General features: G+C 61.4%; 41 protein-coding genes. 27 read left to right on the forward strand and 14 right to left on the reverse strand.

Annotated features, from left to right (window positions below; all coding sequences use genetic code 11):
- Positions 1–159 precede the first annotated feature (159 nt).
- The 3 genes from istA to VHX65_17910 all read left to right on the forward strand — a co-directional run bounded on the left by istA (position 160) and on the right by VHX65_17910 (position 3,080).
- Positions 160–1,650, forward strand: coding sequence for an IS21 family transposase (istA, locus tag VHX65_17900; protein ID HEX4000430.1), 1,491 nt, complete (start codon positions 160–162; stop codon positions 1,648–1,650).
- Entirely contained in the window at positions 1,647–2,459 is an 813-nt protein-coding gene (gene istB / locus VHX65_17905; GenBank protein HEX4000431.1) for an IS21-like element helper ATPase IstB, read from the forward strand. Before istA ends, istB begins: the two co-directional genes overlap by 4 nt.
- A 159-nt stretch (positions 2,460–2,618) precedes the next feature.
- On the forward strand, positions 2,619–3,080 hold the full coding sequence (locus VHX65_17910; protein ID HEX4000432.1) for a hypothetical protein: 462 nt from the start codon (positions 2,619–2,621) through the stop codon (positions 3,078–3,080).
- A 143-nt stretch (positions 3,081–3,223) separates the two neighbouring features.
- On the opposite strand, the gene VHX65_17915 is transcribed toward VHX65_17910, so the two are convergent.
- Positions 3,224–4,270 (reverse strand): glycosyl hydrolase, encoded by a 1,047-nt coding sequence (locus VHX65_17915; protein HEX4000433.1) that lies wholly within the window; start codon positions 4,268–4,270, stop codon positions 3,224–3,226.
- A 417-nt stretch (positions 4,271–4,687) separates the two neighbouring features.
- On the opposite strand from VHX65_17915, the gene eda reads away from it, so the two are divergent.
- The gene (eda, locus tag VHX65_17920; protein ID HEX4000434.1) at positions 4,688–5,344 is read left to right on the forward strand and encodes a bifunctional 4-hydroxy-2-oxoglutarate aldolase/2-dehydro-3-deoxy-phosphogluconate aldolase; all 657 of its coding nucleotides are present in this window, start codon (positions 4,688–4,690) and stop codon (positions 5,342–5,344) included.
- 187 nt (positions 5,345–5,531) lie between these two features.
- Here the strand turns inward: eda and VHX65_17925 are convergent, their stop codons facing one another.
- From VHX65_17925 to VHX65_17940, 4 genes are all read right to left on the reverse strand, one after another.
- Positions 5,532–6,389, reverse strand: coding sequence for a triphosphoribosyl-dephospho-CoA synthase (locus tag VHX65_17925; GenBank protein HEX4000435.1), 858 nt, complete (start codon positions 6,387–6,389; stop codon positions 5,532–5,534).
- Between the two features lie 215 nt (positions 6,390–6,604).
- Positions 6,605–7,498 (reverse strand): alpha/beta fold hydrolase, encoded by an 894-nt coding sequence (locus tag VHX65_17930; GenBank protein ID HEX4000436.1) that lies wholly within the window; start codon positions 7,496–7,498, stop codon positions 6,605–6,607.
- Between the two features lie 7 nt (positions 7,499–7,505).
- Positions 7,506–9,185 (reverse strand): arylsulfatase, encoded by a 1,680-nt coding sequence (locus VHX65_17935; protein ID HEX4000437.1) that lies wholly within the window; start codon positions 9,183–9,185, stop codon positions 7,506–7,508.
- A gap of 47 nt (positions 9,186–9,232) precedes the next feature.
- The gene (locus VHX65_17940; protein ID HEX4000438.1) at positions 9,233–9,688 is read right to left on the reverse strand and encodes a helix-turn-helix transcriptional regulator; all 456 of its coding nucleotides are present in this window, start codon (positions 9,686–9,688) and stop codon (positions 9,233–9,235) included.
- Between the two features lie 181 nt (positions 9,689–9,869).
- On the opposite strand from VHX65_17940, the gene VHX65_17945 reads away from it, so the two are divergent.
- The 5 genes from VHX65_17945 (at position 9,870) to VHX65_17965 (ending at position 14,178) form a co-directional block, all read left to right on the forward strand.
- The gene (locus VHX65_17945) at positions 9,870–10,361 is read left to right on the forward strand and encodes a glycine cleavage system protein H (GenBank protein ID HEX4000439.1); all 492 of its coding nucleotides are present in this window, start codon (positions 9,870–9,872) and stop codon (positions 10,359–10,361) included.
- Positions 10,340–11,446: a GTP-binding protein gene (locus VHX65_17950; GenBank protein HEX4000440.1), complete on the forward strand. Its 1,107-nt coding sequence runs from the start codon at positions 10,340–10,342 to the stop codon at positions 11,444–11,446. The genes VHX65_17945 and VHX65_17950 overlap by 22 nt, the downstream gene beginning before the upstream one ends.
- A 163-nt stretch (positions 11,447–11,609) precedes the next feature.
- Entirely contained in the window at positions 11,610–12,026 is a 417-nt protein-coding gene (locus VHX65_17955) for a hypothetical protein (protein ID HEX4000441.1), read from the forward strand.
- Entirely contained in the window at positions 12,023–12,988 is a 966-nt protein-coding gene (locus tag VHX65_17960) for a ferredoxin family protein (protein HEX4000442.1), read from the forward strand. Before VHX65_17955 ends, VHX65_17960 begins: the two co-directional genes overlap by 4 nt.
- Positions 12,985–14,178 (forward strand): radical SAM/SPASM domain-containing protein, encoded by a 1,194-nt coding sequence (locus VHX65_17965; GenBank protein HEX4000443.1) that lies wholly within the window; start codon positions 12,985–12,987, stop codon positions 14,176–14,178. Before VHX65_17960 ends, VHX65_17965 begins: the two co-directional genes overlap by 4 nt.
- Positions 14,179–14,207: 29 nt before the next feature.
- Here the strand turns inward: VHX65_17965 and VHX65_17970 are convergent, their stop codons facing one another.
- Together VHX65_17970 and VHX65_17975 are read right to left on the reverse strand one after the other, a co-directional pair.
- Positions 14,208–14,420 carry a hypothetical protein gene (locus VHX65_17970; protein ID HEX4000444.1) on the reverse strand — a complete coding sequence of 71 codons (213 nt, stop codon included), beginning with the start codon at positions 14,418–14,420 and terminating at the stop codon, positions 14,208–14,210.
- Between the two features lie 24 nt (positions 14,421–14,444).
- Positions 14,445–14,705, reverse strand: coding sequence for a hypothetical protein (locus VHX65_17975; GenBank protein ID HEX4000445.1), 261 nt, complete (start codon positions 14,703–14,705; stop codon positions 14,445–14,447).
- A 197-nt stretch (positions 14,706–14,902) separates the two neighbouring features.
- Here VHX65_17975 and VHX65_17980 point away from each other — a divergent pair, with 197 nt between their 5' ends.
- From VHX65_17980 to VHX65_18020, 9 genes are all read left to right on the forward strand, one after another.
- Positions 14,903–16,621: a polyprenyl synthetase family protein gene (locus VHX65_17980; GenBank protein ID HEX4000446.1), complete on the forward strand. Its 1,719-nt coding sequence runs from the start codon at positions 14,903–14,905 to the stop codon at positions 16,619–16,621.
- Positions 16,581–17,447, forward strand: coding sequence for a prenyltransferase/squalene oxidase repeat-containing protein (locus VHX65_17985; GenBank protein ID HEX4000447.1), 867 nt, complete (start codon positions 16,581–16,583; stop codon positions 17,445–17,447). The genes VHX65_17980 and VHX65_17985 overlap by 41 nt, the downstream gene beginning before the upstream one ends.
- 107 nt (positions 17,448–17,554) lie before the next feature.
- Positions 17,555–19,474, forward strand: a complete 1,920-nt coding sequence (locus tag VHX65_17990) for a prenyltransferase/squalene oxidase repeat-containing protein (GenBank protein ID HEX4000448.1) — start codon at positions 17,555–17,557, stop codon at positions 19,472–19,474.
- A gap of 147 nt (positions 19,475–19,621) precedes the next feature.
- Positions 19,622–20,770, forward strand: a complete 1,149-nt coding sequence (locus tag VHX65_17995) for an aminotransferase class V-fold PLP-dependent enzyme (protein HEX4000449.1) — start codon at positions 19,622–19,624, stop codon at positions 20,768–20,770.
- Positions 20,771–20,975: 205 nt separating this feature from the next.
- The gene (locus tag VHX65_18000) at positions 20,976–23,366 is read left to right on the forward strand and encodes a tetratricopeptide repeat protein (protein ID HEX4000450.1); all 2,391 of its coding nucleotides are present in this window, start codon (positions 20,976–20,978) and stop codon (positions 23,364–23,366) included.
- A gap of 12 nt (positions 23,367–23,378) precedes the next feature.
- Complete coding sequence (locus VHX65_18005; GenBank protein HEX4000451.1) at positions 23,379–27,284, forward strand: tetratricopeptide repeat protein; 3,906 nt, start codon at positions 23,379–23,381, stop codon at positions 27,282–27,284.
- Positions 27,285–27,439: 155 nt separating this feature from the next.
- Positions 27,440–30,985, forward strand: a complete 3,546-nt coding sequence (gene fliD, locus VHX65_18010; GenBank protein ID HEX4000452.1) for a flagellar filament capping protein FliD — start codon at positions 27,440–27,442, stop codon at positions 30,983–30,985.
- 87 nt (positions 30,986–31,072) lie between these two features.
- Complete coding sequence (locus VHX65_18015) at positions 31,073–31,552, forward strand: flagellar export chaperone FliS (GenBank protein ID HEX4000453.1); 480 nt, start codon at positions 31,073–31,075, stop codon at positions 31,550–31,552.
- Between the two features lie 271 nt (positions 31,553–31,823).
- On the forward strand, positions 31,824–32,546 hold the full coding sequence (locus tag VHX65_18020; protein ID HEX4000454.1) for a glycosyltransferase: 723 nt from the start codon (positions 31,824–31,826) through the stop codon (positions 32,544–32,546).
- Positions 32,547–32,662: 116 nt separating this feature from the next.
- Here the strand turns inward: VHX65_18020 and VHX65_18025 are convergent, their stop codons facing one another.
- Both VHX65_18025 and VHX65_18030 read right to left on the reverse strand, forming a co-directional pair.
- A complete protein-coding gene (locus VHX65_18025) occupies positions 32,663–32,992 on the reverse strand; it encodes a Dabb family protein (protein HEX4000455.1) in 330 nt (109 codons plus the stop codon).
- Positions 32,993–33,059: 67 nt separating this feature from the next.
- Positions 33,060–33,212, reverse strand: a complete 153-nt coding sequence (locus tag VHX65_18030) for a DUF3309 family protein (protein ID HEX4000456.1) — start codon at positions 33,210–33,212, stop codon at positions 33,060–33,062.
- Positions 33,213–33,556: 344 nt separating this feature from the next.
- On the opposite strand from VHX65_18030, the gene VHX65_18035 reads away from it, so the two are divergent.
- From VHX65_18035 to VHX65_18050, 4 genes are all read left to right on the forward strand, one after another.
- The gene (locus VHX65_18035) at positions 33,557–34,372 is read left to right on the forward strand and encodes a hypothetical protein (protein HEX4000457.1); all 816 of its coding nucleotides are present in this window, start codon (positions 33,557–33,559) and stop codon (positions 34,370–34,372) included.
- 238 nt (positions 34,373–34,610) lie between these two features.
- Positions 34,611–35,597: a zinc-dependent alcohol dehydrogenase family protein gene (locus tag VHX65_18040; protein ID HEX4000458.1), complete on the forward strand. Its 987-nt coding sequence runs from the start codon at positions 34,611–34,613 to the stop codon at positions 35,595–35,597.
- Between the two features lie 43 nt (positions 35,598–35,640).
- Positions 35,641–35,796 (forward strand): hypothetical protein, encoded by a 156-nt coding sequence (locus VHX65_18045; protein ID HEX4000459.1) that lies wholly within the window; start codon positions 35,641–35,643, stop codon positions 35,794–35,796.
- On the forward strand, positions 35,797–36,249 hold the full coding sequence (locus tag VHX65_18050) for a Uma2 family endonuclease (GenBank protein ID HEX4000460.1): 453 nt from the start codon (positions 35,797–35,799) through the stop codon (positions 36,247–36,249).
- 15 nt (positions 36,250–36,264) lie between these two features.
- Here VHX65_18050 and VHX65_18055 read toward each other — a convergent pair whose 3' ends face one another.
- A complete protein-coding gene (locus tag VHX65_18055; protein ID HEX4000461.1) occupies positions 36,265–38,592 on the reverse strand; it encodes an FkbM family methyltransferase in 2,328 nt (775 codons plus the stop codon).
- A gap of 115 nt (positions 38,593–38,707) precedes the next feature.
- Positions 38,708–40,321, reverse strand: coding sequence for a hypothetical protein (locus tag VHX65_18060; protein HEX4000462.1), 1,614 nt, complete (start codon positions 40,319–40,321; stop codon positions 38,708–38,710).
- A gap of 457 nt (positions 40,322–40,778) precedes the next feature.
- Here VHX65_18060 and VHX65_18065 point away from each other — a divergent pair, with 457 nt between their 5' ends.
- The 5 genes from VHX65_18065 (at position 40,779) to VHX65_18085 (ending at position 47,543) form a co-directional block, all read left to right on the forward strand.
- A complete protein-coding gene (locus VHX65_18065) occupies positions 40,779–42,044 on the forward strand; it encodes a GNAT family N-acetyltransferase (protein ID HEX4000463.1) in 1,266 nt (421 codons plus the stop codon).
- Between the two features lie 7 nt (positions 42,045–42,051).
- A complete protein-coding gene (locus VHX65_18070) occupies positions 42,052–43,548 on the forward strand; it encodes a GNAT family N-acetyltransferase (GenBank protein ID HEX4000464.1) in 1,497 nt (498 codons plus the stop codon).
- 162 nt (positions 43,549–43,710) lie between these two features.
- Positions 43,711–44,592, forward strand: coding sequence for a polysaccharide deacetylase family protein (locus tag VHX65_18075; GenBank protein HEX4000465.1), 882 nt, complete (start codon positions 43,711–43,713; stop codon positions 44,590–44,592).
- Positions 44,589–46,280 (forward strand): lipopolysaccharide biosynthesis protein, encoded by a 1,692-nt coding sequence (locus VHX65_18080; GenBank protein HEX4000466.1) that lies wholly within the window; start codon positions 44,589–44,591, stop codon positions 46,278–46,280. Before VHX65_18075 ends, VHX65_18080 begins: the two co-directional genes overlap by 4 nt.
- A 66-nt stretch (positions 46,281–46,346) precedes the next feature.
- Complete coding sequence (locus VHX65_18085) at positions 46,347–47,543, forward strand: glycosyltransferase (protein ID HEX4000467.1); 1,197 nt, start codon at positions 46,347–46,349, stop codon at positions 47,541–47,543.
- 212 nt (positions 47,544–47,755) lie between these two features.
- On the opposite strand, the gene glnD is transcribed toward VHX65_18085, so the two are convergent.
- The 3 genes from glnD to VHX65_18100 form a co-directional block, all read right to left on the reverse strand.
- Positions 47,756–50,416, reverse strand: a complete 2,661-nt coding sequence (gene glnD / locus VHX65_18090; protein HEX4000468.1) for a [protein-PII] uridylyltransferase — start codon at positions 50,414–50,416, stop codon at positions 47,756–47,758.
- A gap of 147 nt (positions 50,417–50,563) precedes the next feature.
- A complete protein-coding gene (locus VHX65_18095) occupies positions 50,564–50,902 on the reverse strand; it encodes a P-II family nitrogen regulator (GenBank protein HEX4000469.1) in 339 nt (112 codons plus the stop codon).
- Between the two features lie 149 nt (positions 50,903–51,051).
- Complete coding sequence (locus tag VHX65_18100) at positions 51,052–52,584, reverse strand: ammonium transporter (protein HEX4000470.1); 1,533 nt, start codon at positions 52,582–52,584, stop codon at positions 51,052–51,054.
- Positions 52,585–53,218 lie beyond the last annotated feature (634 nt).

Genomic DNA, 53,218 nt, shown 5'->3' on the forward strand with positions numbered 1-53,218 from the left:
TGTAAACGGCGCTCGAATAGTGCAGCGCTCGGCGAGTAGCCGACGGTCGGCCGAAAAGTGCAGCGCTCATGTCCCCCATCGCGGATTCGTGGCCAAGACTTGCGACGGTAAACCCGTCATAAGTCCTACGAACCGCGAGAAACATGAGTGTACCAAGACATGCATCTCTGGACCGAAATCCGACGTTTGGTGCTGACCAAGAAGAAGAGCAAGCGGGCCATCTGTGAGGAGCACGGCCTGCACTGGAAGACCCTGCAAAAGATCCTCAACCACGCCGAGCCGCCCGGTTATCGGCAGCGTCAGCCGCGGGCCAAGCCCAAGCTGGATCGGTTCCTGCCGATCATTCATGAAATTCTCGATCAGGACAAAAAGTCCCCATCGAAGCAACGCCACACGATCCAGCGGATCTTCGATCGGCTGCGGACCGAGCATGAGTACGACGGCGGGATCAGCGTGGTCGGCGACGCCGTACGAGCCTGGCGTGCTGGCACGGCCGAGGTGTTCATGCCGCTGGCGCATCCGGCGGGCGAGGCCCAGGCCGACTTCGGTGAAGCCGTTGTTCGATTGCAAGGCAAGGAGACGAAGGTTGCTTACTTCGTGATGTCGCTGCCGTTCAGCGACGCCTTCTTCTGCCAGGCGTTTCCCCGCGAATGCACCGAGACGTTCCAGGAAGGGCACTGCCGGGCATTTCAATTCTTTGGGGGTGTTCCCACGCGGATCAGCTACGACAACAGCCGCATCGCGGTGGCCAAGTTCGTCGGCCGGCGTGGCGACACGCCGACCCAGGAGTTCCTGCGGCTGGAGAGCCACTTCCTGTTTGAGCATCACTTTTGTCTGGTGCGTCGAGCCAATGAGAAAGGGCATGTGGAGGGTTTGGTCGGATTTGCCCGACGCAACTTCATGGTCCCGATCCCGCTGATCGACGATCTGGAAGAGTTCAACGAGCAGTTGGCCCAGTCCTGTCGAGCCGATCTGGAGCGTCGCTTGCGAGGCCAGCCCACGACGAAGCAAGGATTGCTCGATGAAGAGCAGCGTGCGCTGCTGCCGCTGCCGAAGCAGTCATTCCAGGCTCGGCGCGTCGAACCGGCCAAGGCCAACTCGCTCTCGCTGGTGCGGTTCGACACCAACGATTACTCGGTTCCCACGGCCTACGCTCATCATCATGTGACGGCGGTCGGCAACATCCAAGAGGTGCGGTTGATCGTCAACGATCGGATCGTGGCAAAGCATCCGCGGGATTGGGCGCGTGAGAACGTGCATTACGATCCGCTGCACTATCTGGCGTTATTGGAGCGAAAGCCGGGCTCTTTGGACTTTGCTCGGCCGCTGGAGGACTGGAATCTGCCGGAGTGTTTTGGCGTTTTGCGTCGCCGACTCGAAGGAGATCGACAGTCCGAAGGCCGACGCGAGTTCATCCGGGTGCTGCGATTATTGGAGACGCTCGAGTTGGCCGAATTGGCTCGCGCCATCGAGCGGGCCTTGGCGATTGGCGCGCTGACCGTCGATGCCATCCGGCTCTTGGCCCAACAAGGGCGCGAACAACCCTCGCAATGGTTCAGTCTGGATGGCCGGCCGCATCTGCAAGGTCACGAAATTCCAGCGCCGCACCTGGAGTGCTATGCCAGCTTGCTGCCGGGAGGTGCCCGATGAAGCCGATCGAAACCAAAAGCCTGGTGCTGCTTCAGCATCATCTGAAAATGCTGCGACTGCCGACGATGCACGACGAGTGTGAAAAACTGGCCATACGTTGCGCCCAGGAGAACGTCGATCACCTGGCGTTCTTGTTGCAGTTGTGTGAATTGGAACTGCTCGATCGCGACAAACGCAGTGCGCAGCGGCGACTGCGGTTCGCGCGGTTCCCCAATCACAAAACGCTCGACGATTTCAAATTCGCGTCACAGCCGTCGCTCAATCGGCTATTGGTCGCGGAGCTGATGCGTTGTCAGTACATCGAGCAGCGTGCGAGCGTGATCTTGATCGGCAATCCGGGCACCGGAAAAACCCACGTTGCGACCGCGTTGGCGGTTGAGGCTTGCCACCGCGGTTATCGGGTGCGTTTTTATCGGGTGACGGAACTGGTCACGCAATTGATGGAAGCTCGCGAGGAGCGGCAGTTGCTGCGGATGAAGGCCCAATTGGCCAAGCTCGATCTGCTGGTGTTGGACGAGTTGGGTTACGTGCCGGCCAGCAAGCTCGGCGCCGAGTTGCTGTTCGATGTGATCAGCACGGCCTACGAGCGTCAGAGCCTGATCGTGACGACGAACCTGCCGTTCGGCCAGTGGACCGAGGTGCTAGGCAGTGAGCGATTGACCGGCGCCGTGCTGGATCGCTTAACACATCGCTGCCACATCTTGGAGTCGACCGGCGAGAGTTACCGGCTGAAAGAAGCCCGTCGACAACGAGAGGACGATGCGATCGCACCTGAGCAAGCAGAATCGTCACCATCCGAACCATCGTGAAAATCGTTGCGACCCCACTCCTCCTCCGGAGGAGGAGTGGGGTGAACTCTTCCATTACCAATAAACGCTACGTAAACTAGGAACCCATCACCCCTCAGAGCGCTGCACTATTCAACCGCCGAGCGCTGCACTATTCGAGCGCCGTTTACAGCCCGGACCATGGATGTGGCGGTCGAATATCATTTGCCAAATAATTTCCAGAACAATGAATTCTCGCTGCCGTTGGAATTTCTGACTGCGTGCGAAGGGCGTGGCGATGACTCGGTGTCGATCGAGGCCAGCAATCGCGGCAAGTTCGTGGCCAACTGGCTCGACGGCGGAGTTCCGCAACAACTCCAATACGACGGCAAGGTGCCGCCGCGCGAACTGGAGTTCCCAAGATTTCCCGAAGAGTTCGTGGCTGCCGGCGATAATTTGTGGCAGGCCCTTCGCGATGCGGTGGCGACGGTGGACGCGGAACCAACACGCTTTGCTTTAGGCCACATGCAGCTTCGCGGCCAGCAAGGACAGATTGTCACAACCGATGGTCGGCAAGCGCTTGTCCAGGGCGGCCTTTCGTTCCCCTGGTCGGATGACAACCCCGAACGTCGAGCAGATCATGCTGCTGGAGCCGTACATTGACCGCATCGACCGGTAAATCCAAGAGCACTGCGGTAGATCGTGCGTGAGTAGCGGCAATCCGGGGTTCTTCTTGATCAGATGGTCTTCGATACGAATGTGCCAGTGCAAAGGATATTAATACCGGCGATCACAACGAACTCGAGTCAAGGTTCGAGCTTCACGTCTCCCTGATACAACGGCGAGTTGACCGCCGCCCGATAAGCTTCCAGCGCCTCCGGCGACGAGTTAAATCGCCAATCCGTCTCCCCCTGTTTCGTCTTGTCGCGGTTGAACCAGTTGACCAAACGCACGCGAGGAAATTGCAACGGGATGTCCGCGTAAGCCTTCGCGATCCAGGCGGCCTTGCTCGTGCCGGTTGGCGCTCGTTTCTCCGAGCAGCCAAACTCGGCAATCATGAGGGGCTTGCCGCTGATCATGTTAATCGCCCGATACGATGGTTCGTACAATTCTGCAAACGTCTTCCACTTGGCCTTGAGGCCGTTGTTGTAGCCGTCGAGACCAATCCAATCGACGAAATCGTCGCCTGGATAGAGCGCAGCGTAATCAGCTTTCGCCTGCTCCTGCGAGTTGTTTTGATTGATAAAGAGGATATTGGGCGACCAGACCCAGGTGACGTTGTTTGCACCGGCCTCTTTGAAAATCCCCCGGACATGCCGCCACATCGTCACATAGTCGACGGGAGTGTTCCCATTGTGCCGCCGACCATCTTTTTCAAATGCCACGCCCCACGGATACCAACCGCCGTTCATCTCATGGGCGAAGCGGATCATGAGGGGCTTGCGGTGCGGGCCGCTCCATTTCGCGACGTCGGCGGCGTATCTCTTAATGTAGTCATCGTGCTTACCGGCCGCGACGGCTGCGCAAGTCCAATCGGAATCCGCCTGCCCTTCGAGCTTGGAACCCGACGGCGTCCAGACGACCATGAATACGCCGCCGTGCTTGAGGGAGTTGTCAGCGAGGCGGGTTGAGAATTGAGTCCACTCCCCACTCCAGTTCTGAAAATTCATGTAAACTTTGGCGAGCCGTCCGCTTTGCTGTTGCAAGTCGGCGAAAGCTTGCTCGTCAGCGGGACAGTAGAGTCTTCCTTCGTTGAAATAGATGCCGACCGCGATTTGTCGGACAACCTCTTCGGGAGCTGCTGGATCGGCTCGACCGCCGAACACGATCAGCCCGCACAACAGCGTGAGCATTTGGCGGAGGGAAGTCCGAATCGAACTTATTCTTAGCATGGCCTCATCTTTCGAAGTCAACCGATTTTGTTCCAGACGACTCGCCGAGACTTCATCTTAAGGATGGGATGTGCGAAACACCACGACGAAGAAAACAGTGTCCGTAAACGAAGATCGGCGGCCGGGCGACTTTCGGGTTCATCGGCAAAAGGGGGACATACCAGGGGACAGGCGCATTTTTCGGGTGCGCCGATCGGCGATTCAAGGGGGTCGGGCACATTTTTTCGGCGGTCGCGCAGGTTCTAAATTCAAAATCAATCTTAGCCGAAAAATGAGCCAGACCCGGTGGCGATCGAAGGGGGCAGGCACATTTTTCGGCGGTCGCGCCGGTTCTAAATTCAAAATCAATCTTAGCCGAAAAATGAGCCAGACCCCGAAATGAGCCAGACCCCGGATGTGTTTGACGCGATTGCGCGCGGTGGCGTGGTGCCGGTCGTTACGATCGATGCCGTGGATGCGGTGCTGCCGCTGGCTGATGTATTGGCGGAGAGCGGGCTGCCGCTTGTCGAAATCACGTTTCGCTCGCCAACCGCGGCCGCCGCCATCCAAACCTTGCGAAGCAAACGGCCGGAAATGCTCGTCGGCGCGGGCACGGTGGTGACCGCCGACAATCTGCGTGCCGCAATCGACGCCGGCGCGCAATTCGGCGTCGCCCCGGGATTGAATCCCCAAATCGTCGATGCCGCCGCTCGCGCGGGCCTGCCGTTCGTGCCCGGCATTTGCACGCCGAGCGAAATCGAGCGAGCCCTCGCGCTCGGCTGCGACTTCTTGAAGTTCTTCCCCTCGGAACCGATCGGCGGCCCGCGGACGATCCAGGCCATGACCGCGCCCTATGCTCATCTCAAGTTGCGGCTAATGCCGTCGGGCGGAGTGACACTCGACAACATGGCTGCATATCTGCAGACGGAAATGGTCGTGGCAGTGGGGGCGACCACGATCGCGAAGCAAAGCGATCTCGCGGCTGGAAACTGGCCGGAGATTCGCCTCCGTTGCCAGCGTGCGGTGCGGATTGTCGCCGAATGTCGCGGCAATTGAGATCACTGCTAAGATCGCCTTTGTATTACTAACACACGAATTCTTTGTACGGGGCGACAAAATCGCCTTGATCGTAGTAGGCACACTCCGCGTGCAGTCGGCGCGCCGCGACGCGTCGCGCCCAGAGCAGCGCAGACGGCACACGGAGTGTGCCTGCTACATTGGTTGCGGCTCCGCCGCACTGCGATCAATGCCACCGCAACGGCCAGCCGATCGTCCCGTCGCGCAGCAGGGCAAACAGGCCGGCGGCGAGCAGATCGGCGGTCGTGCCGGGATTGCGGCGGTGGCCATCGCTGCGGAGCCAGAAATCAAGATCGGCGGCCGCTTGCCAGAAGGGTTCCTCTTGCGGCGAGCCGGATTCAAGCACCACAGCGGCCCGACCCGACGCCTGCTGCGCAACGCGATCGCCGCACTTCCGCGCGATCAGGCTATCGGGAAATCGGCTCATCAGCGCTAGCTGCGTATGCACGATCGTTTCGCCGGCGGTCCAACCCGATTCGAATCCCTCTGCGAGCAAGCCGGCTGCATCGACGAGCACTTGGCTGAATCCGTTGGTGAATTGCCGTGCGACCAGATCGCGATCGGCCGCCAACCGCATGGCTACGAGTAGATCGGTTGGTGAATGGTCGGCATCGGCGACGTCGGCTCGCTCGACGCGGCCCATGCCACCGGGCTTGGCGAGGCGAATGGCTTCGTACACATCCCGGGCATCGACGGCATCGAGCCGATGCAGAACCGAAGCGATCCCTTCGGCAAGCGGCACTTCTCGGGGCACCGTGGCCATGGGGGCCAGCAAGAGCAGTGTGCCGAGGTTTGCGTTCGTGGCGATCGCTGCCCGGGTCGCTCGAACTGCTTGCAACACGACGGCGCCGACCCGGCTTGTCGTTGCCGACTCGATTGCCGGCCCGATCGCGACGGCTGCCGTCAGCAAATCGGGATACGTAAGATCTTCGAAATCGGCGCCGCGATGAACGTTGCCCGGCTTCGGCGCGGTCGCTTCGAGGATGCAGGCCAGCGTAGCGCATTGGCCGATGGAAAGCGGCATGGGGCAGTCTTTGAGTGTGCGGTGGCGGTGGCGGCGTGAATGTGTTTGGCCAAGAAAGCACCGGAGTTTCGACGCTTGAATGCGCGTCCCTCGCTAACGCTTCGGGCTAGTGTTTGCACCGCCCAACGAAAAAGTAGCCCGAAGCGCTAGCGAGGGAATTCTCGACAGACGGCGCTAGCGAGGGAATTCCGAATCCCGAACTAATTCTTAGTGCCCTAAGTTTGCAAAAACCTCTCCACGAGCGGAACGATTTGCTCGCAAGCGTCCTCGACCACCCAGTGGCCGGCATCCGGAACGCGGTGCACTTCGGCGGCGGGAAAGATTTCGATAAAGCGTTCCAGAAACCACGGCGTGAAACACCAGTCGCGCATACCCCAAATCAATTGCGTCGGCCGATCGGCGAGCAAGGGCAGCCCGCGCTCGATCTCGACCAGTTGGCCGTAGCTCGGATGGCTGGGGCGCATCGGAATATCATGGACGAAGCGATCGATGGCAATGCGGTTGCGCCATGAATCGTACGGAAAAAGATAGCCGGCGCGCACGGCTGGCGTCAGTCGCTCGGGATGCGCTACCGCCATCCGCAATGCGGCCCGGCTAAAGCCATTCAGCCCGCGCACCAGGACCGGCCCCACGCCGGGCGTGCGGCAAATGCGAATTCGCCACGGCATTCGTGGCGCTCGAAAGGCGCCGGTGTTGAACAGCACCAGCCGCGAGAATCGCTCCGGCGATCGCAACACCGCCCCCAAGCCGATCGCGCCGCCCCAATCCTGGGCCACGAGTGTCGCGTCGCGCAAATCCAATTCGTCGACCAATCGCGAGAGATTGGCGATGTGCGACGAAAGCCGATAGTCGAACGTGGCGGGTTTGTCGCTCAGGCCGCAGCCCAAATGATCCGGTGCGACGATCCGATGCCGGCCGCGCCAAGCCGCGATCAAATTCCGCCAATGAAACGACCAGGTCGGGTTGCCGTGCACCAGCAGCAGCGGCTTGCCGGCCCCTTCGTCGAGATAGTGATATTGCCCAGCCGCGACGCGAAGGAAACGCGAGCCGAACGGATAAAGCGCACGCCAGTCGGCCTCAGGCAGTCGTTCGCGATCGGCTCCTGTCATCTATCGCTCAGTCCACTTCCTCATCGGCAGCATTTAGGGCGACCTTCGTTTTCTTGCGTGGCGGCGGCGGCTGGTCTCTTTGGGCGATCGCGCGGAATTCTTCCGTATGCTTGGTCCAAATCCGTTCGAGCTCGCGCACCTTTTCGGGCTTTTCGGCGGCCAGATTATTCGATTCGCAGCGGTCGGTGCTCAGGTCGTACAGTTCCCACGGATTGTTGTGGTCGGTGACGATCTTCCAATCGCCGACGCGCAGGGCCCGGTTTCCCTCGTGATACCACCAGAAATAGTCGTGCGAGACGGTGCCATCTTTCGTGAACACGGGGACGAGACTTTTGCCCGGCGGCGTCGGAACCGGCTTGCCCCCGAAGGTTGCCGGCCACTTGCCGCCGGCCAGTTCGAGAATCGTCGGAGCGAGATCGATCAAGTGGGCCGGATTGCGCCGCAATTCGCCGCGAGCGGCAATGCCGTTCGGCCAATGGACGACCAGCGGCGTGGTGATGCCCCCTTCGTGAACCCACGATTTGTGCAGCCGAAAGGGCGTGTTCGCAGCGCTCGACCATGCGGGGCCAAGGCTCAAGAACGTCTTGCCGGAGCCGGGTGGCGCAGTGCGATCGTGGCCATCGCCGCGGATGAATTGCTCGGCGCTCGCGCCATTGTCGGATAAGAACAAGATAAGCGTGTCGTCGAGCGCGTGCATCGCTTTGAGCTGCTCGACGACGCGGCCGATTTCGGTATCCATGCGGTGGACCATCGCGGCATGGATCGCCATCTTGATCGGCTGGAATTGCTTCTGCTCGGCAGTGAGCGTGTCCCACGGCACGGCGCGGCCGATCTCGGCTGGCCCGATGTCGTCGTGCAGCTTTTTGAGGGAAAAATTCCAACTCGGCCAGATTTGGGGATCGAGCTTCGAGAGCGCGCAATTGACGATACCGAGCTTCAGCATCCGCGCATGCCGCTCGAGCCGCAGCGCGTCCCAACCGGCGGCGTAGCGGTTTTTGTATTCCGCGATGTCGTCCGCCGGCGCTTGCAGCGGAAAATGCGGAACGGTAAAGGCGAGGTAAAGGAAGAACGGCTGCTTCGCAAATTTCTGCTCGTGTTCGCCGAGCATGTCGATCGCATGCTGGGCGATGGCCGTCGTCGTGTAATAGCCGCTCCCGGGCTTGACGGGCGGCAGCGGCCGATCGTCGAGCGTGTGCTGCTTGGGATAGAAATTGCGGTCGTAGTCGTAGAGGGCATAGGAATGATCGAAACCGCCCGCGAGCACGGGCCCATCGACATGCCATTTGCCCGAGTGATACGTGCGATAACCGAGCGGCTTCAAATACGCGGGCAAAAGCCGCGCCCAAGTCGGCCGAATGCCGTTCACTCCGCCGCCCATGCCCGGCAAGCCGTCGCGGCGAACTTCTTGGGCATAATAGCCCGTCAGCAGGCTTGCCCGCGACGGCCAGCAGCGGGCCGTGTTGTAAAACTGCGTGAATCGCAGGCCGTCTGCGGCCAGCTTGTCGATATTTGGAGTTTGAATTTCGCCGCCGTAGCAGCCGCAATCGGAAAACCCCATGTCGTCGGCCAGAATGACGACGATATTCGGCTTCGCGGGCGCGGGCTTTTCGACGGTCGGCTCAGCGGCTTTGAGCAGCGACGCTGAAATAACTGCAAGCAAAACGACCGACGCGATAGAATTCGGCATTAGGGCATGGAAGCGACCTGGCATTGCGATTCCAGGTTGTTTGATCGTCATTTCGTGCGCCCCGCTTTCGTCGGCTTCTTGGTTGGTGCGATTCCGTCGCCCGTGTCTTTCCGAGGCTCGACGACGGTGCGAGCGGCGCGGAGCAATTCGGTGATCCCTTGGCGATGATGCTCGAGCGTGTGGATCCAGCGCTCGAGGCAGCCTTCGCCCGCGGTGGTGATCTTGTACGACTTCTTGGCGGGACCACGTTGGCCCAAATCCCACGAAGCCTCGACCATCCTCTGTTTTTCCATCGTTCTCAGGAACCGGTAAATGCCCGAGACATCGGGTTTCTGGCCGCCGAACATCGGCATTTCGCCGATGCGTTCGGCGAGCCGATAGCCGTGCAGCGGCCCTTTGGTGAGAACGATGAGAATGGCCGGCTGAATCAGCTTATCGAGCGAAGCCCCCTCGCAAGCGCATTCGCGCGGCGTGATGATCGGAAGCCGGCTGCTAAGAGGCATGGTGTCGTAAATCCTTGCAGACCAGTTTTGTGTCGAGCAGACCGCGTTGTCAAGTTGATGGCCGATTGGCGATGTGTGATGGCTCAATCGCGCCTCCATGCCGGTTGACCGGCCGGAGGGACGCGACTATCGTGATCTATTACAGCCCATCCGTCGAGCGAGCGGGTTCCTTGAGGCCGATATGCCCGTCGATCCTCAACAGACCCTATATTACAAGCGTGCCCGGTTCTCCAGCCGCCTGCCGAAATCCTACCTTTATACGCCCGCCCATTTTTGGCTCGCTGAAATCGAACCGAAGCTTTGGCGAATCGGTTTTACGCGATTTGCACTGCGCATGTTGGGGGATTTGGTCGAGCATGCGTGGAGCGTTGCGGTGGGCGACGAGGTTTCGCCGGGGCAAATCATCGGTTCGGTCGAGGGATTCAAGGCGTTGAGCGATGTCTATTGCGTGGCCTCCGGACAGTTTGTCTGCGGCAATGTCGAACTTGAACGAGACTCCAGCCTGCTCGACAACGATCCTTACGATCGCGGTTGGCTGTATTGCGTGAGCGGCACGCCCGAACCGGCCGCCGTCGACGTGGTCGGCTACACTGGCTTTCTCGATGCGACGATCGATAAAATGCTGACGAAACCGGACACCGGAGAGCCGCCATGCCAAAACCCCGCTACCTGATGATCGGCGGCTTTCTCGGCGCAGGAAAGACCACCGGCATTTTGAAAATCGCTGAGCGGCTGAAACAGCAGGGCCTCACGGTCGGGCTGATCAGCAACGACCAAAGCTTTGGCTTGGTGGACACCGGCATGTTCGCGGCCAAAGGTTTTTCGGTCGAGGAAATCACCGGCGGCTGCTTCTGCTGCAGGTTCAATTCGCTCGTCGAGGCAAGCCAGAAACTCGCCGCCGGCCCGCGCCCCGACGTGTTCATCGCCGAGCCGGTTGGAAGCTGCACCGACTTGAAGGCCACGGTCGATTATCCGCTCCGCCGGCTCTATGGCGACGATTATCAGGTCGCCCCCCTCAGCGTCATGCTCGATCCGATTCGGGCAATGCGGATCCTCGGGCTCGAGCAAGGCAAGTCGTTTTCGAGCAAAGTGAACTACATCTACGGCAAGCAACTGGAAGAAGCCGATTTGCTCGTGATCAACAAGATCGAGTTGCTCGCCGCCGAAAAACTTGAATCGCTCCGCTCGGCGCTTCATGAGCGATTTCCGAAAGCCAAGATTCTCGCGGTCTCGGCGCGGACCGACATCGGGATCGACGCGTGGCACGAGGCCATTCTTGGCAGCGCAGCGCAAACTTCCGGCACCATGGATGTCGATTATCAGATGTATGCCGAGGGCGAGGCGCTATTGGGCTGGCTGAATTGTGCCGCAACCTTTTCGAGCGATCGCGAATTCGATGGCAACGCACTGATCGGTGAATTGGCCCGCGAAATCCAAACCGGCCTGAATAGCCGCGGCATCGAGATTGCGCATTTGAAGATGACGTTCGCGCCCGATGAGGGAAGCGATCTGGCCGTGGTGAACCTGGTTCGCACGGAGATCGAGCCGGAACTGGCCTGGAAACTGCAAGAGCCGCTCGGATCCGGCGAAATGATCGTGAATTTGCGAGCCGAAGCAGCCCCGGAAATGCTCCGCGAGGTGGTCGGCTCGGCGCTCGACAACGTCGCCGCCGCCCATCAAATCGCTTGCCAGCGGCAGCACATGGAAGTGTTCCGACCGGGCAAGCCGGTGCCGACGCACCGCCTGGCGGCCGTATGAGAGGAAGGCTGTGAGGCTTGAGGCTGTGAGGCTTGAGGCTTGAGGCTGTGCGGACGCGCGAAACGGCAAGCGAGCCGCGACGTCCATCGGAATCCGGAAGCTCGCTTGCGGGTTCGCGCGTTGCGGCTTGCTGCCCGCGACGTGAAAGATCGGAGTTGTTTTGATGACCGACCTGCCGCGCATTCTTTACTGTCATTGCGCCTATGCCCAAGTGGTGCCGAAGGAAGTCAAGCAGGAGGTGTTGGCTCGGCTGACCTCGGCGGGAGTGGCGTTTGAGGCGGTGCCCGACCTTTGTGAACTGTCGGCTCGCGGCGATGGCCGGATGCAGCAATTGGTGGAAGGGGGGCAATTACGAATTGCGGCCTGTTATCCGCGAGCGGTAAAGTGGTTGTTCGAAGCCGCGGGCGCTCCGCTGCCCGAGTCCGGCGTCGAAATCCGCAACATGCGAGTCGAACCCGCCGCCGAAATTGCCGCCGCCCTGCTCCGCCCCGCGTCTGTTCCCGCCGCCAGCACCGCCTCACGTTCAGACGCCGCAGAAACGCTTACCCCTCATCCCTCGCCCCTCGCCCCTCCCCAATGATTACGTTTGCCAAAAATTCGCTGCACGTCATCGTCTACGAGGGCGAAGGGAGCCGGCCGCTCGACGACCGCGCGCGGTGCGAGTTGGTGCAAGCGCTATTAGAGAAGGATTGCTCGATCACCAGCGTGCGGCAGCGTGGGCCGGCCCAAAACGGGTCGCGCCACGAGTTTTCAAACACCGGCATGCAAACCGGCGTGACGCTGGTGTTGGGCCGCTTCGAGAGCGAGCAGCCCGAGCAGGCCGAGGATGCGAAATCGGGCAATCAAATCCGCTTTTTGGGCATCGAAGGATTGGCGACCGCCGAAGCGGTCGAGCAGGTCGAATCGTTGCGCCGCCAACTGTGCGGCGAACCCGCGCGGTTTTGGAAGCCTTGGTTTCCCGTAATCGATTTCAATCGCTGCACGAATTGCATGCAGTGCCTGAGCTTCTGTTTGTTCGACGTGTACGGTGTCAGCGGCGACGGGAAGATCAAGGTCCAGAATCAAAGCAACTGCAAGACCGATTGCCCGGCCTGTTCGCGTGTTTGCCCGGAAGTGGCGATCTTGTTTCCCAAATACAAGGCCGGCCCGATCAATGGCGATGTGGTCGACTCGGAAGACGTTCGCCGCGAGGGAATGAAAGTCGACATTTCGGCCCTGTTGGGGGGCGATATTTATTCCGCCTTGCGAGATCGCAGCGCTCGGGCCAAATCGCGGTTCTCGAAAGAACGCGACGAAGATCGCGCTTTGAAAGAGCGGCTTCGCTGCCTAGCCAAGCTGCAACAGCAGATGGACGTGCCGCCGGAGGTGCTCGCCTCGCTGCCGTCGCTCGACGAAATCCGCCGCCGCTCCGAAGAAGCCAAAGCCCGCGCCCAAGCTGCTCTCGACGCCGCGTCGCGCACGGCCGCGGAATCCGCAACCAAGCCCGATGCCAGTGTGCCCTCTTCCCTCGCCCCTCGTCCCTCGCCCCTCGCGCCTCAATGATTGCCAGTTTCACCAAACGCATGCTCACCGAGCCCGACAAACGGGCGTTGTGGAAGTTCGTGTACAACTTCGGTTTCAAGGGCATGCTTTCCGTGCAGCGCTACAAGCGGCGATTGCGGCAAGGCCTGCACTTCCCGCCGTTTCTGTTCATTTCGATTCTCAACAGTTGCCAGCTCCGCTGCCAAGGCTGTTGGGTCGATGTGGCCGCCCCGCGGCAAATGATCGATGCCGACGCGATGAACCGCATCATTCTCGACGCCAAGAAACATGGCAACAGCTACTTCGGCATCCTCGGCGGCGAGCCGTTCATGCACCCGCAATTGCTCGAAATCCTCGCCGCCCATCCCGATTGCTATTTTCAAATTTTCACCAACGGGCATTTGATCACCGACGAAGTCGCCCGCGAGCTGCGCCGCATCGGCAACGCCAGCCCGCTGGTGAGCATCGAGGGGAAGGAGATCGTCAGCGACGAGCGCCGCGGACGAACGGGCGTGTTGAGCCAGTCGCTTGCCGGCATCGAAGCATGCGTGCGCAATCGGTTGATCGTCGGCGTGGCCACGAGCGTTTGCCAATCGAATATCAACGAGTTGGCGAACGAAGCATGGCTGCGGCGGCTGATCGAGATGGGGGTGCACTACGCATGGTTTCATACGTATCGCGTGGTCGGCCCGAAGCCGGCGCCCGAATTGGCGCTGCGGCCCGAGCAAGTGCTCGATTTGCGGCGGTTCATCGTCCGCATGCGAGCCCGGCTGCCGATCGCCATTGTCGATGCCTATTGGGACGACCGCGGCGAAGCGCTTTGCCCGATGGCCACGGGCGTGAGCCATCATATCGGTCCGTCGGGGGCGATCGAGCCTTGCCCGATCATTCAATTTGCCACGGAGACGATTCACGACGGGCCGAGCGTGTATGAATTGATGAACGGCTCCAATTTTCTCAAAGATTTTCGCGAAACGGCGGCGAAGGCCACGCGCGGGTGCGTGGTTTTGGAGCGGCCCGACCTGGTGCGCGAGATCGTCGAGCGGCACAAAGCGTTCGACACGACGCAGCGCGGCACCGCAATGGCCGAACTAAATGCGCTCCAACCGCGCAGCAGCCAGCACAATCCCGGCAATGAAATCCCCGAAGAACACTGGGCCTACCGCTTCGCCAAAAAGCATTGGTTTTTTGGATTTGGGGCGTATTCGTGAAAGAGGAATGCGGCGGCCCTCCGTCGCTGTTACATCGCGACGCTGCACTGCCATTCCCCGTCACCATGAGCAGCCTCCTCAGCGTCGTAGCTGCGGCACATTTCGCCCGATAGCTCACGCAACGCTACTTCAGGAATATCCTCGGCTGCGGCTGTGCGGCGCAAGATGGCCACGGCGACTTCGTGCTGATCGGCAGCAGGAAGTGCGTCGAAAACCTTCAGCAAATCTTGCGCGGCTGACATCACAAGAAAAGCTCCTGAAAACGTTTAGGGGCGGAAGCTCACTTGCCGGCGATTGGGAAAGCCGAGTGCGTCGCGAATCGCCTTGTCGACCTCAGCAATACTGCGCACGCGTCCGGCGTCGGCATCCTCCACGCCTCGGCGGACCGATTCGATCGTTTCCTCGCGCTCCTGCTCTGCGTGCCGTTGCTCGAGCAATTCCTCAAGGCTGAGCCCCAGGCCTCGCTCGGAGATCGCTCGGGTGGCAAATTGATGAAAACTGTCGATATCGCTTTGGCTGACGATCATTATGGTCTCCTCCATGCACGATTATCGGCAGCGTGGTAGGCTCGCGGCAAGCCGGCCAGCCCGGCTGCCACGTTTGCCGCCGGCGCCGTTTCCTGCCCCGGATGGCTCGTTTCCGCCGCTTTAGTTGGTTATGATATGGGGCTGGCTGATCCCGCCGAATTATCCCGCCCGTCGAATCGCACTCCAAGAGCATCGCGATGCAACTTCCAGTGATCCAGCTTCCGCGGCCGGTGCCGCCGCAGCGCGTTCGCCAGCCGCAAGATAGCATCCCGCAAACGCGCGACCAGCGGGAAGAACTGCACGGCCTCATCGATCGCTATGTCAATCAAATTCAGCCAGTGCCGCCGCTTTCGATCGAAGAATTGCGGCGGCACACTTCGGCGGTGGTCGAGCAGAGCGGCTTGCCGACGAAGTATCACGATTATGTGGCCGTGGTGCTCAATGGCCGGGTGTGGCGCGATTCGCTCGCTTCGGTGCCCTACGAGCGGCGGTTGCTGCTGCTGCCGAAGTGTTTGCGCGTGGAAGACCATTGCCCGGCCCCGTTCGACGATTTTGGGCTGCTCTGCAAGCAATGCGGCCAATGCTCGATTCAAGATCTGCAAAACGAAGCCGAGCGGTTGGGCTACGCCGTGCTCGTGGCCGAGGGCTCGGCCTTGGTGATGGCGCTGATTCAAACAGGCAAGATCGACGCGATCGTGGGCGTGAGCTGCCTCTCGGTGCTTGAAAAGGCGTTTCCCTATATGGAGTCGGCCGCGATTCCCGGCGTCGCCATTCCGCTGTTGCAAGACGATTGCCGCGACACGACGCTCGACATGGAATGGCTGTGGGAGATCATCCATCTCACGAGCGAAGACAAAACCTATCGGCTCGATCTCGACGCGCTGCGCCGCGAGGTCGATGGATGGTTCGAGCCGGAGCCGCTTTCCGGGATCATCGGCGCCGCCACGACCGAAACCGAGCGGATCGCATACGATTGGCTAAGTCGCGCCGGTAAACGCTGGCGGCCGTTTCTCGCCGTCTGTGCCTACAAAGCGATTCGCGAAGAACTCGAAGGGCCGCTACCGGCCGAGTTGCGAAAAATTGCCGTCGCGGTCGAATGTTTCCACAAAGCCTCGCTGATCCACGACGACATCGAAGACGACGATGCGCTACGCTACGGTCAGAAAACGTTGCATGAAGAGCATGGCATGCCGGTGGCGGTGAATGTCGGCGACTTTCTGCTGGGCGAAGGCTATCGCTTGCTGGCCGAATGCAATGCTCCGGCCGAGATTCGCGCGGAGATGTTGAAAGTTGCCGCGGCGGGACATCGCACGTTGTGCCTTGGCCAGGGAGCGGAGCTTTGCTGGGGCCGCTTGCCGCAGCCGCTTTCGTCGCCGCAGGTGTTGGAAATCTTCCGCCAAAAAACGGCGCCCGCCTTCGAAGTGGCCCTGCGACTTGGCGCCGCGCTGGCCGGCGCCGATGCCGAGGTGAACGACGTGCTGGTGCAATACTCGGAATCGCTGGGAATCGCCTATCAAATTCGCGACGACCTCAGCGATCTGACCGCCGGCGACGAGCCCGACGATCTGACGGCCATGCGTCCGACCTTGCCGTTGGCGGTGGCCTACGAACGGACGAAGGGTCCCGAGCGCGAGCTGTTGGCCCAGCTTTGGCGCCGCGCGGCATCGCCGGAAACCGCCGCTGAAGCCCATCGCCTGGTGCGCGATTCGGCAATTGAGGATCGCTGCCGGGGGCTGCTCGAATCGTATAAGGAACAAGCGGTGCGCTCCCTTGCCGAGCTATCGTGTGCCAGCCTGAAGGGGTTGTTGCGACGCGTGATCGGGAAGATTTTTACCGTCGAGGTCAAAGGTTGGTGCAGTGAGTTTGAGACTCGAAATGCTGCAAGTCGCCCGGCTGTCGCCGAAGCTGCTCGGTGATTCGGCCCCGCTGGTGCATGGCTTTCTCGAAAGCCAGCGGAGCGCCAACGGCGGATTCATCGATCGTGGCGGAAGCAGCGATCTCTATTACACCGTGTTCGGCATCGATAGCCTGATCGCACTGCGGGCCGAGTTTCCGGTCGAGCCGCTGGTGGCCTATTTGCATTCGTTCGGCAGCGGCGAATCGCTCGATCTGGTTCACTTGGCATGCCTTGCTCGCGGTTGGAGCGCCATTCCAGCGGCGCTTCGCGCGCAAGCCCCGGTCGATCGCATTCTGGCGATTCTTGAAACGCACCGCGCGGCCGACGGTGGCTATCATCCCAGTCGAGGGGCGGAGCGCGGCACGATTTACGGCTGTTTTCTTGCCTGGGGGGCGTATCAAGATCTGGGCCACCCGATGCCGCAGCCGGAGCGGATTGCCGATTGCCTCGCGCATTTGAAAGCGGCCGACGGTGGATATTCCAATCAAGACGACATGCCGCTCGGCCTCACGCCCCCCACCGCCGCTGCGGCGACGCTGATGCGGCAACTCGGCCGCCCCATCGAGGCGACAACCCAAGCGTGGCTGCTCGCTCGATGCACCGCTGAAGGCGGCTTTTTGGCACATCCCGACGCTCCGCTACCAGATTTGCTATCGACCGCAACGGCTTTGCATGCGCTGGTGGGGATGCATGCCGATTTGGATCCGATCGCGGAGCCGTGCCTCGATTTCGTCGATAGCCTGTGGACCAACCGCGGCTCTTTCTACGGCCATTGGGGCGACGATCAACTAGACTGTGAATACACGTACTACGGCCTGCTGGCCCTCGGGCACCTGAGCTTCTGACTCGATGCGGTTTCAAAACCGCAAGGCGGAGGGGGACAGCCCCCGTTTTTCTCCGAAGACTACGCAAAATGGGGACAGTCCCCCAGCGGTTTTGAAACTGCTTCTCGATGCCGTTCGACGAATCCACCGCCCGAGAGATTCAACAGACACTCGCCGGCGCGCGAGAAACCTTGCTCGCCAACCGCAATAGCCGCGGCTATTGGGACGGCGAATTGGCCACAAGCGCACTGGCGACCGCCACTGCCACCTTCGCCCTGCAAATCGTTAACCGTCGCGACAACAGCTCGAGCCCGAAGCGCCAGCAAGGAACTGCTCTTCCGCGCCCCGCCACCGATCCGTCGCTGGACACTCTCATCCGGCACGGCCACGATTGGCTCGTGCAAACGCAGCGACCCGACGGCGGCTGGGGCGACACAGTCGTGAGCCTGAGCAACATCAGCACCACGGCGCTCTGCTGGGCCACGCTGCTGATCGCGCCGCAAAAGGATCGCAACGAAGCGGCGCTGGCCGGCGCGCGCGATTGGCTGGCTCGGGCCGCGGGCGGGCTAGCGCCAAAGCAGCTTTCAGCGGCGATTGTCCGGCGGTACGGAAAGGATCGCACGTTTTCCGTGCCGATTCTTTCGGTGCTGGCGATGGCCGATGCGTTGGGATCCGGACAAGCGGCGTGGCGGCTGGTGCCGCAATTGCCGTTCGAATTGGCCGCTTGTCCGCGACGTTGGTTCCGCTGGCTGCGCATGCCGGTCGTCAGCTACGCCCTGCCGGCATTGATCGCCATCGGCCAACTGCGGCACCATCAATTGCCGTCGCGAAACATTGCCGCCCGTTTGGCGCGGCGCATCGCCAAGCGGCGCACGCTCAATGTGCTTGATCAAATTCAACCCTCGAACGGCGGATTCTTGGAGGCCACGCCGCTGACCAGCTTCGTTGTCGCCAGCCTCGTCGAAGCCGGTCAATCGCAGCATCCGGTGGTAAGGCGCGGCGTGGAATTCATAGCGGCATCGGTTCGGCCGGATGGCAGTTGGCCAATCGACACCAACCTCGCCACTTGGGTCACGACACTGTCGTGCGTGGCACTTGCGGGCGAAGAATCAAAAGATCCAATTGCCGACGGCGGCGCCACAGCGATCCGCGAGTGGCTGCTGGCCCAACAATACCGCCATCGCCATCCCTATACCGATGCGCCGCCGGGAGGATGGTCGTGGACTGATTTATCCGGCGGAGTCCCCGATGCCGACGACACGCCCGGAGCGCTACTTGCGCTGCGGGCTCTTGCGCCCGATGACCCACGGGTTCGCGAAGCCGCGGCAGCGGCGGTCGGTTGGCTATTGGACCTTCAGAACCGCGACGGCGGGATGCCGACATTTTGTCGCGGCTGGGGCCGCCTGCCGTTCGATCGCAGCGGCGCCGACCTCACGGCCCATGCGCTATTGGCGTGGTTTGCCTGGAAGCCCGACCTGCCCGATCCGCTGCGCAAGCGGCTCGAGCCGGCGATCCGGCGTGCCGTCCGGTATTTGCTCGACGTGCAGCTTCCCGACGGTGCGTGGACACCGCTTTGGTTTGGCAATGAAGCGACCGCCAATGAAGAAAATCCGGTTTATGGCACCACTCGCGTCCTGCGGCTGATCCGCATTACCGAATTGGCCGAATCGGGCGGCTCAAATTGGACGGCCGCATTGGGACGGGCAGCCCGGTGGCTCCTGGCCGCCCAAAACGCCGATGGCGGTTGGGGCGGGGGGACGGGCACGCGCTCGTCAATCGAAGAAACCGCCCTGGCGATCGAGGCGCTTGCCGAAGTAGCGAGAGCGGATCACAGCGGCGACAACCAACCGCTCTCGCCGATCACTCGCGGTATCCACTGGCTGGCTGAAGCCACAAACCACGGCCGACATTTCCCTCCGTCGCCGATCGGCTTCTATTTCGCCAAGCTGTGGTATTTCGAAAAACTGTACCCCGTGATTTACACGGTTCAAGCGCTGTCGGCCGTCCAACGCGCCGCCACGCTGCAAGCGACGGCAGTGCGTGATTAGAATGACGTACGCCGAAGCACGAATGTCAAAGGAAGGCTACAGGCTACAGGCTACAGGCTGCAGGAGGCGCAAGTGTCCGGTCCGCACGTCTTCTTTCCTGTAGCCTGTAGCCTTCAGCCTCTAGCCTATTAGCCATTAGACATTTCCATGCTTGTGTATCTTGATTGCAACGCAACAACGCCGCTCGAACCTCGGGTCCATGAGGCAATGCGGGCGTGCGCCGAGATCGAATTCGGCAACGCGGGCAGTCCGCACGAATTCGGCGAGCGGGCCAAAGCGCTCGTGCACAAGGCCCGCGACCAAATTGGAGCGGTCCTAAATGCTCGGCGGCACGAAGTGATCTTCACGAGCGGGGCGACCGAGAGCAACAATCTGGCATTACTTGGTTTGGCGTCGTACGGCGAACGATCCGGAAGACGACACATCGTTAGCACCCAGATCGAACATTCCTCGGTGCTCGAACCGCTGGCGGCACTCCAGCGGCGCGGCTTCGAATTATCCCTCCTCCCGCCCGCTGTTGGCGGCTGGGTCGATCCGCAGGCGGTTCGCTGCGCCGTTCGCGACGACACACTGCTGGTTTCGGTAATGCAGGTGAACAACGAGACGGGCGTTCGTCAGCCGATCGCCCAAATTGCCCGGCTGCTCGACGATTCGGATGTCTATCTCCACACCGACGCGGCGCAAGGATTCGGCAAAGAACTCGCCCCGCTCCGCGATCGCCGCATCGATCTGATCAGCATCAGTGGCCACAAAATATACGGGCCGAAGGGAATCGGTGCGCTCGTGTTGCGTCGGCGCGAGCGAGAGTTGCCGCCTCTCGAGCCGCTAATGCATGGCGGCGGGCAGGAATTGGGTCTGCGGCCGGGCACGCTGCCGGTTCCGCTCGTGGTCGGATTGGGCCTTGCCGCCGAGGTTGCCATGGACGAGGCCGAACAGCGAGCCGAGCAGTGCCGGAAATTCAAGGAAACGCTGCTCGATGGCTTGGCCCCACTCTGCCCGGCAATCCACGGCGATCCGGCTCGCACGCTGCCGCACACCGTGAACCTTTCATTTCCAGGCGTGGACGCCGAAGAGGTGATTGCGGCATGGCGCGGCTCGGCGGCGGTGTCGAATGGCTCGGCTTGCACTTCGGCGTGCGACACCGCCAGCCACGTTCTGACGGCAATGCATTTGCCGCGAGCACAAGTTGACGGAGCGATTCGCATCTCATGGTGTCATTCGACATCTCTGCCCGACATGCCGCGGCTCATCGCGGCGATCGAACAACACGTGGCGCAGAGTGGGACCCGGGGGTAGGGCTGCCCAGGGGAAGGCCGGGAGGACTGCATTCCAATGGGCAACGTGGTCTGGGCCTTCCCTGGGCTTTGGGAAGATGCTGGCGGTGCTGGCGGGGAAGATTTAGCGATGAAGTAAACCTTGCCGCGTCGAAATAGGAGATAGAGACACAGTCTTGCATCGGCGACTCGCCGAATCCTCTATCGCTCCGCCGTAGGACGCTATCATGCAGAACGTGCGGGACGCGCTGGCTCGGGCTGCCGCGCTCGTCGATGCCGAGCAAATTGCCGAAGCGGAAAAAATTGCCGCGCAGATCGTGCGGCAATTGCCCGATTGCGCTGCGGCGCTGGTGCTATTGGGCATCATCGCGCGAAAAACGGCCAGATCGCAAGATGCAATCGACTGGCTGCGGAAGGCTTGTTGCTGCCGCCCCGGCGATGCGGCGATCCACGCCGAATTCGGACGTGCGCTTGCCGATTGCCGGAGGTTCGACGAGGCGGTTGCCGAATTTCGCCGGGCAATCGAGTTGAATCCGGCCGATGCCGGCGTTTGCCTCAATCTTGGCGCTGCGCTCGGGCAAATGGACGAACCAGGCGAAGCGCTCCCCTGGTGCCGCCGGGCGGTGGAACTCGCGCCCAACGACGCAATTGCCCAATTCAACCGGGGCAACATGGCCCGTGCGTTGGGCCTGCTGGAGGAAGCCACGGCGGCGCTCGCGACGGCCGTTCGACTCGCGCCTGATTTCGCGGCTGCCCACTGGAACCTCGGCTATTGTTACCTGCTGGCAGGGGATTTTCGCCGTGGCTGGGGCGAGCACGAATGGCGCGTGGCAGCAGGGGAAGTTGCAATCGACGATTATCCCCAGCCTCGCTGGAAAGGCGAATCCCTTGAAGGCCGCACGATTCTCATCCACGGCGAACAAGGCATCGGCGACGAAATCTTGTTCGCTTCGTGTCTGCCTGAGGTGATCCAGCGGGCAGCCCATTGCGTGGTCGTTTGCGAGCCTCGGCTTGTGCCCCTATTCCGACGATCGTTTGCTCGGGCCACGGTTTGCGGATTTTCACGGCGGCAGGATCGGCAAGGCGCGCAGCTCGCCGGGGAAATCGCTCGCATCGACGTGCAAATTCCGACTGGCAGCTTGCCGCTTTTCTTGCGGCCGGCGCGAGACAGCTTTCCCTTGCGAGAGCAATTTTTGACCGCCGATCCGGGCCGTGTCGCCGAGTGGCGGCGCCGGCTCGGAGATTTGGGACCGGGATTGAAAATCGGCATCTCATGGCGCACCGGCGGGCAACCTGGCGAACGGCGGATGCGCACCACCGCGCTCGAGCAATGGCGAGGGCTCTTGTCGTTGCCGGGCATTTGCTGGGTGAATTTGCAATATGGCGATTGCGTCGATGAATTGGCGGCGGCGCGGCGCGAGATCGGGGTCGAGATTCACGATTGGCCGGAAGCTGATCCGCTCGTGGAAATGGATGCGTTCGCGGCAAAAGTGGCGGCACTGGATTTGGTTCTGTCGGTCGATAATTCGACGGTGCATCTGAGCGGGGCGCTGGGAGTGCCGACATGGGCATTTTTGCCCCACGTGCCCAGTTGGCGATGGACGATCGCCGACTCGCGAAGCGTGTGGTATCCGAGCCTGCGGCTTTTTCGCCAGACCGAACGCGGCGATTGGAGCGCCCTGTTGGCGCGTGTCGGCCAAATGCTGGCAACGGTGGCGAATTCGGCGGAGCCGGCCGCGGCATTGCAAGCCCTCTTGGAAGAACGAGCCGAGGGGGCGTTGATTCGAGGGCGTGCGTTGGTTTGGAACGTTTGCCGACGATCACCCCTCACCCCCGACCCCTCTCCCACAGAGGGGAGAGGGGGGCGGGAACCGCCGGTTCCGGCTGCGATGTTGCCGGCCGATGGGGCAACGTCGGCCGAGATCGGTTGGGGGCCGACGATTCGCGCGGCCATCGATGCCCACGAGCGGCGCGATTTCGCGACGGCCGAAAGACTGTGCCGCGAGGTGTTGAACCATTCACCCCGGAATGTGCAAGCCACGAATTTGCTCGGCGCGCTTGCCGCGCAAACGGGCCGGCTCGATCTGGCAATTCGCACGCTCGGCCGCGCCGCTGCCTGGGCGGACGACGATCTTATCGTATCGCTCAACATGGCCGGCGCACTGGCCGACTCGGGACACCTCGATCGCGCCATCGACACCTATCGCCGCATCATCCAGCGGCAGGGCCATTCATTCGAGGCTTGGTTGGGTTGCGCAAAAGCCTTGCAAACCGCTGCTCGCCACGACGAAGCGATCGCCGCTGCGCGCCAAGCCCTTCGCATCCGTCCCGATCATCACAAGACATTCAACCTTCTCGGCGTTTGGTGTCTCGCGGCCGGCCGGCTTTCGGAAGCCGAAACGGCGCTGCGTGAAGCGGTGCGCCTGCGGCCCGACTATATGGCCGCGCACAACAATCTCGGCATCGCGATCGAGCAGCAAGGCCGGCTGGAAGACGCCAAAAACTGCTTCGCGAGAGCGTTCGAACTCGATCGGACGTGCCTGCAGGCCGCCAACAATTTCACCTCGGTCAACAACAAGCTCCGTCAACCGGCGATCGTGCCGCTCACCGGACATTAGAGGACTGAATTGATGAAACGCGTCGCTGAAAAGGTGCAACAAGCCATCGATCGGTTGAACGCGCTCGATCTTCCGGCAGCCGAAGCGACGTGCCGCGAAATCTTCGCAATCGAGCCGAAAAATGTCAACGCCCTGCGAATCATGGGCGCCATCGCGCGCGAGCGGAACGAGTTCGAGCGGGCGGTCGAATATTGCCAGGAGGCGGTGCGGCAGGCCGATCGTCTGGCCGCGCTCCACTTCGAATTGGGCGTTACGCTGTTCGCAATGAACCGTTCGCGCGAAGCCTATGCAGCCTATCTGCGGGCGATCGAGCTAGATCCGAACATGTATGCCGCGTATCTCAATATCAGCGCAATCATGGAGCAGCAGGAGCGCTTTGCCGAAGCGCGCGATTGGGCCCTGAAAACGCTCAAAATCAAGCCCGACTATGCCCTCGCCCACTACAATCTGGCAAATTCGCATCGCGAATTGGGCTCGATCGAAGAGGCGATCAAGAGCTATGAGTTGGCCCATCATTTTCGCCCCGACCATCCGAAGACGCTTTGGAATCTGGGAATTTGCCATTTGCTCTTGGGCAACTATCGCGAAGGCTGGCCGCTGTTCGAGTGCCGGCAAGAAGCGGAGGAGGTGATGCTCGATCGCTTTGCCGAGCCGCGCTGGGACGGTTCGCCGCTGGCGGGACGAACGATTTGCGTGCACGCCGAGCAAGGAATCGGCGACGAAATTTTGTTCGCTTCCTGCTTCCCGGATGTGATCGCGATGGCAAGGGGAGCAGGGGCGACGGGCGAGGGGCGAGGGGCGAGGGCGACGTCAGGGGGACAGGCACAATTTGCTTACGGGGCATCGCAAATTGAGCCAGTCCCCGGGCGCTGCGTGTTGGTGTGCGATCCGCGATTGGAGCGGTTGTTTGCCCGCTCGTTTCCGGAGGCGAAAGTGTATCCGCACGTGCGGCGCGCGGATTGGTCGGCGCCGGCGCTGCCGGAGCCGATCGACGTGCAAATTCCGGCCGGCAGCTTACCGCTCTTCTTCCGCAAAAGCCGCCAAGACTTTCCGCGGCGGAAGCGATTCCTGGTGGTCGAGCCATCGCTTGAAGCGATGTGGCGCGAGCGATTCGCCGCCGTCGGAGGCGAGTTGAAAGTCGGCATCTCCTGGCGTGCCGGCGGCAAACCGACCGAACGCCGCAAGCGATCGATCCCGCTCGAGCGATGGGGAGAATTGCTCCAAACGCCCGGCGTGCGATTCGTCAATTTGCAATACGGCGACGCGATTGCCGATCTGGCCACGGCGCGAAGCCGGTTCGGCATCGAGATCCACGATTGGGAAGAGGGCGATCCGCTCGTGGATGTGGACAGCTATGTGGCGAAAATCTCGGCCCTGGATCTCGTGATTTCCGTCGGCAACGCAACCGTGCATATGGCCGGCGCGGTGGGCACCCCGGCCTGGACGCTGCTGCCGGCGCTGCCGTCGTGGCGCTGGATGGCCGATGGCGATGTCAGCCCGTGGTATTGCGGGGTCCGATTGTTTCGGCAAGATCAACGCTGCGAATGGAAGCCGGTGCTCGAGCGAATTGCGCGGCTGCTGCGGGGCGTCGCGAGCTCGGAAGGGGAAAGTGCGGTGGTGAGGTTGGTGCGGGAGTCGGCCCTCGGCGATGTGGAAGCGGCGGCGGTGGAACAATGGCGGGATGCGGTAGAGCGATGCGCGAAATCGCAAGCGAACTGCGATGCTGCGCGGCACGATGATGCGAATGGTACAGACCAAGATGATCGTCGCGGCGAACGTTGGTTGGAGGCGACGGAATTGGTCGGGCACGAGATTCTGGCGGTGGTCGATCAATTGATTATCGATGGACGGATCGCCGAGCAGTTGGGCGATCTGGCTCGCGCGGAAGGTTGCTATCGGGAGGTGTTGCAATTGGCGCCGCGGCATGTGAAAGCGCTGTGCGGCTTGGGGATTGTCGCACGGAAAACGCACCACAGCGAATTGGCGATTCGCTGCTTTCGCCGCGCGCTGGCGGTCGCCGAGCCGGCGGCGGACAATCATCTTCATCTGGCCGATGCCCTGCTCGATGCCGGCCGGTTGGACGAAGCCGTGTCGGGCTATCAACGGGCCCTCGATCTCGATCCATCGCATTTGGGGGCACAATTGCAGATCGGCCGCGTGTTGCGGCAGGCCGGACGCAACGAAGAGGCCGCCGCGCATTTGCGAAACGTCGTGGCGTTCGATCCGCAGAACCACGACGCGCTGATTGAACTCGGCCGCGCATTGGCGGCCAGTTGCCTCATTGACGAGGCGATTGATTGCTTTCGACAAGCGTTGCGGCTCGACAGTGATTCGATCGGCGCGCTCGAGGCGATGGGCCTGGCGTACCTCGAAGATCATTGCTACGCCGACGCCGAAGAGAGCTTCCGTAAAGCGATCGGAGCGGCGCCTGGTCGAGCCGAATCCTATTTTCAACTTGCCAAGTCGCTCGAGGCGCAAGGCCGAATGGCCGACGCGGCGACGGCGCTCGAGCAAGCCGCGGCGCTCGATCCGCGAGCGGAAGGGCCGTTGTTGCGATTGGCGCTCGTGCGGCGAGAGCAAGGGAATTTGGCCGCGGCGGCCGAACTGCTGCGCCGGGCGGTGGCCCTCAAACCCAACGACGCGAATCTGCTGAATTCGTTCGGCGTCGTCGAACGCGAACAAGGGCACACGGCCGAGGCACTGCGCTCATTCGATCGTGCTTTGCAGCTTCGACCCGATCATGCCGAAGCGCATTTCAACCATGGGCTGGTGCTGTTGCAAGCGGGTCGGCTGGCGGCTGGCTGGCTGGAATTCGAATGGCGCGGGCGGAACGGACAATCGGCCGGGCAAAATGCGTTCGGGCTGCCACGCTGGACGGGCGATTCGCTCGCCGGCCGCACGATTCTCATCCACGGCGAACAATCGCCGGCCGACGAGGTGATGTTTGCAAGTTGCTACGAAGAGGTGATGGCGCAGGCGGCCGGGTGCCTCCTTCTCTGCGATCCGCGGCTCGAGCGGCTTTTCCGGCGATCGTTTCCGACGGCGCGTGTATATCCGCTCGTGCGCGGCGGCGAGGGGCAGTGGCAACTCCCGGCAGGTGTGCGATGCAATGTGCAAATTCCGGCCGGAAGTTTGCCGCTGTATTTGCGCACGTCGGCATCGAGCTTCCCGAAACCGCATCATTTCCTTGTCGCCGACGCCGCTCGGGTCGCATTGTGGAAGCAACGCTACGCGACGACCGGCGAAGGACTCAAAGTCGGCTTGGCCTGGCACGATGGCGGAAATAGCCTTCTGGGGCGCGCAGCCGTAAATGGAAAGACAAAACAGCACGTGATCGGCCAGCAGCTTGGCATCGATCTGGCCCAGTGGCGGTCGCTCGTGGAATGGAGCGGGGCGATCGCCAATCGCGTGCAATGGATCAATCTGCAAGATGGGGCTGCCGCAAAGGCCGAACGGATCGCATTGGAAGGCGAATTGGATATCGCAATCCACGATTGGCCGGCGGCGCAAGGGCAATACGACCTCGACGACATGGCAGCGCGAATTGCGGCACTCGACCTGGTGATCTCGGCCGATAGCCTGCCGACACACTTGGCCGGCAGCCTGGGCGCGCCCGCGTGGGCGGTCGTGCGACAGGCGGACGGGTGGCGATGGCTCGCCCAGGGCGACGCGACGCTGTGGTATCCCAGTGTTCGTTTGCTTTCCGCGGCCGAAAGTGCCGCGTCAGAAAGTGCTGCGGCCGAAGGCGCCGCAACGCAGGCCGACGGTTCAACCGGCCTGAATAATCCGATGGAACGTCTGCGCGAAGAATTGCTCAAGCGATGGGACTCGCCGGCCGAAGAACAGCCGATGCGAAGCGTGGCGCCGCCGCACTGGCGCCAGCGCCCGGCGGAACCGAAGCCTACCGTTGGTCAGTGACAAAGAACCTTTGAAAATGACGAATCCCGAATGACGAATCCCGAAGGAATGACTGTATGACGAATGCCTGACGACGCTCGCCGTCGCCCGTTTCGTCGTTCGTGCTTCGTCATTCTTTGGTCATTCGAACTTCGTCATTCGTCATTCTCCACCCTATGTCGCAAATTCAATCCAGCGTCGGCCTCGTAACCGGCTTTCCGATTGCGGCGACCGTGCAGAAGCTCATGGCCTTGAACCAGGAGCCCGTGACGGCGCTGCAGAATCAGGATACGACGTATCAGAATCAAGAGACCGCGATCGAGCAGTTGCAAGCACTGCTCTCGTCGTTGGAGGTGAGCACCAACGCGCTCGGGCAAAGTTCGCTTTACTCGCAAACCAATATCACGAGCAGCAATTCCTCGGTCCTGACTGCCGCGACGAATCCCAATTCGACGGCGACGCCCGCACTCGGCAATTTCGAATACACGGCCCTGCAACAAGCCCAGGCCCAGCAGTTGGAAAGCAGCGGCCTGGCGAGCGACAACACGGCGCTCGGAGCCGGTTCGCTCTCGTTCCGCTACGGCCCGACGATCGATCAACCGGTGAGCGTCGATCTATTGAATGGCGGACAAGGCATTTCGCCGGGCTCAATCGAAATCACCGGCCGCAACGGCGTCAGCGACACGATCAATCTTTCGAGCGCTCAGACGATCGGCGACGTGGTGAATGCGATCAATTCGGCCTCCGGCTTGCAGGTCGTCGCCAGCGTCAACGGAGACCATTTGCAATTGTCCGATGTCAGTGGCTCGAGCGCCAATAATCTGCAGATCAGCGAGGTCGCCGGTGGAACCACCGCCGCGTCGCTCGGGCTGGCAAATATCAATTCGTCGTCGTCGACCGTCGAAGGCTCGAATATCCTCAGCCTGTTCGACGGCCTGCCGACCAGCGAATTGAACTCCGGCAACGGAGTGCAATTCGATTCGTATCTGCCCGACGTTCAGGTCCAATTGAGCGATGGCAGCACGGTCGACGTGACACTCCACCAACAGGCTACGACCGGCACCTTTGGTACCGCGACTACCGATGCCGCCAACGGCGTCAACGCCAGCCTGCTCTTCACCGCCAAGCAAGCCGGCAGCAATCTGACGGGCGTGACGATCAATTTCGTGGATAATTCGTCGATCACTCCGGGCAATGAAACGGCCAATTACGATTCGACGACCAAAACGCTCACCTTCGATATCGATCAAGGCCAGACGACCGCCAACGACCTCATCAACGCGCTCAACGCAAGCCCCACTGCGTCGGCATTGTTCTCGGCCACCACTGCGTCAGGCGGCAACGGCACCGGGTTGGTCACGATTTCCGACGTCGGTCTGACGGCCGGCCCTAAGGCCACCGCCACCACCGACGCCGCCAACGGCTCCGATGCGGCGTTGCAATTCACGGCCGTGAGCGGCGGCCCGAACTACGACGGGGTGCAGGTCGAATTCGAAGACAATCCGTCGATCACCGCCGGCAATGAGACCGTCGCCTACGACACGAGCGACCCCAGCAGCCCAAAACTCGTATTTCAGATCGCCCAGGGCCAGACGACCGCCAGCGACATCGTAAATGCACTGGCGAAGAATTCATCGATCAGCCAGTTGTTCACCGCATCGCTCCCGTCCGGCGACGACGGCTCAGGCCTGATCAGCACCAGCGACACCGCCACCACCGACGGCGGCGAGATCGTCGAGCCGGTGGCCTCCGACGCTCCGACCACGATCGGCGACATTCTGAACGCCTTCAATTCGGCCGATCCGGGCAAACTCTCGGCTCAGATCTCGTCGAACGGCCAGGGCATCCAGCTCATCGACAATAGCGGCGGCAGCGGCGCGTTTTCAATCTCCGACATCAACGGATCGCAAGCCGTCGAGGGGCTCGGCCTAAATGCTTCCGCCTCGGGCAACACGATCAGCGGCAATCCCTTGTTCGCCGGTCTGAGCGGCACGCTCTTGAGCAACCTCAATGGCGGCAATGGCGTCGGCACGCTGGGATCAATCGACATCACCGACCGCGCCGGAAACAGCACGGCCGTCAATCTCTCGAGCGCGCTGAGCGTCGACGACGTGATCAACGACATCAACACCGCCGCTGCCGGCGCCGGCGTCGGCATCACGGCCAGCGTCAATCAGGCCGGTAACGGCATCCAGCTTACCGACACCACGGGTTCGACGGCGCGCAACTTGATCGTCGCCGACGCCGATTCCAGCGACACCGCCGAAGCCCTGGGCATCGCGGTCAACGCCGCGGAAAGCAGCGTCAACAGCGGCGATCTGCATTTGCAAAGCGTCAGCGAGAATACAACGCTCGCCTCGTACAACGGCGGCGGCGGAGTCGCCCAAGGTTCATTTACCATCACCGGCACCAACGGCCAGTCCGCCACGATCAACGTCAGCAGCTCGTTCAACACCATCGGCGACGTCATTAACGCCATCAATCAAGCCAATGTCGGCGTGACGGCCAAAATCAATTCGGCCGGCGATGGCATCGAGCTCGTCGATACGGCTCACGGCAGCGGCACGCTCTCGGTCACCGCCGGCGGCACCACGACCGCCGCGGACCTGCACCTGACGAATACTCCGACCACCGCCACAATCGGCGGCCAGTCCACGCAAATCATCAATGGCTCGACCACCGAAACGGTCAACATCACCTCGTCCGACACGCTGCAAACGTTGATCAGCAAGATCAACAGCGCGAATGCGGGCGTCCAGGCGTCGGAGGTGAACACCGGATCGGAGATCAATCCCTATCGCCTCGTGTTCACTGCAGATCAGGGCGGAACCGCCGGCAACCTGCAATTCGACACCTCGAATTCGCCCATCTCGCTGACGCAAACGACCGCCGGGCAAGATGCCCTGCTGCTGGTGGGGTCGGGCAACTCGGGCTTCGTCGCATCGTCGCCCACCGACACATTCAGCAATGTGCTCGCCGGCGCCAATTTGACGCTCACCGGCACGTCGACCACTCCGGTTTCACTCACCGTCGCGCAGGATCCTTCGTCGCTGGCAACGGCGATTCAATCGGTTGTCACCGGCTATAACTCGATCATCTCGAATATCAGTTCGGCCACGGCGTATAACACGACCACCGACACCGGCGCCGTGCTCGAGGGCAACACGGCCGTGCTGCAAGTGCAAACCGCGCTTTCGAATCTGATTTCCGGGCAACTGGCGGGCAACACCGGCAGTCAGGTCCAATCGCTTGCCGACTTGGGAATCACAGTCAACCAGGATGGCTCGCTGTCGCTCAATAGCACGACGCTGAGCAATTTGCTGGCCTCCGATTCGCAGGCGGTGCAGCAGTTTCTTGCCACGGCAAATACCGGCCTTTCGGCGCAATTCCAGACCGCACTGGCGCAATTATCCGGTCCCACGAATTCGCTGTTGACCAACTCCGCCAGCGCGCTGAACACGGAGATTACCGACAATCAAACGCAAATCACGCAGATGAACGCTCAACTCACGGTCGAGCAAAATGAACTCACCGCACAGTTCGACCAGATGGAACTCACGGTAGAGCAATTGCAGAGCAATTTGAGCGCGATTTCTTCGATTCAGCCGTTCGCCACGATCGGCGGCGGCGATGCAACGCAGTCCCTTGATAGCACCTCCGGCGACACCCTCAGCAGCGACCTGAGTGATCTCAGCAACAACATCGGTAGTGGATTCGGCTAAAACAGGCTGAAGGTTTGAGGTGTAGGATCGTCGCCCGGAGGAACATTTCTCGGGCTTTTGTTGATCGCACGAAGAAGGGCAACCCAGATGACTCCCGCTGCCAACGACGAATATCTCTCGACCGAAGTGCTCACTGCCTCACCGCAGAAATTGCAACTCATGCTGATCGATGCCGCCATCCGCTCGGCCAGCCGGGCGCAATCGCTGTGGACCGGCGAACGCACCGAAGCCGTCTCCCGTTCGGTAATTTATTGTCAGGCGATTGTTGCCCAATTGATCGCCGGCTTGGTGCCGAATCACGAATCTCCCTTGGTGCAACGCATTCTCGCGGTCTACGAGTTCGTCCATCGCACGCTGGTGACCGTGCAACGCAGGCGCGATCGAAGCGGGCTTGCCGACGTGCTGGCCGTGTTGGAAATCGAACGTGAAACATGGCGGCAGGTGTGCGAGCAGCTCGATTTGCGAATTGATACGGAAGAATCGCTGCGTGGCCCTCACGCGGCGTTGTCTGAGGAAGCACGAGAACTGCACGGCGAGTTTGCCAGCGGCATCTCATTCGAGGCGTAAGTATTTGGCGCGGGGGCCCTCGCAATTCGGTCCACGTGCAGGCGTGCTACCACCCGCATGCCGGGCCCTCAAATTTTCCGCAATCCGCCTGATTGGTTCTTTTTTCTAAATCGGGCTGGCTAGTGGCTCCGAAAATACATCTGTAGCGCCGCGATTTTCGAACGGGCCGTGCCGTTGCGACGCCACGCATGTCTAGCTCCCCTTGGTTGCGCTCTTTTCGCAAACCGACTCACCTCGCCAATCCTTTCGTCCCTCGCAAGGAATCAATGCCATGCTGCGGATTTTCATCGGATGGGATTCTCGCTTTCCCGAGCCGGCTGATGTGCTCAGCTACAGCCTCGTCAAGCATTCTTCGATCCAACTGGAAATTCGCTACCTGAAGCTCGACGAACTGGGTTTGAAGCGCCAGCATGATCCGCTCGCCTCGACCGAGTTCACCTATAGCCGGTTCCTTGTGCCGCATCTGTGCAACTTCCACGGCAAAGCCCTGTTTCTTGATAACGACATGCTGTGCCTGGGCGATGTGCGCGAAATCGCCGACCTCGACATGGGCCCGTATGCATTGCGCGTCGTTCAGCACGACTATCAGCCAACCAACAGCGTGAAGATGTATGGCTGCCCGCAAACGAGCTATCCGCGGAAAAATTGGTCGAGCATGATGCTGATGGATTGCGGCAAGCTGAAGCTGTGGACGAAAGAAGTCGTCGAATCAAAAACCGGCGCCTATCTGCATCGGTTTCAAGACATTTCCGACGCCCAAATCGGCGAGCTGCCGCGAACCTGGAACGTTCTCGACACGATGGACGATTCGACGAAATTAATCCACTACACCAATGGCGGTCCGTGGTTCAAAGAATATTGCGACCATCCGTTTGCCGGCGTGTGGTGTCGCTATCGTGATGAAATGCGAACGATCGCCCGCCGCAGCCCGCCGGTGCCGCATGTCAGCCTGTCGCCCATTGCGGCAGCCACCATGGCGCCGGTGAACCGTTAGGTTCGACGGCTTAAGCCGCAGCGGCGACGCGCGAAACCGCAAGCGAGCCTCCATGCCGCGTGGGAAGAAGCTCGCTTGCGGTTTCGCGCGTGGAAAACACGTAATGCAGCCACCACCTAGCCGACTAAGTTCGAGTCGAACACGCGAACTTTCTTCCAGTTGGCTTTGCATTCATCGATGAATTTCAGGTGCCGCGGCGCCGTTTGATAGGCGTCGTGAGCGGCGCGCGTTTCAAAGACGATGTGCAGCGCGACGTCGAAATCGCGATCGTTCACGTCGCGGGCAAGATCCGCGGGCGTGCCCACCGAAAACGACACCTCGCCCGGATGACCGGTGAGGTATCTCTGACAGGCGTCGGCGAGCTGTTGCCGAGCCGCGGCCGATGAGTCTTTGAGGGCAAAGAACACGATATGGGCCAATCTCGGTCCGCCGCTCACCGTTGCCATGGTCGCTTCGCTCGTGGGTTAAATGATCCGGGCCAGTTCTTGCCGCCACGGGGCGGCAAGCCCACGATCATATCCGCCCGAACAAAACAAGCAACAGAACGATCAACAGCACCAAGCCGATCCCGCCGCCGGGATAGTAGCCCCAATTGTGGCTATACGGCCAAACTGGAACCGAGCCCACCAACAGCAGCACCAACACGATCAACAGAAGCAGACCCATAAAGAGCCTCCCGATCAAGAGAAAGAAGCTGTGTTGGGCATTCGAGCAGTGCATCTCGCGTGCCGTTTGTTCGACTGCGAAGTTTTGTCGCGTTTTGCCCTTGGTTACTGCTTGACCGGCCGGCGTTACCTCTCGACTTGCCTAATTGGTCAAGTTCTATTTGCTCGCCACGGTTGGCGACTCTCCACACTGGTCGCCCGCCTTGCGTTCACCGCTCAACAACGGTTCGCGGAATCCGATTCGCCCCGCTCCGTTGCAACCGCCCCGGCTGGGCCGTACCATAGCGCGGAGCTCGGCGGATCGGCCGAAAACGCAAAACACGCGCATTATTGGGAGAGACCGTCATGACCAAGTTCCTCGCATCCGTGGCCTTGCTGGCCGTGCTTCTCGGCGGAATCGCAAGGGCCGACGAGCCGGCCGCGAAGCCGACCGACCCATCGCGTGGCAAGTCGACTGCCGAGGCAAGCTCTGATGCGAGCTCCGATCCAGCCGCCATCCTGGATACTGCGATCAAGGCCCAAGGCGGCGAAGAGAAACTCGCGAAGGTCGTCGGCCTGTATTTCAAGATGAAGGGCACGTCCTACGATGGCGACGCCAAAGCGCCCTTCGCCTACGAAATGTACATCGCGCCCGACAAGATCCGCACTGTGTCGCTCGATGAGGATGGCCAAGTGTCCGATATCGAGGTCGTCAATGGCAAGCAAGGCTGGGACAAAGACGATGAAGACGAGGCCAGCGGTCTGAGCGCCCAGTCGATCGCTGCCGAGCACGACGTGATCTATGAAAACTTCGCGACAATGCTCGTGCCTTTGAAGGCGAAAGTCTATCGCCTGACGTCGATCCCCGACACGGAGGTGGCGGGCCACACGGCCGTCGGCATCCTCGTGCGCCGCGACAAACACCCCGATCTGAAAATGTATTTCGATAAAGACACCCACTTGCTGGCCAAGCTGCAATGCAAGATCAAAGATGCCGACGAAGACACGGCAACCGAACACGATCAGGAAATCATCTATTCCGACTATCGCGAAGTTCAAGGCACGAAGCAGCCGTTCAAATTCGAACAGCTTTGGGACGGCACGAAAGTGGCCGACTGCGTGATCCTGGCGCAAAAACTGTTCGAAAAGCAGCTCGACGCGAAGTTGTTTCAAAAGCCTTGAGCGGGCGTAGGATTGGTTGACGAATCGGCAAGGCGAATGCGTGGTGGCTGTTCCCCTCGCTGACGCTGCGGCTAGAGTGGACTGTGCCCGCACAAAATGGCCTGGACGACAAGAACACACTAGCCCGAAGCGTTAGCGAGGACGGCGGACCAAATCGCTCCGCCAGTTGATTCAGCAGTCATCCTAATCGGTTTTGCGACCGCTCACCTCCGTTTTCGCAACCGCAAGAGGGCCGCGCATGAAAGCCATGCTGCTCGAACAGCCGCGGCAACCGTTGCGGTTTGCCGACGTTGCGACGCCCACCAGTTCGCCGGGCAAGCTGCTCATCCGTGTCCGCGCCTGCGGCGTTTGCCGCACCGATTTGCACGTCGTCGACGGCGAACTGACGCAGCCGAAGTTCCCGCTCGTTCCGGGTCATGAGGTGGTCGGCATTGTCGAAGCAATTGGCGATGGCGTGCAAGGGTTTTCGGTTGGGGCGCGAGTCGGGGTGCCCTGGCTCGGATGGACCTGTGGCCAATGCCCCTATTGCCGCGCCGGAAAAGAAAATCTTTGCGACAATGCACGCTTTACTGGCTATCAATTGGATGGGGGCTACGCCGACTACGTTCTGTCCGATGCCCGCTATTGCTTCCCGATTCCCGAGCGATTTAGCGATGTCGAAGCAGCGCCGCTATTGTGCGCCGGCCTGATCGGTTATCGCTCGCTACGGCTGGCTGGCGACGGACGCAAGCTTGGCTTTTATGGCTTCGGGGCGGCTGGCCACATCGTCGCGCAAGTGGCCGCATTTCAGAAGCGCGAAGTGTATGCCTTCGTGCGCCCGGGCGACCGTGCAGGCGAGAATTTTGCCCGGCAACTCGGCGCTGTTTGGGCCGGCCCATCGGATCAATTGCCGCCGGTGGAGCTCGATGCGGCGATTATTTTCGCCCCAGTCGGACCGCTGGTTCCAACCGCATTGCGCGCTGTGCGTAAAGGGGGCATCGTGGTCTGCGCGGGCATCCACATGAGCGACATTCCCTCGTTTCCCTACGAGATTCTTTGGGGAGAACGGATGGTCCGCTCCGTCGCCAATCTGACGCGCCAAGACGGCGTCGAATTCATGAAAATCGCCGGCGAAATTCCGCTCCGAATCGAAACCCAGCCTTTTCCGCTCTCAAGCGCCAACGAAGCCCTCGCCGCGCTTCGCGCAGGGAAAGTCCACGGAGCCGCCGTGCTCGTCGTGGAGTAAGCGTATCGCTCGACAATCGCACGCGGCATATAAATGGAACATGATGAGCACACTTGCCAGGCTTTCCGTTCCCGAATACGAGAGGATCGTCGCCACCGGCGTTTTCGACGGGAAGAACAAGCGCCGGATCGAACTGATTTGGGGAGAATTGCGCCTGATGAACCCAATCGGTTCGGAGCACGCGATGGCCGTCGATTAGCTGAACGCCTGGAGCTTCGCCGCGACGCCTCGAGCGTCGGTTTGGATTCGAGTTCAGAATCCGGTCGCATTCCTCGACCAAGATAGCGAACCGGAGCCCGACATCGTTTGGGCAGCCGCGCAGGATTATGGCCCGCACCATCCGACGGCCGACGAAGTTCTCTTGCTGATCGAAGTGGCAGAAGGCAGTCTCGACTTCGACCGCGGCGAAAAGGCCCAGCTCTATGCTGCCGCTCGCATACTCGACTACTGGATCGTGAATCTCGTCGACCGCACGGTCGAAGTGCATCGCGATCCGCGCGATGGCCGTTATTTTAGCATCCAATCATTCGGCCCGGGAGCCACGGTTGCGCCGATCGCCGTGCCAGAATCACAATTGGACGTGACGGCGCTATTCGCAGGTCCGAGTCGATTGCCGCCGAATCGATTGCCGCCGGATCAGACAGCGGTGTAGATCGGCTTCAGCTCTTCAGTTTGACGCCACATTTGTTGCCGCGGGAATTTCGGCTCTTGGCGTGCCGATCAAACCAGACACCTGCGGGAAGCGCGCGAGCCATCCGGCGGTGCAAGCGATGAAATTGGTCGGGGCGGGGGCGGTTTCCGGATATTGCAGTCGGTTGGTCGCCGGATTGTAAACAAAAAGCTGATAGCCGCGGGCTTCGAGCCATGCGGCGACGGTGCCGGAGCCAATGTTGCGCTCGATCATCAGTAGCGGCTCGCTCCGGTCGAGCGTGGCTTCGAGGCCTTGCAGCACGTCGAGTTCCAAACCTTCGACGTCGATCTTGATCACGACCGGGCGGAATCGCAGGTCGTCGCCGCGGCAGATTTCAATCGGCACTTCCGTGATATTAAATGGGCGCCCCAATTCGCGCTCGATCGATGGCCGACTGCGCTCCAACAGTTGCCGATCGGCAGTGGCCCAAGGGGTATGCGGCGTCGGTCCGACCGTGGGCACGTAGAGCGTCGTGCGCCGATTCGTGCTGCCCAGGCCGTGCATGCGGTAGCGGAATGTGCGGCCCAACAGCCGACGAGTAAACCTCAGATCGGACTCCAGCAGGCGATTCGGCTCGAACGACAAGATATCGAGCGAGCGATTGAACATGCGCAACGACCGGGCCGATTGCCCGGAGTTGGCCCCTACGTCGAGAAACAATCCGCGGGTTCCCTCGAGCGCTGCGAAGATGTGGAAATCGGGCTCGTGCGGGATTCGCAGGCGAAAGGTGAGCTGGCCGTAGGCCCGGCGGGCAAGTGCGTACAAACCGGGCTGGCGGCGCAGCAGCGATTGGATCAATGAACGCGCCCCGAGCAGCAGCGGCGATGATCGGACGGCGCGACGATCGCGCGGCGTTGGCTCGGCAACCTCTTTCACCGGATCCAATTTCGCCGTCATCGACATCTGGCCCCGGGACTCGGAGCCCGCCGCGCTAGCAAGGGATTCACGTTGCGTCGAAATCTGCCGTTTGCCCGCCGCGACCGGCGCCAGTCCGCTCGCCAAGCCGGCCAAAAGGAAAACGATCGAGTTGTCGATCGACGTGTAGCTCACTTCGTGAAACATCATCTGCGTGCAATACGTCGCCAATGCGGCGAGCAGCAGAATGCCGTGCGCCCGGACCCACGGCGGCAGGCCATCGCGCGCGAGCCGCCAGCCGAGCCGAATCCAGCAAGCGAGCACAGCGAGAAACAAGCTCAATCCGATGAGGCCGGTTTCGGTCAGCAGGCTGAGGTAGGTGTTGTGATGGACGTAGTCGCGAATCTCTTCGAGCTTCAGCGGCGTGCGGCGGTCGCTCAGGTAGGGAAGTTTTTCGTCGTAAAAGTGGCCGAAGCCGCAGCCCCAGATCGGGCGATCCCAAAACATTTGCCACGAAACGTAGGCAAACGATTCTCGCATCGTGGCCGAGTCGGCCGCCTCCGTGGCGCTTCCCTCGCGCTGCAAATCGGTGAGCTTGTCGAGATTCATCACGGCGGCGAGGAGCATGATCGCTGCCAAGCCGCCGACGATCGCCGTTCGCCACACGCCGCGGAGCGTCAACCACAGGAACACGAAGATTGCCAGCGATGTGCCGATCCAAATGCTCCGCGTGTAACTGAAATAGATCGCCGTCAGTTGCAGCGGCACGACGGCGAACCAAAACAATTGCCCGATCCGATTCCAACGATAGCGCCAAACGAAACCGGCCAGCATGGTGATGCCCAGGCAAAGGCCGTAGCTGACCGCTTGGACCATCGGCCCGCGGGCCCGGCCGTAGTGCAAGCCGACAGTGGGATCCGCGATGTAACGCGGGAAAACGAAGGCCCATTGATGGGCGGCTTCGAGCAATCCAGTCGCGGCGAGATAAAGCCCAAAAAAGGCGAGCATCCCATGGGCCGTGCCGATCTGGCGAGCCCCGAGCCGCGATTGCCGGACGACCCAATAGATGAGTGCGGGAAACCAATAGCCGACCATTAGTCGCCACAGCGGCGACACCTCGGTGGGCGGCAAATCTCGCCATCGATGCGTGAAGCAACTCACCGTGAGCACGGTCAGAAAGATCAACAGGAGCTTATCCGCGAAGGCCAGCGGTTTTGGATCGGTGCGGCCAAGGGCGCGCTGGGCGACATAAACGCCCGCCAGCAACACGATGACCAGCCGATCGATCGTCAGTGGCAATGGTCCGATGCTCGACTGCCAAAATGGATAGCCCAAGCAGCAGGTGGCGAGGCAAAAACCGAGGCAGCCAGCCACGAGCGAACCCCGCAGCGCGAAGTACACCAGCCATACGGAGATGGCCGCGGCGGCGATGAGCTCGAGCAATTCCATCGTGGTATCGGCCGTGGGATTAAGCTAGTCCGCGCGCTTGATTTGGTGCCGGAACACTGGCGGAACCAGTGGCACACCTTGGGCTTGGCCGTTCTCACCCGGCCAGGTTCGCGGTTTAGTGCGTCTCTTGCGACGATTGCAATTTGGTCAACGCTTGCCGGAACGATAGGCCATTCGTTTCGACATCGCCGTGTAGCTCGACACCGCTATCGGCCGAGCCGCCATTGGTCGCGGGCTGGACGAGCTTTGCGCCGTTGCTAGACGCCTTGCTCTGCGGTGGAAAGCTGCCGGGCAACTGAGTTTCGCCAACGGATCGAGCCTCTTCGGCATCGATCGGGGGATGACCGTTTTGCTTGATTTCATGGACCAGCGGATCCGCCGAGCGCGGCGCTAGCGGCGGGACGGTCAGGAACAGTAGTCCCAAGCCGATAATCAATCCGCCGACTGCACCACCTGCGGCAATCACGCTGCGGCTCGGGCCGATCGGATAGGCGCCGGTGTCGGGCGTGTCGATGCGGCTGAGCAAACTAGCCGTGTGAGCCGCGGCTTGGCTGGCCCGCGCCTCGGCCAACTGTCCTTCGGCGGTTTTGAGCGTATCGGTGCGAAGGTGAACTTCGGCGGCGGCATTCGCATAGTCGGCACGGATGTCGGCAAGATGATCGAGCCGCTTGCGCGCGTCGGCGATCTGCGATTCCAGCGCGGTCTCGCGCTGCGTGGCCAGACTCAACTCCACCTCGATCCCCTGCGTGGCGCCTTCCAACTCATCATGAAGTTGTTCGCCGATTGCCGTTTCGGCCGCTTTGGCGTTGACCACCAGCGGATGCGTGTCCGACATCGACCCGACGAGTTGCGATGTATGCAATTCGGCATCGACCAGCCCATCCTTCAAGCGCTTGAGTTCGGGCTGCGAATCGAGCAGTCGCGAAGGCGTTGCCGCCAAGGCGTGCGGATCGTGTCTCGCGGCCTCCAGTAGCTTGAGCAGCGATTGATTCGATTCCACCGCAATTCGTGCCGCGCGCAATTCAACTTCCATTTCGGTGATCGAATGGCGGAGCGGGCTGTCGCCGGTGGGTGTGTCGAGCATCGTTCGCAGTTCACCAAGATCACTGCCGGCTTTCGCATCCATTCGGGCGAGCTTGATCGTGGCGGCTTCGAGATCGTTCTGTGAGATCGCGACGGTTTTGTCGAGTTCTTCGACGAGGCTGTGTGCTTTGGCGTCGCGCAGGTCCTCGAATCGCTTCTTGAGCTGGTCGCACAATGCAGAAGCTAAGGCGACGGCCCGTTTGCGATCCGTGCTTTGAACTTGGAGGTAGAACACCTCGGTCTTGCCAAACTCGGCCCCTTTCGGCGGACTGAGCTTCATCGAACCCACGAGACCGGCGACTTCTTCCTCGGACGGCCAAGGGGCTTGGTTCTTCCTGCCGGCGGGCGGACCGACGATCGAAAGCGCTGTTGACACGACCGAGTGGCTCTTGGCCAATTCGACGATCGTTTCCTGCACGGTTTTCATGTCTTCCGCGACATGGAAGCGCCCGAGATGATCGCCGCCGATCGCCTCGTCGCGGACCATCAAGGCTTGCGATGCTTCCCAAACCGCCGGCCGAATCTTGGCGTATGCCACTGCCACGGCGGCCACAAGCACCGCCGGCACGATCCAGCGAAGCGGATACTGAAGCAACAGCTTGACCACATCGCGCGGCGACGGACCGGGTGAATGAATCGGTGGCATGGTTGAGAGCCCTCGTGGAAAATCCGGGAATATTTGATAAGCGCAGCGACCGCATGTGCCCGACCCAAGCACGCGCACCCGATCAGTCAAAACCTACCGGACGATTTGCGTGCCGGAGCGAAGATCGCACGATTTGCAAAGCAAATGCCGCCGCCGCCAAACGCTCGGCATCCAAACGGCACGGTTCGACCCAACCTGCGGCTGGCGACGAACTTCGCCCGCCGCGGCCGTTCGGCGCGAAATCGAGGGGCGCACCGGAGACACGCCGCCGCATGTTGCGAAAAAGCAACATCGCGTTGCGGCGCGCCCACGTCGATTCCATTCCCGGCCGCTTGGGTGAATTTGCTTTCGCCCGGTCTGTGAGGGAGAGTTGTCATGGAGAGTCGTATTTCCATGCGGATCGCCGTGCGCAAGCAGCGCGGTGCCGCTCGCCGTGCATCGTCAAACGAGCAACCCGATGAAACTGCCGACAACACAATCGGCGACTCACGCGCTAGATCAGGCCGCGGATATGCCGCCGCCAGCGCGCGGCGCCGGCGGGGCCGATCTGCCGGCGCGGGTGGTGCGGCTATCGAGCCTGGCCGAAGTGCAGCCGTGCATCAGCCAATGGAACGCGATGGCGCGCGTGGTGCCTTTCCGCCGCTGGGAGTGGCTCGAAAGTTGGTGGCGGCACTATGGTGAATCCGGCCAGGCACGCACGTCGCGGGAGCTTTTCGTGTTGGCCGTGTTCGATGCCCAGCGAACGTTGCTTGGCCTGGCCCCCTGGTACATCGAGCGATCCGCTTCGCAGGGTCGGGTCTTGCGGTTCTTGGGGACCGGCGAAGTTTGTTCCGAATATCTGAGTCTGCTTTGTGTCGACGGCAAGGAAGAAATCGTCGCCCGCGGTCTGGCTAATTGGCTGGCCGCCAGCACACGAGCAGAGCAGCACGACGATCATGGCCAGCCGTCGGCGGAGCGTTGGGATGTGCTTAAGCTTTCGGGCGTTGCCGCCGACGATTTGGCCGTTGAGCGACTCTTGGTTCAGTTGGCGAGGCAAGGCAGCGCGGTGCATCGGCGACCGGGAATGAGTTGCTGGCGAATCGAGTTGCCTTCTAGCTGGGAAGAATATTTGTCGCTGATGTCGAAATCGCACCGCAAGCAGTTGCGGCGATTGGACCGCGACTTCTTCCGCAGCGGCCGCGCGCGAATGCATTGGGTTCATGGCCCCGACCAACTCGAACAAGCGCTAGCGGTGTTGGTTCGGCTGCATCAGAGCCGATGGAACGGGCGCGGTTGGCCTGGGTGTTTTGCCTCCGAGCGGTTTCTGAAATTTCATCGCGAGGTGGCTTGGCGGATGCTGGCGTTCGACGCGCTGCTCATGAGTTGGCTGGAGATCGACGGCCGGGCTGTGGCGGCCGAATACCATCTGGCCGGCAACGGAATTGTTTATGCGTATCAATCGGGCATTGCCCCGGGGGCGCTTGGGTTTCAGCCGGGGCATTTGTCGCACCTGGCGACGATTCGCCGGGCAATCGAGCGCGGCGACCGCGAATTCGATTTTCTTCGGGGGGACGAACCGTACAAATCGCATTGGCGTGCGGCTCCGCGGGGGATGCTCGAAGTGCGCATCGTTCCGCCGCGGATCGGACCTCGGATTCGGCAAGGAATCTGGGCGGCTGGCCACACGGTGATCAACCAGCTTCGCTCCGGCTGGCAACGAACCAAGCACTTGATTCAGGAGTAGACGCGCCATGGCCGGTGTCGATTCGCAGATTGGCGGCTCGCCTTGGCCGCTGCCGGATTTCGCCGGGCCGGCGTCGCCCGCCTATCTACCCGCCTATCTCGAGCGGCCGGGCGAGACGGCGCGCGCGGTCGCGCCGCCAATTCCGGGGTCGCAAGTGCAGAAGGAAATAAGGTCGATGGACGCCCCCCTTCCAGCGACTGCCAAGGAAAAAGAGGCGGGCGCCGCGGACGCTAATGAGTCGTCGAGCGGGGCCCCGACGGATCGCCCGTCGCCTGCGTTTTCCCCGTTTTCTGCAATTCGACCGTTTGCATCGCTCGCGCAGGTGGAAGGGGCGCTGACGCTGCGAGTCGGGCGGGTCGAGAGAAGCCGCGGCGCAACCCCGGCTCCGCACGACGAATTCGCCGCATTGGCCGACGTGTGGAATTCCCTCGCCGGATCGGTTCCATTTCGATCGTTGGAGTGGCTTGCAGCGTGGTGGCGGCACTACCAATCGCCCGGCTGGCAGACCTATTTGCTCAAAGTCGAAGACACCGCCGGACAGGTCGTCGGCATCGCTCCGTGGTATCTCTCCCGATCGCCGATGGCGGGGCGGGTGATTCAATTTCTCGGTTCCGGAGAGGTCTGCTCCGAATACCAGACGATTCTCGCGAAGCCTGGTTGCGAAACGGAGGTTGCCATCGCGATATCGCAATGGCTCGGCCACGAAGGGGCGCGCGATTGGGACATGCTGCTGCTCTCGGCCGTAGCGGCCGACGATCCGGCGACCGCTGCGCTGGCGGAAGACTTTGCCGACTGCGGGCACATGGTGGATCGCCGGCCGGGAATGCCATGCTGGCGGCGCGAATTGCCGTCCACGTGGGACGAATTCGTGCAGCAATTGTCGAAATCGCGGCGCGAGCGGCTCCGGCAACTAACGCGAAAATATTTCGACACGCGCCGTGCTCGCACCCGCTGGGTTGAAAACATCGCCGATTTGGACGACGCCTTCGCGATGTTTGTCGACATGCACCAGCGCCGCCGCCAAAGCCTTGGGCAGCCCGGTTGCTATTCGTCGCGGCAATTTGCCGATTTCCATGCGGAAGTAAGCCGCCGCTTGTGCGCCCAGGGCAAGCTACGTTTGCTGTGGACCGAACTCGACCGCCGACCGGTCGGGGCCGAATACGACTTTATTGACGGCCGTACGGTTTATTACTACTCGACGGGCGTCGAGCCGGACGCCACTGCCGATCATCCAGGCTGGCTGGCAATGATCGGTTCGCTGCGGCGGGCCATCGACGAAGGATGCCGCTGGTTCGATTTTTTGCGGGGTGACGAAGCGTACAAGTGCTCCTGGGGCGCGCGGCCCTTTGCGACCCTGGAAACTCGCATCATCGCTCGCCGCCGCCTCGCAGGGCTTCGCTACCAAGCGTGGCTCGGGCGGCAGCAACTGCGAAAATGGGGCAAAGGGATCAAGGAATGGAACTCGCGGCGAAAAGCGACAACACCTAAAACCGAACAAACCTAAGATTTCCGTCCGGAATAAATTCCTGGTTTTGGCGGCGTGTGACGCTGGCAAGCGCGGTCTGCCGGCAATGCGCCATGCGTAGTTCACACTGGCAGACGGCGCTTGCCAGTGGCACACCCGAGAACCAAATCGGGAAGTTAGCGGCAACCTAATCCTGACCGATTGCCCGTCCGCACAATGCCGTTTTGGAAATACCTGCTGCTCGAAGCCTATTATCGCGGATCGCTCCCCTACCGGTGGTTGCGAGCCGCGCAGGCGCGCGCGGCCGGCATGGCGCCGGTCATGGTGCTGTTCTACCATCGAATCGCGGACGACGCCGCGAGCCCATGGACGATGTCGAACCGGGAATTCGCCGCGCAAATTCGCTGGCTCCAGCGGCGATTCGAAATGATCTCGCTCGAAGAGGCACGGCGACGCCTCATGGAAAAGAGCAATCGGACGCCGGTTGTGAGTATCACGTTCGACGACGGCTACGACGCCAACTGCGACGAAGCCCTTCCGCTGTTGATCGAGCGCAAGATTCCCTGCACCTATTTCGTCAGCAGCCGATGCGTGCTCGAGCGGGTTCCGTTTCCCCACGACGTGGCGGAGCGATGCTCGGTGCGGCCGAACACGCTCGCCCAGCTTCGCAATCTGGCCGATGCGGGCATCGAAATCGGCGCCCACACCCGCACGCACGCCGACATCGGCCGCTTGCACAATCCGCGGGAGATCGACGACCAAGTCGCCGGGTCCGGCCGCGAATTGGAGCAGGCTCTCGGCCAGCGCGTGCGCTACTTCGCCTTTCCGTACGGCCAGCCACGGAACATGAATCCGCTGGCGTTTCAGATCGCGCGCGAACACGGCTATGACGCCGTCTGTTCTGCGTATGGCGGCTACAACATTCCCGGCGACGATCCGTTCCACATCCAACGCATTTTCCCTGACAATATGCCGCGGCTGAAGAACTGGGTTACCGGCGACCCTCGGAAGACCTGCCGTCCATATCGCTACAACTACCAAGTGCAGCCCCAGGCAGCTTTGGAAGAGGTGGCGATCGCATGAATAGTGTCACGCTTGCCGAGCCGGCAGACGTCGCGGCGCGATGCGAAGAGCCCGGTTTGACGCTCGATCCAGCATTGCCGGTCGCCGCGCCGGCTTCGCCACGATCGATGGCCGACATCCCGCAGCCGATTGCCGTCGAAATCCCGGCGGCCACGAGCGACGCTCCTCAGATCGACGCTCCGCAGTGGCGCACCGACACGTTGGCCCAAAGCCTGGCGATCTTGCTGGCGCTCTCGGTCGTGCAGCGATTGATCGGCTTTGCGCGGCAGGTGATGGTTTGCCGATGGTTGGAGCCGGCCCAATTGGGCGAATGGGATATCGCCCTGAAATTCTTGATGCTGGCGGCGCCCGTTTCCGTGCTTGGCCTGCCCGGTTCGTTCGGCCGCTACATGGAACATTACCGCCGCCGCGGACACTTGAAAACCTTGTTGCGTCGCACTGCCGCGGCCTGCATCGTGCTTAGCGCCGTGTCGACGCTCGGGATCGCCGCCCTGCGAACCGCGGTTTCCGAACTGATCTACGGCACGCCGAATCACACCGGTATGGTCGTGCTCCTGGCCATGAGCCTTTTGACCGTGATCGCCTACAACTATCTGACGGAGATGCTTACTGCCCTGCGGATGGTGCGCGTCGCGAGCATCGTGCAACTGGTCAACACGGTGTTGTTTGCCGTATTGAGCGTCGCGCTGGTGTTCGGCTGGCAATGCGACGCGGCGGCAATCGTCGCGGCCTACGCCCTCTCGGCGGCGATTTTGATCGGACCGATTCTCGTTTGGTTTCGCCGCACGTGGCGACAGATTCCCGAACCGGTCGAACGGCTCAGCCACTCGGCATTGTGGGGCAAGCTGGTGCCGTTTGCGATGTCGGTTTGGGCGGTGAACTTGCTCTATAACCTCGTCGGCGTCGTCGATCGCTACATGATCGTGCACTATGCCCCGGCAGCCGAGCCGCTGGCGCTGGTGGGAGATTATCACAGCTCGCAGGTGGTGCCGATGCTGATGGTTTCGGTGAGCGGCATCGTCGGCGGAATCTTGCTTCCCTACCTGAGCCACGATTGGGAAGCCGGCGATCAGCCGGCCGTGGCGGCGAAATTGAATCTGGCGATCAAAGTGCTCGGCATCGCCATGTTTGCCGGATCGGCGGTCGTGTTGCTTGCCTCGCCGCTCCTATTTGGAGTGGCATTCCACGGCAAGTTCGATGGGGGATTGGCGATCCTTCCCTGGACGCTGACCTACTGCATTTGGATGGCTTTGGTCCCCTTGGCGCAAATGTATTTGTGGTGTGCCGAGCGAGCCAGATTGCCGGCCTTCGCGCTGGTGGCAGGCCTGATTGCGAACGTCATGCTCTGTCGCCTGCTATTGCCGGCATTCGGTTTGCACGGCGTCGTCTGGGCCACGTGCGCCGCAAATCTGGTGACGCTTGCGATCATGTTCCAATTCAATCGCGCGTTCGGCATGCGGATCCACGGCGGCACGTGGCTTGTGATTCTCCTACCGTTGCTCCTCGGACTTGGAAAATGGGCGGTGGTCGCGGTCACGCTCGTGCTTTTCATGGAGATTCTCACCGGCGAGCGCATTTTCACTCGCGCCGACAAACAGCAATTCACCGCCACCTGCCGGCATTACATCATGAATCGAATTTTCAAATCTGCTGCCACTCCATCGGAAAATACTAGCCCGAAGCGTTAGCGAGGAAGCCGCACGCCGGGGCAAAGTTTTGATTGGCAGTCGAGCCATGGAACCGAATTAGCCATCATGTCTACCACGCTTTTGCCTGCGCCGACGGAGCCCAACCAAATTGCCGATGATGCGCTGCGCGTGATGTTCATCACCACGACGTTGGACGTCGGCGGGGCGGAAACGATGCTGATCAACATCGTGCGGCGGTTCGATCGCCGTCGGGCGGCGCCCGAAATTTGTTGTCTGAAAGGGCCCGGGGAACTCGGGACGATCATGGCCCGCGAGGTGCCGCTGTTCGACCGGCTTCTCAGCGGGAAATACGATTTGCGCGTCCTCGGCCGGCTTACGACACTGATGCGCCGACGCCGGATCGACGCGGTTGTCACCGTCGGCGCCGGCGACAAGATGTTCTGGGGCCGGCTGGCGGCACGCATGGCGGGCGTGCCGGTTGTGGCCTCGGCCTTGCATTCGACCGGCTGGCCCGACGTCGTCGGGCGGTTGAATCACTGGCTAACGCCGCTGACCGATGCGTTTATCGCCTGCGCCCCAGCACATGGGCAGTATCTTATCGAGCAGCAAAAATTCCCTGCCGAGCGCGTGCATGTGATCCCCAACGGCGTCGATACGGTCCGCTTTCAACTGCGGCCTGGAAATCCAGCGCTTCGCCGGCAATTGGGTTTGCCGGATGGGGCGGCGGTGGCGTGTATCTTGGCGGCCCTGCGGCCGGAAAAGAATCACGAGATGTTTCTCGATGTGGCGGACCGCGTGCGGCGCGAAGTGCCGGCGGCGCATTTTCTGATCGTCGGCGACGGCCAGCGTCGCTCCATGTTGGAGCAGCGCACGGCACAGCTCGGATTGACCGATGCCGTGCATTTTCTTGGCACGCGCTCTGATGTGCCGGAGTTGCTCTCGGTCGCCGATGTTGTGCTGCTGACGTCGCATATGGAGGCCAATCCCGTGTCGATCCTGGAAGCATTGGCGGTCGGCAAACCGGTTATTGCGACGCGCGTCGGATCGGTGCCGCAAACGGTTCTCGACCGTGAGGTGGGCTATCTGGTCGAACCCGGCGACGCGGCAGCGATGGCGGGTCACGTCGTGGATTTATTTCGCAGGCCGGAGTTAGCGGCCGCACTCGGCGCGGCCGGCCGGCAGCACGTTGTCGCACACGCATCGCTCGAGCAAACCGTCGAAGGCTACGAAGACTTGCTCGAGTCCCTCTACCGTCGCAAAACGACAAACCGCCCGGCAGCCCGCCGGAGCCCGCCACGTTAGGAATTTCTCGAAAACGTACCGGCACACCAACCCGAAGCGTCACGCTTCGGGCTAGTCTGGCAATCTGAATGATCAGGGCTAACGCGGATTATTCAGAGTGCCAGGAATTCGCGACACGCTGCGAAATAGTAGCCCGAAGCGTAAGCGAGGGTAAGCTGCGGTGGCTCCCTCGCTTACGCTTCGGGCTTGTGTGGCGCGATGAATAATCCGGCCTAACCCTTTACGCCCTCTTCGATCGCTTGTAGCAGACGGATGTGGATCATATCTAATCGCGTTTCACTGCTGATTTTTCGGCCGGCCGCATCGGTGACGTAAAACACGTCGACCACTTGATCCAGATACGTGCCGATCTTTGCCAGCGATACGGAAAGGTCTAGTTCGAAAAGCGTGCGGGCAATCGTGTAGAGCAAGCCGGTGCGGTCGGACGCGAAAATATCGAGGATCGTGTAATTGTCCGACGTGCTGTTGTCGACCCGAACCCGTGTGGGCCATTGCTCCAGATTCTTGCGATTCTCCTGCTGCATGCTGCTCCAAAGCCGGCGGAAAGCCGGTTGACGGTCCCCCTTCAGCGCCGCCACCAGCCGCTGGCTGACGGCGTCCAGCCGCTCGGCGGGGGGCGGCCCGGTGAAATCCGGATCGTGAACCACAAACCGGTCGAGCACGAGGCCCTCGGCGAGCGTGTTGATGTCGGCGGAAAGAATCGCCAGGCCTTGGCTGGTCAGCCCGCCGGTGAGCTTATGGAACACGCCGGGCGTGATGTCTTCATACGTGCCGATCACGTATTCGACCGTCTCGGTTTCACCGAGATAGCGGCTTTGCGTATAAACATCGCCATGCGAGAGCTTTCGCAGTTGCCGCAGATTTTCGGCAATTCGCTCCGGCGGCATGCTGAACAAAAACGAGCTCGGCAGTGCCGCCACTTGCGATCCGAACCAATGGCGGTCGTCGTCACTCGTCGAGCTTGAATCGGCATTCGAGCCGGCGCCGCGGCCGCCGAGGATACAGTCGGTCACCGCAGAGCGGCGCTCATCGGCCGCGGCAGATGGCGAATCGCCGGCGAGATGGCGCAGAGTTCGCTGATACAGATCGCCCAGCACTTCGGCCTTCCATTGGTTGAACACTCCCGGCCCCACTGCCGCGAGATCGGCCGCCGTGAGCACGTAGAGCATTCGCAGCACTTCGGTCGAACCCACATCGACCGCAAACCGCACGATGAGTTGGTCGTCGCTCGTGTCGCGGCGGAACGCGAGGTGCGACATCATCAGGTGCTTGTGAACGAGGAATTTGAGCGTGTCGGCATCCCGCGGCGGTAGCCGGAGCCGGGCCGCGGTGTGCTCGGCGATCCGCAGGCCAAGGTCGCTATGGTCTTCCAGATGTCCTTTGCCGAGATCGTGGATCAACAGGGCCAAGTGCAAAATGCGCTTTTCTTTCAAACTGCGGTAGACATTGCCAAGCAGCCCGCGCTCGCGGCCGAAGTCGGTGGCCCTTTCCACGGCCCGCAGGCAATGTTCGTCGACCGTGTATTTGTGATACTCGTTGAACTGCAGCAAACAGCGAGCGTGAGTGAACTCCGGAATGACTCTTTCCAAAACTCCCGCTTCGTGGAATTGATGCAGCAATTCCCCGAGCATCGCGGGCTGCGAGAGGATCGAGAGAAACCGTTCGGCGGCGGCCGGCGAAAATGAGTCGGGCAACGACGGCACCGCATCGTGCACTTCCTTCCAGGCGGCCGGCGCGATCCGCTTTTGATACAGATTCGAGAGATCGGCCAACCGCAGGATTTCGACCAGATCGCCGTGCAGCTTTCGACGGCCTTGCTCCGTCAGAGAGATTTTTGCGCCGATGCGGAAATCCCCCTCCATCAAATGGCTGAACACGGGCGCGAAGATTTCGTGCAACCGAGTCCAGGGGCGCGATTGCGCGAGAAAGCGATCCAAAATCCTGCTTATACCACGCGTATGCCGGAAATAATCTTGCATGAACTGCTCGACCGGCAGCAACCCTTCGGTTCCCTTGTAGCCGAACACCTCGGCGATCCGAACCTGTTCGGGCCGATTCAGCGCGTCTTGCGCCTTGCGGGCGTGGAAGTGCAATTCGTTGCGAACTCTCAACAGAAATTCCTTCGCCCGCCGCAGCACGCGCTGGTCATCTTTCGAGATCACTCCCATCATCGCCTGGGCCTCAGGATCCGACTGGCCATGCCGCGCGAAACCCACCCAGCGAATCAATTGCAAATCGCGCAGTCCGCCGGGCGACCGCTTGACGTTCGGCTCCAGCAGATAGACCGTTTCGCCGTATTGCGAGCGCTCTTCCTCTCGGGCCCGTTCGATTGCCGTCACGGTGCTCCGCCAGCGGCGGTTGGCAATCCGCGGAAAATTGCGATCGAATTTTCCGTGCAGCGATTCGCTGCCGACGATGAAGCGAGCCTCGGCCAGGGCGGTAAACAGGGTCGGATCTTTGAAGGCCGCGCGAACCACATCCCGCGGGGTGCGCACGCTATGCCCGAGCTCGAGGCCGACGTCGTACAGGTCGTGCAACAATCGCTTCGCCAGCAGCGATACATGCGGGGCCGCCCGGCTGTGCAGAATCAGCAAATCGACGTCGGAATAGGGCGCTACGTCGCCGCGGCCATATCCGCCCAATGCCACGAGTGCCACTTCTTCGCGAAATTCGGCGGCTTGCTCCGGCAGGTCGGCCAATGCGGATTCGTAAAGCCGCAGCAACACCTGGTCGAATAGCTCCGTGAGCCGGGCGCAAACTTGAATGCCGGGCGATCCGGCATCGTGTTGCTGACGAAGCTTTTGCCGTTCGCCGGCCAACCACTCTCGGGCCGCGAGCACGTCGGGACGAAATGTCAAAGCACTGCGAGACATACGCGAGGGGCGAGGGGCCTGGGGCGAGGGACGAGGGGGACAAATGGCAACGCGACGACGGAAGCCCAGTTGAATCGTTGACGGCCGACGAAGCGCGCTCGCGCTCCGCACAGTCCGACTCGCCCCTCGTCCCTAGCCCCTCGCCCCTTAAAGAGCATCTTCGCCGGTTTCGCCGGTGCGAATGCGGATCGTGTTGGCCAGGTCGATGACGAAGATTTTGCCGTCGCCGATCTGACCGGTTTGGGCGACGCGCATGATCGTGTCGACGACATTGTGCAACTGGCCATCCGGCACGACCACTTCGATCTTCACCTTGGGGACGAAATCGACCGTGTATTCGGTGCCCCGATACATTTCCGTATGCCCTTTTTGACGGCCGAAGCCTCGCACTTCGGTGATCGTCATTCCTTGAATACCCTGCTCCGTGAGCGCGTTTTTCACATCTTCGAGCTTGAAGTGGCGGATGACCGCTTCGATCTTCTTCATGAAAGATTCCCTTTTCGACCAACGGCAAAAAAAACCGGCATCAGCCATCACTCGCCCAGACGCTTCCGCCACCGTCCGGCCCGGCCCAGCCTGAACAATCAAAAATTGTTACTAGCAACGAAATCATACCCGGCCGGCAAGCCGGACCGCTATATGAATATATATCCTTCCTCTCCATGTTGGCTGACGTCGAGCCCTTGAAGTTCTTGTTGCTGGGTGACCCGAAGCCCCATCAGGGCATCGAGAATCTTGAGGATCGCGAACGTGCCGACGATCGCAAATACCCAAGTCGCCAACACGGCCACGATTTGTCCTCTTAAAAGACTTCCGCCTTCCAACAGCCCGAGCGGCTGCCCATGGTTTGCGTCGGTCACGGCCCGGGTAGCGAAAACGCCGGTCAGCAGGGCTCCGAGGGTTCCGCCGACGCCATGCACGCCAAACGCGTCGAGCGAATCGTCGTAGCGAAACTTCGATTTGAACCCGGTGCACGCCGTGAAGCAAACCACCCCGCCGGCGATGCCCATCGCGATGGCCGGCATCGGGTTCACGAAGCCCGAGGCGGGCGTGATGCAAACCAGTCCGGCGACGGCTCCCGAGCAAGCTCCCAACACGCTCGGCTTGCCGCGGATGAACCATTCCATGGCGGCCCAGGTGATCGCTCCGGCGGCGGCGGCGAAATGCGTGGCGGCGAAAGCGCTCGAGGCGATGGCGTCGGATTGCAGTTCGCTGCCGGCATTAAAACCGAACCAGCCGATCCACAGCAGGGCGGCGCCCACGACCGTATAAGTCAGATTGTGCGGAGGCATCGGCTCGCTGCCGTATCCGAGCCGCCGGCCGATCAGCAGCGCGCAAACAAGCGCCGAGATTCCAGAACTGATATGCACGACCGTGCCGCCGGCGAAATCAAGCGCCCCGCCCGCCGCCCAGCCGGGCAGGTGCGCCGATCCATATTGCAGCACGCCTCCCCACCACACCCAATGGGCCAACGGGCAATAAATCAGCGTACCCCAAAGAATCGTGAACACGACCATCGTGCTGAACTTCATCCGCTCGGCAAAGGCGCCGCAAATCAATGCCGGCGTGATGATGAAAAACATCCCCTGAAACAGCATATGCGTCAGCCGCGGGATCGGATCGATGCTGCCCGGGTAGCCCGCGAACATCGGCGTTTCGGCTTGATTCGTGCCGACATTCCAAGTGCGTTCGACGCCGTGCATGCAGAGATAATCGCCGTTGCCGATCCAGGGATTGAAATTCTTGCTCCTCGGATCGCCGCCGAAGGCCAGCGAGTATCCCCATAGGGCCCAGATAACGCTATTCAATCCCATCAGAAAAAAGCATTGCATCATCACGCCGAGCACATTCTTCTTCCGCACCAAGCCGCCATAGAACAAGGCCAAGCCAGGCGCCGTCATCAGCAGCACCAGCGCCGACGAGACGAGCATCCAAGCATTGTGGCCGGCCAGCGCCGCATTGCCGACTTGCTTTTGCAAATACGCCGGGACGGTGTAGTTTGCCGAGGCGGTCGCAACATCGCCGGGCGTCGTCGTCGCCGACGACGATGTTCCAGCATTCATCCCTAGCTTCGGCGCGGAATCCTGAGCGCGCGCCGTCGTCGGCGAAACGTGGAAAGCCAGAATTGATGCCAGCAGTAGCCATTTCCCGGCCTGATAAAAACTCATCGCGCTCCAATCCCCCGATAAAGCCAATTGGCCGGCACACCGGCGCCGCCTAAACGCCAGAAACCTGCCAGCCAAACCGTCCCCAAGCTAGCTGGGGCCGGTGGGAACGTAAAGCCCGAACGGGCGAATTTTTGGCGCGACACGAGCGACGCGCGAAACCTCAAGCGTGCCGCCTATTCCGCTTGATCCTGTGCGACGCTTGCGGTTTCGCGCGTTGATCGCTGCGAGTCCGAGTAGCAAGGGCTGGTGCTGCGTCAACGCTGGAATTTTGGGATGTTCAAAGCGATTCGCGGGACGATTTGCCGCCCCACTACCGACCCACGGTCCCAAATCGTTGCTGTGGCGCAACACAAGCCCGAAGCGTTAGCGAGGGAGCGCCGCTACGGCGGCATCGTCTCGTTGCAGGCGGCAAAAGCCGAATGCACATTGGACCAATGCGTTCGTGACGGCGGCCCGTCGTGGCTTACGCTTCGGGCCTAGTGTTGACGGCGATCCGCAACGGAGCGCATCCTCGCTCACGCTTCGCGCCTAGTGTGGCGTCAACGCTCGATCTTGGGACGGTCAAAGCGATTCGCCCGATGATTTGCCGCTCACTACCCCCCGATCGTTGATGTGACGCAGCACTAGTCGATCG

The sequence above is a fragment of the Pirellulales bacterium genome (genome assembly GCA_036267355.1).
In the GTDB taxonomy this organism is placed as follows: domain Bacteria; phylum Planctomycetota; class Planctomycetia; order Pirellulales; family DATAWG01; genus DATAWG01.

Excerpts from the sequence above, each read along its gene's own strand:
- VHX65_17965 (HEX4000443.1), top strand. The coding sequence starts at position 12,985 with ATGATTGCCAGTTTCACCAAACGCATGCTCACCGAGCCCGACAAACGG.
- VHX65_17915 (HEX4000433.1), bottom strand. The coding sequence starts at position 4,270 with ATGCTCACGCTGTTGTGCGGGCTGATCGTGTTCGGCGGTCGAGCCGAT.
- VHX65_18085 (HEX4000467.1), top strand. The coding sequence starts at position 46,347 with ATGTCTACCACGCTTTTGCCTGCGCCGACGGAGCCCAACCAAATTGCC.
- VHX65_17935 (HEX4000437.1), bottom strand. The coding sequence starts at position 9,185 with ATGCCGAATTCTATCGCGTCGGTCGTTTTGCTTGCAGTTATTTCAGCG.
- VHX65_17940 (HEX4000438.1), bottom strand. The coding sequence starts at position 9,688 with ATGCCTCTTAGCAGCCGGCTTCCGATCATCACGCCGCGCGAATGCGCT.
- VHX65_17910 (HEX4000432.1), top strand. The coding sequence starts at position 2,619 with ATGGATGTGGCGGTCGAATATCATTTGCCAAATAATTTCCAGAACAAT.
- VHX65_17955 (HEX4000441.1), top strand. The coding sequence starts at position 11,610 with ATGACCGACCTGCCGCGCATTCTTTACTGTCATTGCGCCTATGCCCAA.
- VHX65_18025 (HEX4000455.1), bottom strand. The coding sequence starts at position 32,992 with ATGGCAACGGTGAGCGGCGGACCGAGATTGGCCCATATCGTGTTCTTT.
- VHX65_18045 (HEX4000459.1), top strand. The coding sequence starts at position 35,641 with ATGAGCACACTTGCCAGGCTTTCCGTTCCCGAATACGAGAGGATCGTC.
- VHX65_17995 (HEX4000449.1), top strand. The coding sequence starts at position 19,622 with ATGCTTGTGTATCTTGATTGCAACGCAACAACGCCGCTCGAACCTCGG.
- VHX65_17980 (HEX4000446.1), top strand. The coding sequence starts at position 14,903 with ATGCAACTTCCAGTGATCCAGCTTCCGCGGCCGGTGCCGCCGCAGCGC.
- VHX65_17960 (HEX4000442.1), top strand. The coding sequence starts at position 12,023 with ATGATTACGTTTGCCAAAAATTCGCTGCACGTCATCGTCTACGAGGGC.
- VHX65_17985 (HEX4000447.1), top strand. The coding sequence starts at position 16,581 with ATGCTGCAAGTCGCCCGGCTGTCGCCGAAGCTGCTCGGTGATTCGGCC.
- VHX65_18095 (HEX4000469.1), bottom strand. The coding sequence starts at position 50,902 with ATGAAGAAGATCGAAGCGGTCATCCGCCACTTCAAGCTCGAAGATGTG.
- VHX65_17970 (HEX4000444.1), bottom strand. The coding sequence starts at position 14,420 with ATGTCAGCCGCGCAAGATTTGCTGAAGGTTTTCGACGCACTTCCTGCT.
- VHX65_18060 (HEX4000462.1), bottom strand. The coding sequence starts at position 40,321 with ATGCCACCGATTCATTCACCCGGTCCGTCGCCGCGCGATGTGGTCAAG.
- eda (HEX4000434.1), top strand. The coding sequence starts at position 4,688 with ATGAGCCAGACCCCGGATGTGTTTGACGCGATTGCGCGCGGTGGCGTG.
- istB (HEX4000431.1), top strand. The coding sequence starts at position 1,647 with ATGAAGCCGATCGAAACCAAAAGCCTGGTGCTGCTTCAGCATCATCTG.
- VHX65_17950 (HEX4000440.1), top strand. The coding sequence starts at position 10,340 with ATGCCAAAACCCCGCTACCTGATGATCGGCGGCTTTCTCGGCGCAGGA.
- VHX65_18065 (HEX4000463.1), top strand. The coding sequence starts at position 40,779 with ATGAAACTGCCGACAACACAATCGGCGACTCACGCGCTAGATCAGGCC.
- VHX65_18035 (HEX4000457.1), top strand. The coding sequence starts at position 33,557 with ATGACCAAGTTCCTCGCATCCGTGGCCTTGCTGGCCGTGCTTCTCGGC.
- glnD (HEX4000468.1), bottom strand. The coding sequence starts at position 50,416 with ATGTCTCGCAGTGCTTTGACATTTCGTCCCGACGTGCTCGCGGCCCGA.
- VHX65_18000 (HEX4000450.1), top strand. The coding sequence starts at position 20,976 with ATGCAGAACGTGCGGGACGCGCTGGCTCGGGCTGCCGCGCTCGTCGAT.
- VHX65_18005 (HEX4000451.1), top strand. The coding sequence starts at position 23,379 with ATGAAACGCGTCGCTGAAAAGGTGCAACAAGCCATCGATCGGTTGAAC.
- VHX65_18100 (HEX4000470.1), bottom strand. The coding sequence starts at position 52,584 with ATGAGTTTTTATCAGGCCGGGAAATGGCTACTGCTGGCATCAATTCTG.
- istA (HEX4000430.1), top strand. The coding sequence starts at position 160 with ATGCATCTCTGGACCGAAATCCGACGTTTGGTGCTGACCAAGAAGAAG.
- VHX65_17930 (HEX4000436.1), bottom strand. The coding sequence starts at position 7,498 with ATGACAGGAGCCGATCGCGAACGACTGCCTGAGGCCGACTGGCGTGCG.
- VHX65_18020 (HEX4000454.1), top strand. The coding sequence starts at position 31,824 with ATGCTGCGGATTTTCATCGGATGGGATTCTCGCTTTCCCGAGCCGGCT.
- VHX65_18040 (HEX4000458.1), top strand. The coding sequence starts at position 34,611 with ATGAAAGCCATGCTGCTCGAACAGCCGCGGCAACCGTTGCGGTTTGCC.
- VHX65_17990 (HEX4000448.1), top strand. The coding sequence starts at position 17,555 with ATGCCGTTCGACGAATCCACCGCCCGAGAGATTCAACAGACACTCGCC.
- VHX65_18055 (HEX4000461.1), bottom strand. The coding sequence starts at position 38,592 with ATGGAATTGCTCGAGCTCATCGCCGCCGCGGCCATCTCCGTATGGCTG.
- VHX65_18080 (HEX4000466.1), top strand. The coding sequence starts at position 44,589 with ATGAATAGTGTCACGCTTGCCGAGCCGGCAGACGTCGCGGCGCGATGC.
- VHX65_17975 (HEX4000445.1), bottom strand. The coding sequence starts at position 14,705 with ATGATCGTCAGCCAAAGCGATATCGACAGTTTTCATCAATTTGCCACC.
- VHX65_17925 (HEX4000435.1), bottom strand. The coding sequence starts at position 6,389 with ATGCCGCTTTCCATCGGCCAATGCGCTACGCTGGCCTGCATCCTCGAA.
- VHX65_18070 (HEX4000464.1), top strand. The coding sequence starts at position 42,052 with ATGGCCGGTGTCGATTCGCAGATTGGCGGCTCGCCTTGGCCGCTGCCG.
- fliD (HEX4000452.1), top strand. The coding sequence starts at position 27,440 with ATGTCGCAAATTCAATCCAGCGTCGGCCTCGTAACCGGCTTTCCGATT.
- VHX65_18030 (HEX4000456.1), bottom strand. The coding sequence starts at position 33,212 with ATGGGTCTGCTTCTGTTGATCGTGTTGGTGCTGCTGTTGGTGGGCTCG.
- VHX65_17945 (HEX4000439.1), top strand. The coding sequence starts at position 9,870 with ATGCCCGTCGATCCTCAACAGACCCTATATTACAAGCGTGCCCGGTTC.
- VHX65_18015 (HEX4000453.1), top strand. The coding sequence starts at position 31,073 with ATGACTCCCGCTGCCAACGACGAATATCTCTCGACCGAAGTGCTCACT.